At 48.7% G+C, this 57,671-nt stretch carries 50 protein-coding genes, 1 tRNA gene and 1 pseudogene (2 of these 52 cut by a window edge); 28 read left to right on the top strand and 24 right to left on the bottom strand.

The window, feature by feature from the left end:
* From K7X24_RS11730 to modE, 9 genes are all read right to left on the bottom strand, one after another.
* A protein-coding gene (locus K7X24_RS11730; RefSeq protein ID WP_224555067.1) for an efflux RND transporter permease subunit crosses the window boundary here: on the bottom strand, positions 1–1,512 show its beginning. Its footprint begins 1,626 nt before the window's first position; 1,512 of the gene's 3,138 nt are visible here — the first part of the coding sequence; the start codon lies at positions 1,510–1,512; its stop codon lies beyond the left edge, outside the window.
* The gene (locus K7X24_RS11725; RefSeq protein WP_224555065.1) at positions 1,509–3,011 is read right to left on the bottom strand and encodes an efflux RND transporter periplasmic adaptor subunit; all 1,503 of its coding nucleotides are present in this window, start codon (positions 3,009–3,011) and stop codon (positions 1,509–1,511) included. The genes K7X24_RS11730 and K7X24_RS11725 overlap by 4 nt, the downstream gene beginning before the upstream one ends.
* On the bottom strand, positions 3,008–4,267 hold the full coding sequence (locus K7X24_RS11720; RefSeq protein ID WP_130622167.1) for a TolC family protein: 1,260 nt from the start codon (positions 4,265–4,267) through the stop codon (positions 3,008–3,010). The genes K7X24_RS11725 and K7X24_RS11720 overlap by 4 nt, the downstream gene beginning before the upstream one ends.
* A 12-nt stretch (positions 4,268–4,279) precedes the next feature.
* A complete protein-coding gene (locus K7X24_RS11715; protein ID WP_224555063.1) occupies positions 4,280–4,633 on the bottom strand; it encodes a copper-binding protein in 354 nt (117 codons plus the stop codon).
* Between the two features lie 74 nt (positions 4,634–4,707).
* Positions 4,708–5,160, bottom strand: coding sequence for a hypothetical protein (locus tag K7X24_RS11710; protein WP_105879309.1), 453 nt, complete (start codon positions 5,158–5,160; stop codon positions 4,708–4,710).
* 138 nt (positions 5,161–5,298) lie between these two features.
* Positions 5,299–6,345, bottom strand: a complete 1,047-nt coding sequence (galM, locus tag K7X24_RS11705) for a galactose-1-epimerase (RefSeq protein ID WP_224555061.1) — start codon at positions 6,343–6,345, stop codon at positions 5,299–5,301.
* Positions 6,346–6,464: 119 nt separating this feature from the next.
* The gene (galE, locus tag K7X24_RS11700; RefSeq protein WP_211026651.1) at positions 6,465–7,484 is read right to left on the bottom strand and encodes a UDP-glucose 4-epimerase GalE; all 1,020 of its coding nucleotides are present in this window, start codon (positions 7,482–7,484) and stop codon (positions 6,465–6,467) included.
* Positions 7,485–7,682: 198 nt separating this feature from the next.
* The gene (gene modF, locus K7X24_RS11695) at positions 7,683–9,158 is read right to left on the bottom strand and encodes a molybdate ABC transporter ATP-binding protein ModF (protein ID WP_224555059.1); all 1,476 of its coding nucleotides are present in this window, start codon (positions 9,156–9,158) and stop codon (positions 7,683–7,685) included.
* Positions 9,159–9,198: 40 nt separating this feature from the next.
* Positions 9,199–9,990 carry a molybdenum-dependent transcriptional regulator gene (gene modE / locus K7X24_RS11690; protein ID WP_224555057.1) on the bottom strand — a complete coding sequence of 264 codons (792 nt, stop codon included), beginning with the start codon at positions 9,988–9,990 and terminating at the stop codon, positions 9,199–9,201.
* 320 nt (positions 9,991–10,310) lie between these two features.
* Between modE and K7X24_RS11685 the strand changes: the two genes are divergently transcribed.
* From K7X24_RS11685 to K7X24_RS11665, 5 genes are all read left to right on the top strand, one after another.
* Entirely contained in the window at positions 10,311–10,466 is a 156-nt protein-coding gene (locus K7X24_RS11685; RefSeq protein ID WP_010302737.1) for an AcrZ family multidrug efflux pump-associated protein, read from the top strand.
* A gap of 269 nt (positions 10,467–10,735) precedes the next feature.
* The gene (modA, locus tag K7X24_RS11680; RefSeq protein ID WP_224555055.1) at positions 10,736–11,506 is read left to right on the top strand and encodes a molybdate ABC transporter substrate-binding protein; all 771 of its coding nucleotides are present in this window, start codon (positions 10,736–10,738) and stop codon (positions 11,504–11,506) included.
* Positions 11,506–12,195: a molybdate ABC transporter permease subunit gene (gene modB / locus K7X24_RS11675; protein WP_039473842.1), complete on the top strand. Its 690-nt coding sequence runs from the start codon at positions 11,506–11,508 to the stop codon at positions 12,193–12,195. The genes modA and modB overlap by 1 nt, the downstream gene beginning before the upstream one ends.
* A complete protein-coding gene (gene modC, locus K7X24_RS11670) occupies positions 12,195–13,253 on the top strand; it encodes a molybdenum ABC transporter ATP-binding protein ModC (protein WP_103970713.1) in 1,059 nt (352 codons plus the stop codon). Before modB ends, modC begins: the two co-directional genes overlap by 1 nt.
* A gap of 241 nt (positions 13,254–13,494) precedes the next feature.
* Entirely contained in the window at positions 13,495–14,358 is an 864-nt protein-coding gene (locus tag K7X24_RS11665) for a sugar phosphate isomerase/epimerase family protein (RefSeq protein ID WP_224555053.1), read from the top strand.
* A gap of 71 nt (positions 14,359–14,429) precedes the next feature.
* Here K7X24_RS11665 and K7X24_RS11660 read toward each other — a convergent pair whose 3' ends face one another.
* From K7X24_RS11660 to K7X24_RS11645, 4 genes are all read right to left on the bottom strand, one after another.
* Positions 14,430–15,410: a LacI family DNA-binding transcriptional regulator gene (locus tag K7X24_RS11660; RefSeq protein WP_109225956.1), complete on the bottom strand. Its 981-nt coding sequence runs from the start codon at positions 15,408–15,410 to the stop codon at positions 14,430–14,432.
* Positions 15,411–15,535: 125 nt separating this feature from the next.
* Positions 15,536–16,687, bottom strand: a complete 1,152-nt coding sequence (locus K7X24_RS11655) for a Gfo/Idh/MocA family protein (RefSeq protein ID WP_224555051.1) — start codon at positions 16,685–16,687, stop codon at positions 15,536–15,538.
* Complete coding sequence (locus K7X24_RS11650; RefSeq protein WP_103941594.1) at positions 16,684–17,754, bottom strand: sugar phosphate isomerase/epimerase family protein; 1,071 nt, start codon at positions 17,752–17,754, stop codon at positions 16,684–16,686. The genes K7X24_RS11655 and K7X24_RS11650 overlap by 4 nt, the downstream gene beginning before the upstream one ends.
* A gap of 136 nt (positions 17,755–17,890) precedes the next feature.
* Entirely contained in the window at positions 17,891–19,135 is a 1,245-nt protein-coding gene (locus K7X24_RS11645) for an MFS transporter (protein WP_224555049.1), read from the bottom strand.
* A gap of 187 nt (positions 19,136–19,322) precedes the next feature.
* Here K7X24_RS11645 and glk point away from each other — a divergent pair, with 187 nt between their 5' ends.
* Positions 19,323–20,288 (top strand): glucokinase, encoded by a 966-nt coding sequence (gene glk, locus K7X24_RS11640; protein WP_039482671.1) that lies wholly within the window; start codon positions 19,323–19,325, stop codon positions 20,286–20,288.
* A gap of 82 nt (positions 20,289–20,370) precedes the next feature.
* Here the strand turns inward: glk and K7X24_RS11635 are convergent, their stop codons facing one another.
* Positions 20,371–21,192 (bottom strand): pyridoxal phosphatase, encoded by an 822-nt coding sequence (locus K7X24_RS11635; protein ID WP_224555047.1) that lies wholly within the window; start codon positions 21,190–21,192, stop codon positions 20,371–20,373.
* Between the two features lie 273 nt (positions 21,193–21,465).
* Here K7X24_RS11635 and K7X24_RS11630 point away from each other — a divergent pair.
* Both K7X24_RS11630 and pgl read left to right on the top strand, forming a co-directional pair.
* Positions 21,466–21,553 (top strand) — tRNA-Ser (locus K7X24_RS11630).
* A 295-nt stretch (positions 21,554–21,848) separates the two neighbouring features.
* Entirely contained in the window at positions 21,849–22,847 is a 999-nt protein-coding gene (gene pgl, locus K7X24_RS11625; RefSeq protein ID WP_224555045.1) for a 6-phosphogluconolactonase, read from the top strand.
* Between the two features lie 54 nt (positions 22,848–22,901).
* Here the strand turns inward: pgl and K7X24_RS11620 are convergent, their stop codons facing one another.
* The 6 genes from K7X24_RS11620 to metG form a co-directional block, all read right to left on the bottom strand.
* Positions 22,902–24,152 carry an LVIVD repeat-containing protein gene (locus K7X24_RS11620; protein ID WP_224555043.1) on the bottom strand — a complete coding sequence of 417 codons (1,251 nt, stop codon included), beginning with the start codon at positions 24,150–24,152 and terminating at the stop codon, positions 22,902–22,904.
* A gap of 14 nt (positions 24,153–24,166) precedes the next feature.
* Complete coding sequence (locus K7X24_RS11615) at positions 24,167–25,243, bottom strand: sugar ABC transporter substrate-binding protein (RefSeq protein ID WP_039482659.1); 1,077 nt, start codon at positions 25,241–25,243, stop codon at positions 24,167–24,169.
* A gap of 548 nt (positions 25,244–25,791) precedes the next feature.
* Complete coding sequence (fdnI, locus tag K7X24_RS11610) at positions 25,792–26,427, bottom strand: formate dehydrogenase-N subunit gamma (protein ID WP_174866014.1); 636 nt, start codon at positions 26,425–26,427, stop codon at positions 25,792–25,794.
* Positions 26,420–27,328 (bottom strand): formate dehydrogenase subunit beta, encoded by a 909-nt coding sequence (gene fdxH, locus K7X24_RS11605; protein ID WP_103860267.1) that lies wholly within the window; start codon positions 27,326–27,328, stop codon positions 26,420–26,422. Before fdxH ends, fdnI begins: the two co-directional genes overlap by 8 nt.
* A 12-nt stretch (positions 27,329–27,340) precedes the next feature.
* Complete coding sequence (fdnG, locus tag K7X24_RS11600) at positions 27,341–30,388, bottom strand: formate dehydrogenase-N subunit alpha (protein WP_224555041.1); 3,048 nt, start codon at positions 30,386–30,388, stop codon at positions 27,341–27,343.
* 281 nt (positions 30,389–30,669) lie between these two features.
* Positions 30,670–32,700 carry a methionine--tRNA ligase gene (metG, locus tag K7X24_RS11595; protein WP_103861072.1) on the bottom strand — a complete coding sequence of 677 codons (2,031 nt, stop codon included), beginning with the start codon at positions 32,698–32,700 and terminating at the stop codon, positions 30,670–30,672.
* Positions 32,701–32,923: 223 nt separating this feature from the next.
* On the opposite strand from metG, the gene apbC reads away from it, so the two are divergent.
* From apbC to dcuC, 5 genes are all read left to right on the top strand, one after another.
* On the top strand, positions 32,924–34,033 hold the full coding sequence (apbC, locus tag K7X24_RS11590) for an iron-sulfur cluster carrier protein ApbC (protein WP_224555038.1): 1,110 nt from the start codon (positions 32,924–32,926) through the stop codon (positions 34,031–34,033).
* Between the two features lie 197 nt (positions 34,034–34,230).
* Positions 34,231–34,872, top strand: a complete 642-nt coding sequence (gene udk / locus K7X24_RS11585; RefSeq protein WP_224555036.1) for a uridine kinase — start codon at positions 34,231–34,233, stop codon at positions 34,870–34,872.
* Between the two features lie 107 nt (positions 34,873–34,979).
* Positions 34,980–35,561, top strand: a complete 582-nt coding sequence (gene dcd, locus K7X24_RS11580; protein ID WP_224555034.1) for a dCTP deaminase — start codon at positions 34,980–34,982, stop codon at positions 35,559–35,561.
* A 63-nt stretch (positions 35,562–35,624) separates the two neighbouring features.
* Positions 35,625–37,460 carry an outer membrane assembly protein AsmA gene (gene asmA, locus K7X24_RS11575; RefSeq protein ID WP_224555032.1) on the top strand — a complete coding sequence of 612 codons (1,836 nt, stop codon included), beginning with the start codon at positions 35,625–35,627 and terminating at the stop codon, positions 37,458–37,460.
* 264 nt (positions 37,461–37,724) lie between these two features.
* On the top strand, positions 37,725–39,077 hold the full coding sequence (gene dcuC / locus K7X24_RS11570; RefSeq protein WP_224555030.1) for an anaerobic C4-dicarboxylate transporter DcuC: 1,353 nt from the start codon (positions 37,725–37,727) through the stop codon (positions 39,075–39,077).
* A 43-nt stretch (positions 39,078–39,120) separates the two neighbouring features.
* Here the strand turns inward: dcuC and hepT are convergent, their stop codons facing one another.
* From hepT to K7X24_RS11555, 3 genes are all read right to left on the bottom strand, one after another.
* Positions 39,121–39,540: a type VII toxin-antitoxin system HepT family RNase toxin gene (gene hepT, locus K7X24_RS11565; RefSeq protein ID WP_039535340.1), complete on the bottom strand. Its 420-nt coding sequence runs from the start codon at positions 39,538–39,540 to the stop codon at positions 39,121–39,123.
* Positions 39,537–39,920 carry a type VII toxin-antitoxin system MntA family adenylyltransferase antitoxin gene (gene mntA / locus K7X24_RS11560; protein WP_224555028.1) on the bottom strand — a complete coding sequence of 128 codons (384 nt, stop codon included), beginning with the start codon at positions 39,918–39,920 and terminating at the stop codon, positions 39,537–39,539. The genes hepT and mntA overlap by 4 nt, the downstream gene beginning before the upstream one ends.
* Before the next feature lie 112 nt (positions 39,921–40,032).
* Positions 40,033–41,619 (bottom strand): TerC family protein, encoded by a 1,587-nt coding sequence (locus K7X24_RS11555; protein WP_224555026.1) that lies wholly within the window; start codon positions 41,617–41,619, stop codon positions 40,033–40,035.
* A gap of 745 nt (positions 41,620–42,364) precedes the next feature.
* Here K7X24_RS11555 and wecA point away from each other — a divergent pair.
* From wecA to K7X24_RS11485, 14 genes are all read left to right on the top strand, one after another.
* Positions 42,365–43,462 (top strand): UDP-N-acetylglucosamine--undecaprenyl-phosphate N-acetylglucosaminephosphotransferase, encoded by a 1,098-nt coding sequence (gene wecA / locus K7X24_RS11550; RefSeq protein ID WP_224555121.1) that lies wholly within the window; start codon positions 42,365–42,367, stop codon positions 43,460–43,462.
* A 117-nt stretch (positions 43,463–43,579) separates the two neighbouring features.
* Positions 43,580–44,716 carry a polysaccharide export protein gene (locus K7X24_RS11545; RefSeq protein ID WP_224555024.1) on the top strand — a complete coding sequence of 379 codons (1,137 nt, stop codon included), beginning with the start codon at positions 43,580–43,582 and terminating at the stop codon, positions 44,714–44,716.
* A gap of 8 nt (positions 44,717–44,724) precedes the next feature.
* Positions 44,725–45,159: a protein tyrosine phosphatase gene (locus K7X24_RS11540; RefSeq protein WP_116164283.1), complete on the top strand. Its 435-nt coding sequence runs from the start codon at positions 44,725–44,727 to the stop codon at positions 45,157–45,159.
* 15 nt (positions 45,160–45,174) lie between these two features.
* A complete protein-coding gene (wzc, locus tag K7X24_RS11535; protein WP_224555022.1) occupies positions 45,175–47,346 on the top strand; it encodes a tyrosine-protein kinase Wzc in 2,172 nt (723 codons plus the stop codon).
* Between the two features lie 270 nt (positions 47,347–47,616).
* Complete coding sequence (rfbA, locus tag K7X24_RS11530; protein ID WP_039473800.1) at positions 47,617–48,492, top strand: glucose-1-phosphate thymidylyltransferase RfbA; 876 nt, start codon at positions 47,617–47,619, stop codon at positions 48,490–48,492.
* Between the two features lie 8 nt (positions 48,493–48,500).
* Positions 48,501–49,373: a dTDP-4-dehydrorhamnose reductase gene (gene rfbD, locus K7X24_RS11525; RefSeq protein WP_224555020.1), complete on the top strand. Its 873-nt coding sequence runs from the start codon at positions 48,501–48,503 to the stop codon at positions 49,371–49,373.
* Between the two features lie 10 nt (positions 49,374–49,383).
* On the top strand, positions 49,384–49,929 hold the full coding sequence (gene rfbC / locus K7X24_RS11520) for a dTDP-4-dehydrorhamnose 3,5-epimerase (protein WP_165707548.1): 546 nt from the start codon (positions 49,384–49,386) through the stop codon (positions 49,927–49,929).
* A 27-nt stretch (positions 49,930–49,956) separates the two neighbouring features.
* Positions 49,957–50,355: a sugar 3,4-ketoisomerase gene (locus K7X24_RS11515; RefSeq protein ID WP_039492590.1), complete on the top strand. Its 399-nt coding sequence runs from the start codon at positions 49,957–49,959 to the stop codon at positions 50,353–50,355.
* Positions 50,356–50,359: 4 nt separating this feature from the next.
* The gene (locus K7X24_RS11510) at positions 50,360–50,830 is read left to right on the top strand and encodes an acyltransferase (protein ID WP_224555019.1); all 471 of its coding nucleotides are present in this window, start codon (positions 50,360–50,362) and stop codon (positions 50,828–50,830) included.
* A complete protein-coding gene (locus K7X24_RS11505) occupies positions 50,823–51,926 on the top strand; it encodes a DegT/DnrJ/EryC1/StrS family aminotransferase (protein ID WP_165707546.1) in 1,104 nt (367 codons plus the stop codon). Before K7X24_RS11510 ends, K7X24_RS11505 begins: the two co-directional genes overlap by 8 nt.
* Entirely contained in the window at positions 51,923–53,173 is a 1,251-nt protein-coding gene (locus tag K7X24_RS11500) for an O-antigen translocase (RefSeq protein ID WP_224555017.1), read from the top strand. The genes K7X24_RS11505 and K7X24_RS11500 overlap by 4 nt, the downstream gene beginning before the upstream one ends.
* Positions 53,174–53,177: 4 nt before the next feature.
* Positions 53,178–53,924 carry an acyltransferase gene (locus K7X24_RS11495; RefSeq protein ID WP_224555015.1) on the top strand — a complete coding sequence of 249 codons (747 nt, stop codon included), beginning with the start codon at positions 53,178–53,180 and terminating at the stop codon, positions 53,922–53,924.
* 547 nt (positions 53,925–54,471) lie between these two features.
* A complete protein-coding gene (locus K7X24_RS11490) occupies positions 54,472–55,356 on the top strand; it encodes a glycosyltransferase (protein WP_224555013.1) in 885 nt (294 codons plus the stop codon).
* 408 nt (positions 55,357–55,764) lie between these two features.
* Positions 55,765–56,826, top strand: coding sequence for a DUF1972 domain-containing protein (locus tag K7X24_RS11485; protein WP_165707542.1), 1,062 nt, complete (start codon positions 55,765–55,767; stop codon positions 56,824–56,826).
* 51 nt (positions 56,827–56,877) lie between these two features.
* On the opposite strand, the pseudogene K7X24_RS11480 reads toward K7X24_RS11485, so the two are convergent.
* Positions 56,878–57,355, bottom strand: a pseudogene (locus K7X24_RS11480) (IS1 family transposase).
* Between the two features lie 172 nt (positions 57,356–57,527).
* Here K7X24_RS11480 and K7X24_RS11475 point away from each other — a divergent pair.
* On the top strand, positions 57,528–57,671 hold the 5' end (the start) of the coding sequence (locus K7X24_RS11475) for a hypothetical protein (RefSeq protein WP_224555011.1). The gene runs 891 nt beyond the window's last position; only the first 144 of its 1,035 coding nucleotides appear in the window; its start codon is at positions 57,528–57,530; its stop codon lies beyond the right edge, outside the window.

The raw sequence follows: 57,671 nt of genomic DNA, 5'->3' as shown, positions 1-57,671 counted from the left end.
TACGAAATACCCCATTAATACCGGCACCAGCGTAATTCCTAATCCGGCGGCGACGGCCATGGCATAGGTTTTGGTAAAGGCCAGCGGTGAAAACATGCGGCCTTCCTGTGCCTCCAGTGAGAACACCGGGACAAACGACAGCGTAATGATCAGCAGGCTGCAAAACAGCGCGGGACCCACTTCCACCGCAGCTCGTTCTGCCAACTGCCACCACTCGTTATTCTGCGGCTGCTTCCCGGGGTTTTCATGCCGCCACTGTTCAATGACTTTATGCATGTTTTCTATCATCACAATCGCGGCATCCACCATCGCGCCGATGGCTATCGCGATACCGCCCAGCGACATAATATTCGCGTTCACGCCCTGATAGCGCATGATGATAAACGCCCCCAGAATCCCCAACGGCAGGCTGATGATCGCCACCAGCGCCGAGCGGAAGTGAAACAGAAACAGGGCGCAGATGATCGCGACGACAACAAACTCTTCCAGCAGCTTGAAGCTGAGCGTATAGATGGCGTGTTCAATCAGCTGTGAGCGGTCGTAGGTTGGGACGATTTCTACACCCGCTGGCAGGCTTTTTTGTATTTCCTGTAACCGCGCTTTGACGGCATGCAGCGTATTCAGCGCATTCTTGCCATAGCGTAGGACGATGATACCGCCCGCCACTTCGCCTTCGCCATTCAGTTCTGCGATGCCGCGCCGCATCTCCGGCCCTTCTCTGAGCGTCGCCACATCCTGCAACAGCACAGGAATGCCGTTGCGGGTAGTAATTACCACATGGTTGAAATCTTGCGCGGTTTTCAGGTAACCGGTGGTGCGCACCATGTACTCCGCTTCGCCCAACTCCAGCACAGAACCGCCGTTTTCCTGATTGGCTGCTTGAACAGCGCTGACGATCTGCTGGTGGGTGATGCCCTGCGTTCGCATGCGTTCTGGGTCGACGACAATCTGATATTGTTTGACCATACCGCCCACGCTGGCGACTTCTGCTACATCGGGAACGGTTTTCAGCTCATATTTCAGCAGCCAGTCCTGAAAACCGCGCAGATCGGCCAGACTGTATTTTCCGCTGCGATCGACCAGTGCGTATTCGTAGATCCAGCCGACGCCGGTGGCATCTGGGCCGAGCGAGGTTTTCGCATCGGCAGGCAGGCTGGATTGCACCTGACTGAGATATTCAAGCACACGGGAGCGTGCCCAGTAAGGATCAGTTCCATCTTCAAACAGTACATAAACGTAGGCATCGCCGAACATGGAAAAGCCCCGTACCGTTTTGGCACCCGGCACGGAAAGCATGGTGGTCGTCAGCGGGTAGGTCACCTGATTTTCCACCACCTGCGGCGCTTTCCCCGGATAGCTGACGCGAATGATGACTTGCACGTCCGATAAATCGGGCAGGGCATCCAGCGGCGTTTTTTGCAGGGAAAGCAGGCCCCATGCGGCCATGAGCAGCGCGGCCAGTAAAACCAGAAGACGGTTTTTGAGCGACCAGCGAATGATGTAGGCAATCATGGATGACCTCCGTGGCCAGCATGCGGATCGTCAGCGGGTAAAAAATGCAGGACGTGAATCCCACTGTCGTCCATGCTGAACTGGAAACTGACGGTGCTGCCGATCCCCACTCCCTGTGGCAGCCCTGATGATGGCAGCGTGAAGTCCATCGTCATTGGCGACCAGTTGAGTGCCGGAACCGCTTCGTGTTCGATGGTGGCCTGATTGCCGTTTATCGCTCTGATGACTCCCTGAGTGCGATAGCCCGCGGGGGCAGTTGGCGTTGCTGGGTTTGCCGATGTCTCCGCATCAAACTGCGGTAAGGCGCTGCGCAGGCTGGCTTCGGAATCGATCAGGAACTGACCGGAAGTGACCACGTTGTCACCTGCTTTTAGCCCATCGAGGATTTCGACCCAGTCGCCCAGCGACGCGCCCACCGTGACGTTACGCGGGGTAAAATGACCGTTGCCGTCGCTCAGCAAGACCCGGTTTTGGCTACCGCTGACCAATAGCGCCTCCTGCGGGATCGCCAGACGTGGCTGTGCCTGAGCGTGAGAAAGCTGCACGGTCAGGTACATGCCGGGTTTAAGCTGCTGTTGCGGGTTATCCAGCACGACACGGGCTTTTAGCGTGCGTGTGGTGCTATCTAACACAGGCAGCAGTTCGCTGATTTTACCGTGGAAGGTTTTACCCGGCCAGGCACGGCTGGTTGCGCTGATGTCGCTGCCAATCGTTAGCAGCGCCGCCTGCGCTTCGGGATAATCGACATCGACCCAAACCGGGTTCAGACTGGCAAGCTCGAATAACGGCTGAGCAGGGCTCAACTGCATACCTTGCCGCACCTCCAGCTTATTCACGTAGCCGTCTTCTGGTGCGGTAATCGCGATCCTGTCCTGTGGTTTGCCGCTCCGCTCGACCTGCCGAATAATCGCTTCTGGCATAAATAACAGCGCCAGCCGCTGGCGGGCCGATTGGGTGAGTATGTCGTCGCCCAACTGCTGTACCGCCAGATATTCGCGCTGTGCTGCCGCCCAGGTCGGGTTCCATAATGTGGCTAGCGTCTCGCCTTTCTTCACCTGTTGTTGCAGCGCATTGACCGTGAGTTTCTCGACAATGCCGCCGCTAGGCGCGACCAGCGTGTGTAAACCGCGTTCGTTGAGGGCGACGGTGCCATAACCTGTGGTGCGGTCAGTCAGTTCGCGCATTTCCGCGCGGGTGGTGCGAACGCCGAGATTTTGTTGCTGACGAGCGCTGACGATGACACCGCCATCCTCCTGCACGTCATCGGCGTAGCGGGGCACCAGTTCCATATCCATAAAGGGCGATTTCCCCGGTTTGTCGAAACGTTTATCCGGCACCATCGGGTCATACCAATAGAGAACGGCACGTTCTGGCTCTGCGGTAGACGGCGAGTGCGGCGTTTGCTGTTTGCCAACCAGATAGCCCACGCCACCCGCGCTGAGAATAGCCAGTGTCATCAGGCTAAACATCAGTGATTTGTTCGTGACTGTTTTGCTCATCGCGTAGGGCTTCCTTGTGGTGTCAGATAACGGATGGCAGCCCAATATTGCGCCATCTCCCGAGCGGTATCCTGAACGGCAATCCGGCTTTCGAGTAACGCCCGACGGGCATCTAATACGGCGGAAAGATTACTGCTGCCGGATTGATACTGAGCCTGAATCAGTTTGATGCGCTGCTGTTGGAGAGGGAGAACCTCGTTGTTCTGGCGCTGCCAGCGAGACTGTGCGGCTTGATATTGAGCAATCAGCGTATTGAGTTGCGCCTGATGCTCTCGTTCGGTAAGCAACACTCTGTCGCGAGCTTCCATGCTGCGCGAGACGTCTGCGGCATAGTCCTTATCCTGACGTTTGGATGTGAAGAGCGGTAGATCGACTGTCACCATCATGCCCGCCATGTCGTCGTAATCATCTCCACGTTTCGCGTAATAGACTTCAACATCAACATTGGGGATGGCGGCAACGGCTGACTGTGCGGAGCGAGCCTGAGCCAGTTCGGCCTCACGCAGCGCCAGTTGCATTTCTGGATGCTGATGAATGGTGTTGCTCAGCACCTCCCGTGAGGCAGGCAGCCGTTCAAAGCGGGGAAGGCCGCCGTTTACATTGATATCTGCGATGCCGGTAAGCTGCACCAGCCGGGCATGTGCGATGCGCGTGTCCCGTTCTGCATCAGACTGCCTGTCCTGCATGGTTGCCAACGTCAGGCGGGCATCCAGCACACTACTGGCTTCACTACCTGCCGCCACACTCGCTTTTTGCGACGCGATCTGCCGCTGACTTTCTGTGACCAGTGCGGTGACCTCGCCCAACGCTTTTTGTGAGAGCGCCAGATCCAGCCATGCCTGTGCCGTTTCCCGTTGCAGACGAGCACGAATACTTTCGCTATTACTTTGCAGCGCATCGGCTTCTACCCGAATGGCCTGCGCTTTGCTATCACGCTTACTGCTGCTGACGTAGGTCTGCATGATGCCGATACGCTGCATCGTCATACCTTCTCGCGTGAGTCGGCTACCGTTGTTGCCGCCTAATGGCAGATTTTCGACGCCAAATTTCAACTTGGGATCGGGAAGCTGCGTGGCAGAGTCGGCCATGTTCTGGAGCGCGTTAATCTGGTGTTGATTGGCTGACAGGTCGGCGGAGTAACGTTCCGCCGCCTGTAAAGCCTGCTCAAGACTCAGATCTGCCGCAAAGACGGCAGCTGGCAGCCACAGCAACATCGCCAGACACGCGCGCGCGGCGTCGTGTTTGGATAAATTCATGTTGTGCTCCGGTTAAGGCTGCTGTGGCGTAATCGCGGTCAGGATGTAGCCGTTCTCGTTCTGGATAAAGCTGAACGTGACTGGCGTGTTGACAGGCAATGGCGTTATTTCGCTACTGGATGGCGGCATGAAGGCCATCGTCATGGCGGGCCATTTTAGGTCGGCAATCGGCGCGTGGGAGAGCGTGACGCTGTTAGCGTTCCACTGCTTAACAACCCCGGTAGTCTGATAAACGGCTGTCGTGGCCGCAGGGGGAGTGGTCGGCATCATTGCGTGATGCTGGTGGTCGTTGGCCCACACGGGGAAGGTGAAGGAAGAAACAGAAAAAATCAGGCTGCTGATCAGCGCCATATAAGTGATACGCATAAAATAATCCCAATAAAAATAATTGATAAACATAGTGTTGCGCCCGTTGGCGCAGGGGTTATCAATCGCTTGGGTTATTCTCTAAATCGGCAGAAGCGGATCTCAGCCGGAGGGCCGACCGCAGGGGGGGAAAGCCAGACATCAGAGGCTGGGTCAAGGTGGACAGGGTTATCCGCTAAGACCAGCTCACCGCTGACCGGCAGTGCTAATAATGCCAGTGAGCCATTATCCTGCTTCATACTATCCGGCACGCAGTGTTTTTCGCACAGCGGCGTTTGCTGGTCAGCAGCGTAAGACGCTGTAGCCGTATGCTGAGCGTGAGATGATAACGGCTGAACGTCAGCCTGTTGCAGATGTGCCTGATGCTGGATAGCGGGGGAGGTCTGGCTGAGTGTCATATCGCATTGATGACCTGCGATAGCCAGTTGTGCATTCAGGAAAAGCCAGCACAGCGCCAATAGCCATCCCCACCTGCCTTTATGGCGCAGATGATGAATGAATAATGGAGACCGTGATGATGCGGACATGGCGTTTCCTTTTTGGACGTCATGGCAGTGTAAGCGTCTGAGTTGGAACGCGGCAAGCAGGGAATAGCATAGTTTTGTAAATTGGCAGATAGCTATCTGCCAATGTTATCAATGGGTTAATTATCTTTTGCTGTTCAGTTACTGGGTGAGGAACTGGTACGTGGTATCCGAGCGATAGACTTTCCCCGGTTTCAGCCAGCAGTCGGGCTGCGGCCAGTCTGGGTGATTTGGGCTGTCCGGCAGGAATTCGCTTTCCAGTGCGACACCGGCATAGTTTTCATACTGACCGCCGTCACGCGAGGGCGTTCCAGCCAGAAAGTTGCCGCTGTAGAGCTGTAAGGCGGGGGCGCTGGTGAAAACGCTCATCAGCACGCGGCCATCGGATGACCACAAATTGGCAGCAGGACTTTCGCTGGAACCGCAGGTGCGATGCAATAAATAAGCGTGATCGTAGCCGCCGACGGCCATTTGATCGCTGTCGCGCAGGAAATCTTCTTCCAGCGTTTTGGGTTGGCGGAAATCCATTCCGGTAGCGTTTACTGGTGTCAGATCGGCGTTGGGAATGCCCGCGCTATTGACCGGTAAATAATAGTCGGCAAACAGCTGCAATTGGTGCTTACGTACGTCAGTCAAATCGCCATTAAGGTTGAAATACGCGTGGTTGGTTAGACAAACGGGGCAGGCTTTCTCTACGGTCGCCTGATACGAGATTTCCAGCGAGTTATGTTCGGTCAGCGCGTACGTCACCTGTACGTTAAGGTGGCCTGGATATCCTTGGTCGCCATCCGGTGAATGCAATTGGTAAGTCACTTGCGTTGCATCCTGACTGACGATTCGCCAGCGGCGGGCATGAAAGCCTTCTGGGCCACCGTGTAACTGGTGCTCGTTCTGGTTTGGAACCAGATGAAACGTTTCGGTTTCTCGACTGAATGTGGCTTTGGCTATGCGGTTGGCATAGCGGCCAATCGACGCGCCGAGATAAGCGCTTTGTAACGGATACTGCTCGGGTGATGCACAGCCTAGTAGGACTTCTCGCACCTCACCCTCGGGTAGCGGCAACTCACAGGAAAGCCAGGTTGCACCCCAGTCCATCAGGCACACGCGCATACCTGCCTGATTCTGCAAGGTCGTTAACTGAAACGGCTGACCATCTGGTGCCAGCGTGCTAAGACTTTCATTCAACATGACTTGCTCCTGTAGAGGCCCGAGAAGATAGAGAAGGTTGGCCGATGGTTGCAATGTTGGGGGAAGGCCAGCAGATCGGAGCTTCCCCCTAATCCGTCATTCGGCGTGAAAACGCGCCGTCACGCTTCGTCGTACCCATTGGGGTGGTTGGACTGCCAGCGCCAGGTGTCCTGCGCCATTTCTTGCAGTGAGCGTGTGACTCGCCAGTTAAGATCTTTTGCTGCACGTTCGGCATCTGCCCAATAAGCAGGCAGATCGCCCTGACGACGCGGGGCAAAATGGTAAGCCAGCGGTTTACCACAGGCCTGACTAAAAGCCTCGACGACCTGTAATACACTGTAGCCTACGCCTGCGCCCAGGTTGTAAATATGCACGCCAGCACGATTTTGCAGGGTATTCATGGCGGCGATATGACCGTCAGCCAGATCGACGACGTGGATGTAATCTCGCACGCCAGTGCCATCAGCGGTAGGGTAATCATTACCGAAGATCGCCAGTGAGTCGCGACGCCCGACAGCAACCTGAGCGATATAAGGCATCAGGTTATTAGGCACACCTTGCGGATCTTCTCCCATTTCACCCGATGGGTGGGCACCCACTGGGTTGAAATACCGTAACAGCGTAATACTCCATTCCGGTTCAGCATGTTGTAAATCTTGCAGGATTTGTTCGACCATTAGCTTGCTACGGCCATAGGGGCTGGCAGGGTGACCTGTGGGGAAACTTTCCTGATAGGGCGTGTGTGGTTGATCGCCATAGACGGTGGCGGAGGAGCTAAAAATCAGGTTTTTCACGCCGGCTTTCTTCATCGCCTCTACCAGCACGAGCGTACCGTAGACGTTATTGTCATAGTAGCTCAGCGGCTCACGCACTGACTCGCCCACGGCTTTTAAGCCGGCAAAGTGGATGACGGAATCAATGGAATGCGTAGCGAAAATATCGTCCAGCAGCGCGCTGTCGCGGATATCGCCTTGATAAAAAACGGGTGCCTTATCGGTTAAGCGCGTAATGGTTTTAACGACGCTAGCCTTGCTATTGCACAAGTTATCGAGAATAACGGGTGTGTGCCCGGCAGCGAGTAATTGTACGCAAGTATGACTCCCTATGTAACCGCTACCACCTGTAACAAGAACGTTCATAATGACCTCTATTATCGCAATACAGCAAAATAACATGGTTAGGGGCAGAAAAAGGTGATCTACAGCGAGAATCTGCCTCTGTTATCGATGATTTTTTTACGAATAAACTGAGTGAAGCATAGATTACAGTGTAAATGAGCCTGACTTTTTACCCTACATTTTATTTTGTGGTAGCGTTATCATCCCTGTTTTCAGGCGTTATTTACATAACGCGTCAATCTGGTAGCGATAGATGTCGTTGTGCGGGACGAAAGTGAGCCGATGTGTGATGCACTCGGGCGCATCTTCCGCGTGGTGGGAGACAAAGAGTAGCTGCGTTTCGCCCTCGCCAATCAAGATATCCAGCCAGCGGCGCACCAGTTGGCGATTGAGCGGATCAAGCCCCTGTAACGGTTCGTCAAGGATGAGCAGGGCGGGGTGTTTGACTAATGCGCGGGCAATCAGCGTCAGACGTTGCTGGCCCCAGGAGAGCGACTGAAACGGGGTATCGGCGATAGCGCCATTGAGCCCAAGCAGAGTGAGCCACTGTTCTGTCAGGTGGCGCTGACGGTCGGAAACGGCCTGATAAATCCCAATAGAGTCAAAAAAGCCTGACAGGATAACGTTGCGCACGCTGGTGCTGACGCGGTAATCCAGATGGAAGCTGCTACTGACGTAACCGATGTGGCGCTTGATGTCCCAAATGGTTTCACCGCTGCCGCGTTTACGGCCAAACAGCGTGAGATCGTTACTGTAGCCTTGCGGATGATCGCCTGTAATCAGGCTGAGTAGCGTCGATTTGCCCGCGCCATTTGGCCCGATAATCTGCCAATGCTGACTGGGCAACACTTCCCACGTCAGCTCATGCAGAATAGGGCGGTCGTTGTATTGCACCACGCCGTTACGCAGCCGAATGCGCGCCTCGTCAGTGGGGAGCGTCATATATCGCTGCGGATCTTCCGGTTCTGGCAACGAACTCCCCGACAGCTTTTCGCTAAACGCGAGTTGAGCCACCAGCGCTTCAGAGAGGATCGCTTCACGTTCGCCGACGCGGGTCAGCGTACAGTCTGCCAGCACACCGACATGGTTGATAAAATCAGGAATGTCGTCAAAGCGGTTCAGAATAAGCACCAGCGTATAACCAGTGCCTGCCAGTTTCCTCAGCTCATCGGCAAGTTGCTGGCGGGAAGCTACATCCAGTCCATCAAAAGGCTCATCGAGAATCAGCAGGTCAGGCTGGGACATCAGCGCCTGACACAGCATCGCCTTGCGGGTTTCCCCCGTAGAGAGGTACTTGAAGCGCCGCTCCAGCAAATGCGCAATGCCAAACTGGTGTGCCAACTGTTGGCAACGCGCGGGTTCGTTGAGGCTATCCTGAATCACTTCTGCCGTGGTACGGCCAGTATCGTCTTCACCTTCACTGAGCAGATCGGTGTTATTGCGCTGCCACTCGTCGGAAACCAGTTTTTGTAATTGTTCAAATGACAGGCGAACGGGGCGTTGGAATCCTGTGGTTCGCTCACCACTCAATAGCGGCAGTTCGCCGGATAGCGACCGCGCCAGTGCAGATTTACCACTTCCGTTGGCCCCGACAAAGGCCCAGCACTGGTTTTGTTCGAGCGTCAGGTCGTCCAGACGCAGCATGCGGGTGTCGCTGAGACGAAATAACCCCTGAGTGATGTTTAACAATGACATTTTCTATCCTTCGTCAGATGGCGATAGCGCTAAAGCGACATTAACAAAGCGTGGCGATGATAACCCGGTCAGCATTGAAGCAGGCTTTCACATCCGCTCCCTGTTGCAGCTTTTGCTGCTCAAGCAAGGCATTCGGCACCATGGCACACAGGGTTTCTCCCCCAGTCAGCGTAATCAGAATTTCGCTGTTTTCTACGCCGTGCTGAATGGCCTGAATTTGCCCGGGCAAGACGTTATCGACTGCGGGCGCGGTGGACGTGGCAGCGTACACATCGATCCATGGTGCTTTAATCAGCGCCAACACTTCTTTCCCTTTCTGTAATTGCAGGCGCTCGGCGCTTTGTTGCGTAATCAGGGCGCTGATCGTTGTTTTACCATCGGCGAGTAAAATATCCAGATGTTGTTGCACCTGTTCTTCGCCGCGTGCGAGCACGGTTCCAAAAAACTGATTACGGGCGCTAGTTTGCAGCGAGAAACGCGCGATGGCTGCCAGCAGGCTATCCAACGGCAGACCGTCTTCCTGCAAGACATCAAAGGCTTTTTGCTGAATCTGCGCGAGCAAATCGTACAGTTGGAGAAGACGTTCGCCATAGCGGGTGAGCTGAGCACCGCCACCGCCTTTGCCGCCAGTCATGCGCTCGACGATGATCTGTTCGGCTAGCTGGTTCATCTCATTGATGGCATCCCAGGCGCTTTTATAGCTAATCCCGGCCAGTTTGGCCCCCTGACTGATTGAACCGGTATGACGAATTTGCTTGAGCAATTCAATACGCCGCGGGTCGGCGAATAAACGCTGTTGGAGTTTCAGGGTGAGGAGAATTTCAGCCTGCATAGTGAGGGCACCGTCGGTGAGTTTACTTCTCTGTATTGTCGCTATTTTCTTCATCAGGGGCAAATCGCACAAATAGACGCACTAATTTCTATTACTGCGGTAGACTACGTGGCAATTACGACGATCTCGGTTTACAGTGAAATAGCGCAGTGTACCCTAGATAATTCGGGTTGCGTGAAGGCGGCAACCGCGCGAATCCTCAGTCACTTACACAAGTAAGTGACTGGGGTGAGTAAGGGCGCCAACGCACAAGCAGCTTGAAGTATGACGGGTATAGACGGGCTAAAGTAGCGGAAACTGTTGCAATAAGTGAGGTAAGCATGTTGGAGTTATTGAAGAGCCTGCTGTTTGCAGTTGCCATGGTTCCTGTGATGATGGTGATTATCATGGGCTCGATTTATTGCCTGGGCGAAGTGTTTAACGTGTTGTCCCGCATCGGTCATTCCGACGGTCAGCGCGCAAAGAATCAGCACTGATTCACGATCCTTTCCTATTTTGATGTCCGGCTTCTGGCCGGACATTTCTTTTCTACCCCCATATCTACCTAAATAATTCGAGTTTCAGGCAGGCGGCAAGAGAAGGAATCCCGATGAGCTTACTCAGGTAAGTGATTCGGGTGAGTGAACGTAGCCAACGCACATGCAACTTGAAGTATGACGGGTAATATACCCCTTTAAAGCACATGACACTGCTTCATCATTCGTTATATCATTATTTACACAACGATAATTGTCAGGAGACAAGAATGAAGCAGCAATGGTTAAAATGGTTTGCCGCACTAACCCTCAGTGCAGGAATGGCGTTACCCGCTGTAGCAGAAGATAAAGTCACGGTGTTCGCCGCGGCATCACTGACCAACGCGTTGCAGGAAATCGCTACGCAATATCAGAAAGAGAAAAACGTCGCTGTCGTCGCGTCTTATGCCTCATCCTCAACGCTGGCTCGCCAGATTGAACAAGGTGCGCCTGCCGATCTGTTCATCTCTGCTGACCAACAGTGGATGGACTACGCGCAGGATAAAAACCTGATGGATACCGCGACGCGTCACACGCTACTGGGCAATGAGCTGGTGGTGATTGCACCGAAGGCGAGTGCGCAGAAAGACATTAAAATTGACGATAAAACCAACTGGAAAAGCCTGCTGAAAGACGGACGTCTGGCCGTTGGCGACCCAGATCACGTGCCTGCTGGGATCTATGCCAAAGAAGCCTTACAGAATCTGAAAGCCTGGGATGAACTCTCTCCACTGATGGCGCGCGCCAACAACGTACGTGCAGCCATGGCGCTGGTGGAACGTGAAGAAGCCCCGCTGGGCATCGTTTACGGTTCTGATGCGGTTGCCAGCGACAAAGTTAAGGTCATCGGTACATTCCCAGCGACGAGCCACAAGCCTGTCGAATACCCGATGGCGATAGTCAAAGAGCATAAAAACGCGGTGGTTAGCGGTTTTTATGACTACCTGAAAACGCCGGAAGCAGCAGCCGTATTTAAACGTTATGGCTTCGCGCCGCGTTAATGATGCTGAGTGATTACGAATGGCAGGCGGTTGAGCTGAGCCTCAAAGTTTCCGTTGTGGCCGTGGCGTGCAGCTTGCCGTTTGGGATACTGATGGCGTGGATTTTAGTGCGCTGTCGGTTCCCCGGTAAATCACTGCTAGATAGCATTATCCATTTACCACTGGTGTTGCCGCCAGTGGTTATTGGCTATCTGCTGCTGGTGGCGATGGGAAGACGTGGCGTAATCGGTTCCTGGCTCTATGACTGGTTCGGCTTCAGCTTTAGTTTTAGCTGGCGCGGTGCCGCATTAGCGTCGGCGATTGTCGCGTTTCCGCTGATGGTTCGGGCGATCCGTCTTTCGCTTGATGCTGTCGATAAGCATCTGGAACAGGCCGCTCGGACATTGGGTGCCTCGCCGTGGCGCGTGTTTTTCACCATCACATTACCTCTCTCTTTTCCTGGGATTGTTGTTGGAACCGTATTGGCGTTTGCCCGTTCGCTTGGCGAGTTTGGCGCGACCATTACGTTTGTTTCTAACATTCCAGGCGAAACCCGAACCATTCCACTGGCGATGTATACCCTGATTGAAACGCCCGGCGCAGAGGCTGATGCAGCAAGGCTGTGTATCATTGCCATCGTCTTGTCGCTGGCTGCGCTGTTAGCATCGGAATGGCTAACAAACTGGAGCCGCAAGCGGTTGGGGGGATAATGCTGCAACTCGATTTTCATCAACAGCTGGGTAGCCTCGAACTTCGCGTTCAGTCTGAACTGCCTGCGAACGGTATTACCGCTATTTTCGGCGTATCCGGTGCAGGGAAAACCTCGCTGATCAACGCTGTTGTTGGCCTGACCCGGCCAGATGGCGGACGGATTGTGCTCAATAATCATGTGCTGGTGGATACGCAGCAGCGTATTTTTCTTCCGCCGGAAAAGCGGCGAATCGGCTATGTATTTCAGGATGCTCGGCTGTTTCCGCACTATCGCGTGCGCGGTAATCTGCGCTATGGCATGGCGGAGACAATGGAATCGCAGTTCGATGATATTGTCAGTTTACTGGGTATCGAACCGCTGCTAAATCGTTATCCACGGACGCTGTCCGGTGGAGAGAAACAGCGTGTCGCGATTGGTCGGGCCTTGCTGACTGCACCGGAATTGCTGCTCATGGATGAACCGCTAGCGTCGCTGGATTTACCCAGAAAGCGCGAGCTGTTGCCGTATTTGGAACGTCTGGCGAAAGAAGTCAATATTCCGATCCTGTATGTCAGCCACAGTCTGGAAGAGATTGTCCGGTTAGCCGATCATGTTGTGGTGCTCGATAAAGGCAAAGTGAAAGCGCAAGGTCTGCTGGAAGAAGTGTGGGCTAGCAGCGCGCTACGCCCGTGGTTACCGAAAGACGAACAGAGCACTATTCTGAGTACGCGTGTGTTGGCTCAGCATGAGCATTACGCGATGACGGCGCTGGCATTAGGCGACCAGCAGGTGTGGGTTGGAAAAGTCGAACTCCCTCAGGACGCCGCATTGCGCATTCGCGTGAATGCCGCCGATGTTTCTCTGGTGCTACAGCCACCGGAAAAAAGCAGCATCCGTAATGTGCTGTGTGCCAGCGTGGTAGAGTGCATTGATGTCGATGGACAGGTTGAAGTGAAGCTTGCAGTCGGCCAGCAGACGCTGTGGTCCCGTATCACACCATGGGCTCGGGACGATCTCGTGCTTCATCCCGGGCAAACGATCTACGCGCAGATTAAGAGCGTATCGATTACGGCGTAGTAAGCACAGACCGAGTGATAGAACAGTCGTTCACATCGCTCGGTCTATCCCGTGAATCAGTCGATATTCTGTGAGCAAGATAACAAAATGAGTATTGAGAGTGATTTTCAATTCGTTTTTTCTACCGCGTGAACAAGGTAGTCAGATAAATTATCCCCGCGTTATTATTTTTTCATCATAAAAAGTAATCGATTACTTTTTTGTTTTCACCTGTGCAACGGGATAAAAATAGGAGAAGGACATGCCTTGTATGACGTTATTGCGCCGTGCGTTCGCTATACCACTATTGTTGATAGTTTCATCGGGTTTGGCATTTGCCGAACGTCCAGCAGAAAACCAGAAAATAGCCTTGCAGATGTATACGCTGCGCAGCTTGAATACGCTTGATGAGCAATTTTCCATGGCGCGAGACGCTGGATTTAAGGCGGTTGAGCTGGTGGGGACGCATGGCATTAGTGCGTCAGAAATGAAGGGGTTATTAGGAAAGTATCAGTTGAAAGCCATTGCTGCGCATGTCCAGTTTGGCGAACTGAAAAGTAATATGGCTGAGGTCGTGGCCTTTAACAAAGCCATCGGCAACAGCATGATTATCGTGCCGTGGCTCAATGTTGAAGACCGCCCGGATAGCGCAGAGGGCTGGAAGCGCTTTGGTTTGGAAATGAACGACCTTGGCCGTGAATTGAATAAGCAGGGCATGAAGCTGGCTTATCACAACCATAATTTCGAGATGAAGAAGTATCGCGGTAAAACGGCGCTGGAAATCATGATGGATGCTGCAGAGCCAGAGAACCTGATGCTGGAAATGGATGTTGCCTGGGTATCTCGCGGAGGACAGGATCCTGTGCGTCTCCTGCGCCAGTACAAAGGGCGTATTTATTCAATTCATGCGAAAGACAATACGTCCATCGGCATCCGCGATGATGAAATGAACTTTGCCCCACCGGGTGAGGGGATTTTGGCGTGGGAAGAGATTCTCCTTGCGGCGTCCAAAGCGGGTGCCCAGTGGTTTGTTGCTGAACATGACTTGCCGAAAGATCCACAGGCCATTGTTTCTGCGGCTTACCAATCGCTGTATGAAAAACTAAGTAAGATAAAAAGTAAGTAATAACTATCAACCTGCGGTCAGCGGACCGCAGGTTATCAGACATGAAAAAGGATCGGTTTATTCTGCTTGGGTTAGCTGGATGCCCGTTCGACAAACGTCCATTCCAGTAAGCGCTTTTCTGTTTCACTGTCCGGCTGGTCTATTTGTTGTAATAACAGCTTCACGGCCTCTCTGCCGATATGTGCGGATGGCTGCTGAATAGTGCTGAGCTGGGGCGAGGTGATGTAACCCAGCTCCGAGCCATCGAAACCGATCACCGCAATATCCTGCGGCGCACTTAGCCCCGCCTCACAGATTGCAGACAGCGCGCCTGCTGCCAGCGTATCGGAGACCACAAAGACGGCATCTGGCCGCTCTGGATCGTTAAGCAGCGCGGTCATTGCGGCTTTTCCGCCTGCATAACTCAGCGTGCTGGCGTATTCGACTTTGCCGTAATCAAACGCATTTTCTGCGATAACATCGCGATAGCCTTTCTCTCGCTGCTGGGCATAGAGATAATTCATATCGTGGTTAATCATGGCGATACGGCGGCGACCTTTGCCAATAAAGTGATTAATCACAAAGCGGGATGCCTCTGCGTTATCAATTCCAACGGATGAAATGGCAGATGTATCGTCATGCTCGGCGCACTGTACCCAAGGTGCCGCACCAATCATGTCTTGAAGCGCAGAAAGCGTTGAAATGGCATCCATGGTGATCACGCCATCGACCATTTTACCGGACAGCAGTTGCAGGCTGGAGTGGGCGCGAACAATATCGGCGCCTGAATTGCATAGCAGAATACGGTAGCCGTTTTCTTCCGCTTCTGCCTCAATGCCTTTTACTACATCGGCACAGAAGGGGTTGGCGATGTTGGAAACCATGACTAATAACATCTGGCTGCGTGCAGTACGTAGCTGTCGTGCCAACAAATTTGGCTGATAATTACTGCTTTTTATCGCATTGAGAACTCGTTCCCGGTTTTGCGGCTTCACGGTATCAATGTTGTTCAACACTCGTGAAACGGTGGCGACCGAGACTCCAGCTATCCGTGCTATTTTTTGAATCGACATAATTCAGAAGGCACTCACGCTACTTATTGCTTGGCTGAGCAGATTACCATAAATATCTCTGGCTGCATCCCGCAGACGTCGCACCTGCGGGATGAATACCGTGAGAGAATGAACGGTTTGATGCCTTAATTGGCGACCTTCACCCACGTTTGCTGCTGATGGCTTTGCAAGATGGCGTCAATAATGAACATGATGTTCGCACCGTCGTAGAAGGTGGCGAAGGTGAACGGATCGACGCCCGGCTGTTTGCCGTCACGCAGATAGGTATAAAAGTTCGCCATCATGTTCTTGAACGCATCTGGCCAGCCTTCGATATGCCCACCGGGGAAGTGGACCGCGGCGGCAGCTTCTGGGTTCAGCAGTCCAGGATCGTCCGACAACACCTGATTCGGTTTATCGCGATGGCCGATCCACAGCTGCTGCGGGGTTTCCTGATCCCACGCCAGCGACTGTTCACTGCCATTCACTTCAAACGTCAGGCGATTTTTCCGGCCGGCGCTGACCTGAGAAACGGTAAAGGATCCGCGGCTGCCATCCTCAAAGCGCAGTAAAACGGTCGCGTAGTCTTCGGTTTTGACCGATTTGTCGTCGTACTCTGGCGGCGCGTCGGATGATGAGAATGTGGCCGTACTGTTCCGATTGGATTTTCGGATCGGGTGGACGATGGCTAAATCGGCGAAAACTTCGACAATTTTCCGACCGGAAATAAACTGCACCGTGTCGCACCAGTGCGAACCGATGTCGGCCACCGCGCGGGAAACGCCACCGTACTCCGGTTCAACACGCCAGTTATAGTCGGTGTCGCGCAGCATCCAGTCTTGCAGATAGCCACCGTGTACGGCAAAGACGCGGCCGATCTCCTGACGCTTAATCATGCTGGCAGCCTGCTGCACCATGCCAAATTGGCGATAGACAAAGCTGACCCCGTGGACAACGCCTTTTTCTTCCGCCAGCGCCACCAGTTCACGCGCTTCTTCGCTGGTCATACACAGCGGCTTTTCTGAAAAGACGTGCTTGCCTGCCTGAATAATCTGCTTATTGATCGCCGCATGGAGATGGTTCGGCGTGCAGTTATGGATCGCATCAATACCGGGATGAGCCAATAAATCAGCGACGCTGCCGTAGGCATGGGGAATGTTGAGCTGACGTGCTTTTTGCTGCGCCAGATCGAGCGAATTTTCCGCCAGCGCCACCACCTCGACGAAACCAAGGCGACGAATCGCTTCAATATGTGCTGGGCCAATAAAACCGGAACCAATAATGCCAACGCGAATCATTCTGCGCTCTCCTCTTTTAATCCCAACATTTTTCTTACTAACGGACGATCGTCGCTGGTCGCGGCGAAATCGTCAAAAGCGCGTCCTGCGACAGGAATAATATGACGGTTGATGAACGCCGCCCCTTCTTTCGCACCGCAGTTGCTGTCTTTCAGGCAGCATTCCCATTCCAGCACTGCCCAGCCGTCGTAATCGTATTGGGCAAGTTTGCTGAAGATGCCGCCAAAATCGATCTGGCCATCTCCCGGTGAGCGGAAGCGTCCGGCGCGTTCAGCCCATGACTGATAGCCGCCGTAGACGCCGCTTTTGCTCGACGTGTTAAATTCTGCATCTTTCACATGGAACGCTTTGATTCGTGCATGGTAGCGATCGATAAAGCCGAGGTAGTCCATCTGCTGCAAATGCATATGGCTAGGATCGTAAAGAATATTGGCGCGCGGGTGATGATTGACGACATCAAGGAAGCGTTCAAAGGTCACGCCGTCATGTAAATCTTCTCCGGGATGCAGCTCGTAGCACACATCCACACCGTGCTCGTCAAAACAGTCGAGGATCGGCGTCCACAGGCGACCAAGCTCTTTAAAGGCTTCCTGAATCAGGACTTCTTTACGCGGTGGCCAGGGGTAAAAATAGGGCCAGGCCAGCGCACCGGAAAACGTAGCGTGGGCGTTTAGTCCTAAGCGTGAAGAGGCTTTTGCTGCCTGCTTGATTGCCGCGATAGCCCACGCTTGGCGAGCCTGCGGATTGCGGCGGTAAGCCGGTGGTGCGAAATCGTCAAAAGCATCGTCATACGCAGGGTGGACGGCAACAAGCTGGCCTTCCAGATGGGTTGATAGTTCGCTGATGGTCAGCCCATGCTGTGCCAGTAGGCCTTTCACATCATCACAGTAAGTTTGGCTGTCGGCGGCCGTAGCCAGATCGAAAATGTGCGGGTGATTGCAGGGGATTTGTAGCGCTTTAAAGCCTAATCCAGCTGCCCATTGCGCCAGATTTTCCAGCGTGTTAAAGGGAGCCTGATCGCCAATATACTGGGCGAGAAAAATACCCGGTCCTTTTAACGTTTTCATTATTACCTCCTTTGGCAACAGGTGTGGTTATGAATACCGTTGCACGATTGTGATAGCCGTAGCGGAGAATGCACTGGGATGAGGTGCCATAGGCGACCTCATCCCGTTTTCTCCTTAAATAATCCGTCTCAAATGATTAAGCCTGCTCTTCTTTATATTTGAAGGAGAAGAGGAAAATGACGGCGATGATGGCGGCAGCAACCGCAGGGATCCACCAGAAGGTCGCCCAGATTTCAGGCGCGTTTAACGTGCCGTTGTTGAAGAGACGGTTATAGAGTGCACCGGAAACCTGCGAGCCCAGCAGCATACCGATACCGTAGGTGAACAGGACCACCATACTTTGTGCCTGACCTTTGATTTTCTCTCCCGCGATGCGGTCGGTATAGATGAAGCCAATGACGAAGAAGAAGTCATAGCAGATGCCGTGCAGCAGGATACCGATGTAGAGCAACCAGCGCGTTTCTTCATTCACGCCCATCGCGAAGAGGGCATAGCGTACGAACCACGCCAGCATGCCGATGAACAGCATGTATTTCACACCCAGCTTTCTAAACAGCAGCGGGATGATCAGCATGAAGACGATTTCGGACATCTGACCAAACGACATGGCGGTGCTGACGTCGCTGATACCTGCGTTGCTCAGGAAGGATGCGGTGTAAGCGTAGTAGGTGCCCAGTGGAATAGAGATCAGCATGGCGCAGATGGCAAAGACCAGAAAGTGGCCTTTCTTCAGCAGCGCAAACGCATCAGCACAGAACAGATCGCGCACTGCCAGCGGCAAGCCTTTTGCCGGCGCTGGGGTATGCGGCAGCGTCAGGCTGTAAGCAGCCAGAATGGCAGAGCAAGCGGCCGCGACGTAGAAGATATTGACGCTTGCGGAGATGCCCGCCGTCCCGATGCAGACACCGGCGACGATCCAACCGATGGTGCCGAAGACGCGCACAACTGGGAAGCTCTTCTCGCTATTGCTCAGGTTATGGAACGCGATGTTGTTGGTTAACGCCAGCGTTGGCATAAAGCACAGCGTGTAGGCGAACAGCAGGATCAGCAGCTGTGAGCCGTCTTCGCTGATTAACGCGGCAGGCACAAACCACAGGATGACCGCGCCGATCAGGTGCAGCAGCGCCATGACTTTTTGTGATGGGAAGAAGCGGTCAACCACCATGCCCAGTACAAACGGCGACAGGATTGAGGCGATTGGCCCAGCAGAGAAGGCGTCGCCAATCATGGCGGCCAAGTTGTGCTGTGTCATAACCAGGCCCAGAGTGACAGACCATGAACCCCAGATGAAGAACTCTAAAAACATCATGAGTGACAGTCTGGGAACCACGAAGGCCGGCTGTAACGATTTTGTAGCTGTGTTTTCAGATGAAGAAACCATGTGGTATCCCTCTTAAAAGTAATCGATTACAATTTGTGTTTTCTAAATGTAATCGATTACTTTTAACTTAACCGCAGCTTTTAGCCATAAATGAGATCCTTATCACTAGAAAGTTATATAGCCATAGCGTAGCTGGCTGTTTTCGCGCAATGATCGGGTATCTGCTTTGCTTGAGGGGAAAAGAAGAATGACGCACTTTGTTTTAGTGGGCGATGTCGGTGGCACCAATACGCGTTTGGCGCTATGTGATGCTACAACGGGCGAATTGTCGCAAATCGAAACCTATTCCGGGCTGGATTTCCCTTCTCTGGAAGCGGCCATTCGTGATTATCTCGATTCGCGACAGGTCACAGTGCAGGATGCTTGTATCGCGATTGCCTGCCCGATTACCGGTGACTGGGTGGCAATGACGAACCATACCTGGGCGTTTTCCATCGCAGAAATGAAAACGAGTCTGGGTCTACGCCATTTTGAGGTCATCAACGATTTTACCGCCGTTTCCATGGCTGTGCCGGTGATGGCTCACACGGATTTACTCCAATTTGGCGGCGGGGAGCCTGTGCCAGATAAACCGATAGCGGTGTATGGTGCAGGCACGGGGTTAGGTGTCGCTCATCTGGTGCATGTTGCCAATCAATGGATTAGCCTGCCGGGTGAGGGCGGTCATGTTGATTTCGCGCCGAATAGCGATGAAGAAGACAAAATTCTCTCTGTTTTGCGCCAGTCGCTCGGGCATGTTTCCGCTGAACGCATACTCTCTGGGCAGGGGCTGGTAAATATCTACCGTGCCGTAGTGCTGTCTGATGACCGCACGCCGGAGGCGCTGGAGCCGAAAGATATTACCGAACGTGCTGTCAACAATACGGATGTGGACTGTCGTCGCGCGCTGTCACTCTTCTGCGTCATCATGGGACGCTTCGGCGGCAATCTGGCGTTAAATTTAGGTACATTTGGTGGCGTGTATATTGCTGGCGGTATCGTTCCGCGCTTTCTTGAGTTCTTTAAAGCTTCCGGTTTTCGGGCGGCTTTTGAAGACAAAGGGCGGTTCAAAGGCTATATGCAGGATATCCCCGTGTACCTGATTACCCATGAGCAGCCCGGATTAATGGGGGCGGGGGCGTACCTGCGGCAGGTACTGGGTAGCGCGCTGTAAGTCTGTTTGCTCGTCAAACGCAATCAGGAAAAGCGAGGCCATTGCTGAATATGGTTCGCTTACCTGATTGCGTGATGATTGGTTATGCCAGAATGCGGGTGCGGATGACATCGGCGATGCTAGGTTCTTCATTGCTGCCAATCACCAGATCGGCTCTCGCCTTGATCTCATCGGCGCTGTTGCCCATCGCGACGCCTAAGCCTACGCCTTCCAGCATGCTGATATCATTAAAGTTATCGCCGAATGCCACGACGTCCTTCATGCTGATGCCCTGTTCGCCAAGCCATTGCTGGAGCAGCTTGCCTTTGCTGTTGCCGGTTTGGGCGATATCAACCTGATCCTGCCATGACCACTCGCAGGCCAGTCCGAGCTGCTTTGCCACTTCTGCGGCGAAATGGTTCAGCGTGGGAACATCGGCGTGTGTGGTCGCGAATTTCCAGATAGCGTGGGACGCTTCGGTCTGACGCACCAGATTTTCCACCTGAGCGAAACGAGGACGCTGCTGTTCCGGCAGGTTAGCCGCCCATGCCAGCGTGCGGACTACGTGCCCGGTAGGATACTGGTAATACATGTCGTCATCGGCATACATCAGCCCATGAATATCAAATTCCTCTAGCAGCGTGATGACATTTTTTGCTTGTTCGACAGAGAGCGGATTGGTGTGGGACGCTTGGCCCTGCTGGTAATCATAGACGTAGGTGCCGTTACAGCAGATGGCGGGCGTATCCAACTGCAAACCCTGATAGAAAGGATGAATTGCCGAGTGGTGGCGTCCGGTGACGATCATCACTTTTATGCCTTGCTGACGGGCCAGCGCAAGTGCAGTAAGTGATTCGGGCAGGATTTTTTTCTGTTGATTCAGTAGTGTACCATCAAGATCAAGTGCAATTACTCGGTAGGTCATCGTTATCTCGCAAATAAAAATGTGGGTATCAAATGAGTCTTACGATAAAGGACGCGGCGAAAAATAGACAGACAACAGCGAGATAAAATTGTCTGAGGTCCATTTGATGACGAAGGATTCAGCGCGGCGGTGGGAAATAAGGCTAAACGGACGATTTTACAGCGCCATTGTTGATTTTCTATGCTTTCAACGGCTTATCATCTATTTTTTAAGCAGTTGATCACAACGCTGCTTTACAATGTGCGGTGTACTGTTTATAGTGCGCGTCATTGCGGAGGAGTGGCCGAGTGGTTGAAGGCACCGGTCTTGAAAACCGGCGACGCGAAAGTGTTCTAGAGTTCGAATCTCTACTCCTCCGCCACAAAATTCAACGGGTTAGCTTAGGCTAGCCCGTTTTCGTTTTTACTCTCTTATCTTCCCCTGATGCTCTGAACTCTCACTTTTCATTACCTATTCGTTATTGCCCACATCCGCACCGTTAGCTAAATCAATCATTACTTAAATCAATAGTAGCCTTGCGATGTCTCTGTAGAATAGAGTAATTGGTCATTTATGGTATGCCGTGCGTCAGGTTGAGCAAGTTCGTTATCCTTCTGATGAACCTCTTTTGAGCCTTCCTGTGCCGCCACATTCGCGTGAAAAATAAGGAGAATACGATGCAGCAAGTGGTTTATGTCGCCAGCCCGGAAAGCCAGCAGATTCATGTTTGGCAACTCGGTGCTCAGGGAAATCTGACATTATTGCAAACCGTTGACGTTCCAGGGCAGGTTCAGCCGATGGTGATCGCACCGAACAAGCGTCACCTGTATGTTGGCGTTCGTCCTGATTTCAGGGTTCTAAGCTATCGTATTGATGAACAGGGTAAATTGACGCAAGCGGGTGTCGCATCATTACCGGGCAGCCCGACGCATCTGTCCACCGATAACGAAGGGCGTTTCCTGTTCAGCGCGTCTTACAGCGGTGCCTGCGTTAGCGTTAGCCCGATTGGTGCTGACGGCATCGTCGGCGAGCCGATCCAGCAACTGGACGGACTGGAAGGGTGCCACTCTACCAATATTGATCCAACTAATTCTGTTGTATGGGCACCGTGCCTGAAAGAAGACCGCATCCGTCTGTACGATCTGGGTGCGACGGGCGAATTGAGCGTACACCGTCAGTCTGAAATGACGACGGTAGCGGGTGCCGGCCCACGCCATATGGCCTTCCACCCGAATCAACGCTTTGCCTATTGTGTGAATGAACTGGACAGCTCGGTGGATGTGTATCAGTTGGATGCAGCCAGCGGCGAATTGCAGAAAGTGCAAACTCTGGATGCTATGCCAGCTGACTTTAGCGACACGTGCTGGGCGGCAGATATTCACATTACGCCGAATGGTCGCTTCCTGTACATCAGCGATCGTACTGCCAGCCTGCTGAGTGTTTTCCAGGTGTCTGAAGACGGCAGCACGTTAACGCTGACCGGACATCAGCCGACCGAAACGCAGCCGCGCGGTTTCAATATCGACAACACCAGTGAGTTCCTGATTTCAGCAGGGCAGAAATCGCAGCACATTGAGGTGTATCACATCGACCAGAACACGGGCGATCTGCAACCGCTGGCGCGTTACGCCGTCGGTCAGGGGCCAATGTGGGTGTCGGTGCTGGCGCTGGACTAAGTAAACCAAGCACAACAGTAAGCCCTGCATTGATCCGCAGGGCTTTTTTTTCGATTAACCGCGGTATTCGATAATCGATAAACCCGCGTTGTAGTCCGTGCTGTAGATGATTCCGTTGGCATCAACAAACACATCGCAAGACTGAATAATTTGCGGTCTGCCGGGGCGCTTGTCGACCATTCTGTCTGGCGCAGCAGGCACCAGTGCACCTGTTTCCTTCGGCTGATACGGGTTACTGATGTCGTAAGCCCGTACCCCTGCGTTTTGGTACGTGGCGAAAATCAGCGACGAACTGATGAAGCTGCCGGGCCGATTTTCATGCAGGTTATGTGGGCCAAAGTGTGCGCCTTTCTTCACATAGTCCGCCTCTTTCGGCTGCGGAAAGGTGGCTATGCTCACCGGATGACTCGGTTCACGAATATCGAACACCCAAATCAACTTCTCGCCATCTTCTTGATTATCTAATACCGCTTCATCCAGCACGATTAGCAGATCGCGATCCGGCAGCGGTAGCGCTGTGTGTGTGCCACCGCCAAACGGTGGGCTCCAGTTACGGTGGCTGATGAGCTGCGGGTTGGTACGATCGCTCACGTCCAGCAGCGTCAATCCACCATCGCGCCAGCTTCCATAGGCGGTGTCGCCGCTGATGATGGCGTGATGCAGGGCGTAACGCTTGCCTTCCGGCCAGCTTGCGGTTTCTCCGCCAGCGGTATGCATGCCGGGTAGCCAATAGCGACCAGCAACCTCTGGGCGCTGCGGGTCGGCCAAATCGATAGTTAGAAAGATGTAGTCGCTGTAGCCATCGAGCAGAGCGGAGACATAGGCCCAGCGTCCACCTACGTACCAGATGCGGTGAATGCCGATACCGTCCAATGGCAGGAAGCTGATTTCGCGGGGTTTATCTGGCGTCGAGATATCGAAAATCCGTAATCCAGCGCTCCAGCTTTTGTCCTGCTGTTTGGTACTGACCGTGTCGGCGACGGAGCGGGTGTAATAGACCTTTTCCTCGGCGAAGCTGGCGTCGGCAAACAAATCGCGCGCGTTGACGACAAGCAGCAGGTCATCGTGCGTTTGCAGATGGATATTCCAGGTGCCAGGCGGGGCTGCAATAAACCCCGCCGGCTTGGGATTCTTGGCATCGCGCACATCCACAATCGACACACCTTGTGAAACCATATGCCCGATGTAAGCGTAGCCGCGATGAACCATCACCTGCACGCCATCGGGTCTGCCGCCCTGATCGCAGTGTCCAATCAGCCGCATGTTGCGGCTGTAATCGGGAGTGGGCAGAGGAGTCGATGCCATGAGTTATCTCCGTGTTATTTCGCCTGTTTGGCTTCCAGTGTAGCAAACCACGGTGCGATAAAATCATCCGTGTGGCCCCAGCCTGGGATGATTTTCGCCAATCCGGCGACGTTGACTGCACCCGGCTGGCTGGCTAACAGTGCCTGTGGAATCGCCGCAGCACGGAACTCGTAGGTCGCAGGTGTCGCTTCACCGGCAATCTTGTTGGCAACCAGACGCAGGTTAACTTTACCGATCAGTTTAGGATCGACAGCCACGCTGACTTTCCACGGGCTGCTCGCTTCGCGCATCAGTTGTAAATCCTGATTGGAAATGTCGATGCTGTACAGTTTGATTTCGGTCCGGCCGTTTTCTTTCAACGCCTTATAAGCGCCCTGACTGAAGGCATCCCACGATCCCCAGATGGCATCGATTTTGCCTTTCGGGTATTTCGCCAGCACAGCGCCGACTTTGTTAGCGGTATCGCCCTGAACGTCAGAGGACACGGCACCAATCGATTCGAGTTCCTTGATGCCGGGGTTGGCTTTCAGGATCTGTTGATAAGCGAGCTGGCGGCGTTCCATCGGCGGGAAGCCAGCAACCCACAGTTTGATGATATTGGCTTTACCGTTGAAATCCTTCACCAGTTGGCCGAGTGATTCGTTAGTCAGCGAGGCGTCATCCTGCTGGGTGACGGTCACGCCCGGAATTTCGCCGTTCACGGCGGTGTCAAACACGGAAACGGCAATGCCGCTGTCGACAATGCGTTTAATTAAATCGGTCGAGTAGGGATCGCGGCCCTGCGACAGGATGATGCCATCATATTTCTGGCTAATCGCCTGATTCACAAAGTCCTGAAAACGGGCATCATCGCCGTTGCTCAGAAAGGTGCTGACCTTAAAGCCCAGCTTTTTACCTTCTTCAAGCACGCCGGAAACAAACTGCGTGGTGTTGTCATCCGAACCCAAGTTGCGGATAACCGCGATGCGAACCGGACCGTCATGGTTGGCGATAGCGGCCGGAACGGGAGCAATGGTGGCATTCTGATTAGCCAGTGCCGATAATGCAGTCAGTAAGCTCAGTGCAAGCAGGGCGGGCGTAAATTTCTTCATTATCAGCTCCATGGCGTTTTATAAAGGGATCTTGTGTTGATGAAAGTGTGTCGTATCGATGGCAGTATTGTTATGTTTTCTGCGTCACTACTTTATAGCTGTCTTTATGTCTGGATGTCTATTTAAAAATGATATTGCATCATAGCCGTTGAGTGATAGACGAGGAAGAGGGGAACATTATGACTTTTGGGTTTAAGTTATAACGATTCGTGCTGACTGCGGATAAAAAGAAATGCCCGCGAGGCGGGCATTCGAGGTTGCTGACAAAGTCCGTATGGCGGTAGTAACGGATAGATCGTAAAGACGCTGTAAATACATCCCTGTACGCTCGGATTGCGCAGATATGAATCTCATCCCTGAGATTCACCCTTTCAGGGCCGTCGCAAGCGACGTTCAAAAACGTTCCTGACGTTTTTGTCCCTGGCGCAAACGCTTTACTCTTCTATTCCGTTACTCCCGTTCTCGTTCGATAAATAGGTTTGTCAACAGCCTGAAATGCCCGCGAGGAGCGGCATTTCAGGTGAGTGGCAGGATGAAGAAAGAGTGAGTTATTTCTTCGTTTCTTTCTCTTCCATTTCACGCGCCCAGCGTGGGTGGTGTTTACGCGCCCAGCGCTTGGAGACTTTGCCTTCAATCATGCCCTTGATCGAGCCTTTAACCCAGAACGCCATGTACATATGGATCAGAATGGCATGGATGAGGACGATAGCCGCAACGGCATGAATCAGAATGGCGTAGCGCACGACATCAATCGGGAACAGGTGGGCAAAATAAGGACGCCACATGATTACCCCAGTGATCAGCAGCACCAGCGTCAGCCCCATGATGCTCCAGAACATCATCTTCTGGCCTGGGTTGTATTTACCCACTTCAGCGACTTCATGCTCATTGCCTTTCAACACTTCAATAATGTTGAGGAACCACGGCAGATCGCGCTTCTTCGGGATGTTATGACTAACGAACCGGAAGAACATCGGAATCAGACAAATGACGATCAGTACGCCAAAAAATGGGTGCAGAATACGCCCCATTTGCGGCGTACCAAATGTCTGCGTCAGCCATTGTAAGGTCGGGAAAAACAGGGCAATACCTGAGAGCGCGACCAGGAAAAAGCTAATCACCACAATCCAGTGACAGATGCGATCGATAAACTTGGTGCGCAAAATCATTTTTGGTTTACTCATGTTTGTCTCCCCCTTCTTTGTCTTCTCCCTCGTGTTCATGCTCCGTTTCTTCTGTGTTCGGACCCACACCGATGTAGTGGAACATTAACCCGGCGAACGTGGCGACAAATCCTAACGCAGATAGCGGCTTCAGAATGCCTTTCCACAAGTTGACCGGCGTGGAAATCTGCGGGTCATCCGGCAGATTGTTATAGAGCGATGGTCTGTCTGCGTGGTGCAGAACATACATCACGTGTGTGCCGCCCACGCCCTGCGGGTCATAGAGGCCTGCGTTCTCATAACCACGGCTTTTCAGATCGGCGATGCGTTCTTCTGCCAGATGCTTCATCTCTTCTTTCGTACCGAAACGAATGGCACCTGTCGGACAGGTTTTCACGCAGGCAGGTTCTTGCCCAACGCTGACTCTGTCGACGCACAGCGTACATTTATAGACGCGGTTATCTTCTTTATTCAGTCGTGGAATATTGAACGGGCAGCCAGCGATGCAATAGCCGCAGCCGATACAATGTTCAGACTGAAAATCGACGATACCGTTGGCATACTGAATAACCGCACCAGCGGAAGGACAGGCTTTCAGACAGCCCGGATCGCTACAGTGCATGCAGCCATCTTTACGGATCAGCCATTCCAGACGATCGTTCTCTTCCACTTCAGAAAAGCGCATCAGCGTCCAGGATTTGGCGCTCAGATCCGCTGGGTTATCATAAACCCCCAGGTTATGGCCGACTTCGTCACGAATGTCGTTCCACTCTGAACAAGCCACCTGACAGCCTTTACAGCCGATACAGGTGGTGACATCGATCAGTTTTGCCACTTCGCTTTTGTCATTACGCACATGCGGAGGCGGTGTAAAGCCGTTGGTGGCCGAACGTTTAATAATATCTTGTGATTGCATTGACATAGTTGGCTACCCTTACACCTTCTCTACATTAACCAAAAACGCTTTATACTCAGGCGTTTGTGAATTAGCGTCGCCGACGCTCGGGGTGAGTGTATTAGCCAGGAACCCTTTACGAGTTGTTCCCTCAAAGCCCCAGTGGCAGGGGATACCAATGGTTTCCACGCTGCGTCCGGCAATTTCCAGCGTTTTGATACGCTTGGTGACCACCGCTTTGGCTTTGATGTAGCCACGCTGGCAGGAGACTTTGACTTCATCGCCCGCCTTAATGCCTTTGCTCTTCGCCAGATTTTCACCGATCTCAACAAACTGTTCTGGTTGCACAATCGCGTTCAGACGCGCGTGTTTTGTCCAGTGACGGAACAATTCGGTAATCGAGTATGTCGTTGCCACGTAAGGGAAATCTTTCGCGGTACCCATGGTTTTCGCATCACGTGCAAACAAACGCACGACCGGACTGGAAATCACCGACGGGTGCAGTGGGTTAGTGCCGATAGGCGATTCGATCGGTTCGTAGTGTTCAGGGAACGGCCCGTCTACCAGTTTGTCTACGGAGAACAGACGTGCCAGACCTTCCGGCAGCATGATGAACGGCCCGGTGTCTTTGCCCGGTGGTACGGTTGCAGCGAAGTCTGGCACATCAATGCCTTGCCACTTCTGGCCGGTCCATTCCAGCAATTTACGCTTGCTGTCCCACGGCTTCCCTTGCAGGTCGGCGGAGGCGCGGTTGTAGAGAATGCGGCGGTTTTGCGGCCAGCACCATGACCAGTTCGGCGTACAGCCCAGACCAGCATCGGCGTTGTCGCGTTTATCCATCTGGTTACCGGCTTCTGTCCAGCTCCCAGCGTAAATCCAGCAGAAACTGGACGTGGTACCGTCATCACGCAGCTGTGAGAAATCGGCGAGCTGCTGGCCTTTCTTCAGAATCAGTTTGCCGCTGTCATCGTAGATATCAGCTAGCGCCATACCGTTGGCTTCGCGCGCGATCTCTTCCGGCGTCGGATCTTCCGGGTCTTTATAGTTCCAGTTGATATTCATCACTGGATCAGGATAAGTACCACCTTCTTCGTTATACAGCTCACGCAAACGCATCAGCAGCTTACCGAGAATTTTACCGTCGTGACGGGCTTCTCCTGGTGGCTCAGCCGCCGCCCAGTGCCATTGCAACCAACGACCAGAGTTGGCGATAGAACCATTTTCCTCGGCAAAACAGGAAGAAGGCAGACGGAAGACTTCAGTCTGAATAGACTTCGTATCCACGTCATTGAATTCGCCATAGTTCTGCCAGAACGTGGAGGTTTCTGTTACCAGCGGATCGATGATGACCATGTACTTGAGTTTGGAGAGCGCTTCGGTCGCTTTATTCTTGTTGGAGAATGCCGCAACGGGGTTAAAGCCCTGAACGATGTAGCCGTTCATTTTGCCTTCCACCATCAGCTCGGTTTGCACCATAACGTCGTAGCTACGATCCCACTTCGGCAACCAGTCATAACCCCAGTTATTCGCGGCCTGTGCGTGATCGCCGTAGAAGCTCTTCATCATGCTGATAAAGAATTTTGGCGTATTTTTCCAATAGTTAACTTGATCGGGCAATACGGCGGTTGGCGTAATTTGGCCCAGATAGGTTTTCAGATCCGGCTGCTTTTCTGACGGCAGTGGCATATAGCCCGGCAGATTTAACGACAGCAGACCCAGATCGGTATACCCCTGAATGTTGGAGTGACCGCGCAGGGCGTTGATGCCGCCGCCTGCCATACCGATATTTCCCAGCAGAAGCTGGATCATGCCAGCGGAGCGGATGATCTGTGCGCCGTTGGTGTGGTGTGTCCAACCCAGTGCATACATGAAGGTTGCGGTTTTATTCGGTACGCAAGTTTCAGCCAGCGTACGGCAAATCTCTTCATAATCTTTGGCTGAGGTACCGCACAGGGATGTCACCATGTCCAACGTATAGCGGGAGACGTGTTCTTTCAGCAGGTTCCAGACGCAGCGCGGATGGGACAGCGTGTTGTCGCGTTTGGCGAAACCGGCTTCATCCAGCTCATACTGCCAGCTGGATTTGTCATATTGACGTTTTTGTTCGTCGTAGCCGCTGAACAAGCCTTCGTCAAAGCTGAAATCATCACGCACGATCAGGCTGGCGTTGGTGTAAGACACCACGTATTCGCGATGAATTTTATCGTTCGTAATAAGATAGTTAACGATACCTAACAGGAAAGCGGCATCTGAACCCGCGCGAATTGGCGCGTAGAGATCGGCAACAGCAGCGGAGCGGTTAAAGCGTGGGTCGACAACAATCAGTTTCGCATTGTTGTGCGTTTTCGCTTCAACGGCCCATTTGAAACCGACCGGGTGCGCTTCTGCCGGGTTTCCGCCCATCACGATGATGACGTTGGCGTTTTTGATATCAACCCAGTTGTTGGTCATCGCGCCACGGCCGAATGTCGGTGCCAGTGCGGCAACGGTAGGTCCGTGGCACAAACGCGCCTGACAGTCGATGGCAACCATGCCGAGTGCGCGGGCAAATTTCTGGTCGAGAATACCGGTTTCGTTGCTGGCGGCAGAAGAGCACAGCATACCAGTAGTCAGCCAGCGGTTGACGGTTTCGCCTTTGGCGTTGGTGCGTTCGAAGTTGGCATCACGGTCAGCTTTCATCAGGCGCGCAATGCGTTCAATCGCGTCGTCCCAGCTGATTCGTTGCCATTTGTCTGAACCCGGTGCGCGGTATTCAGGGTAGAGCAGGCGGTTTTCGCTGTGAATGTAGTCAACCAGGCCCGCACCTTTCGGGCAAAGGGAGCCGCGGCTGACTGGGTGATCCGCATCACCTTCGATATGAAAAACAGAAGGCTTCGCATTTTTGGCGCCATCGCCCAGGCTATACATGAGCACACCACAACCAACTGAACAGTAGGTGCAGTTGTTACGCGTCTCTTTTGCCCGTAACAGCTTATATTGACGTACTGATGCCATTGCTTCCGTGGGTGTAAAGCCTAATACCGCGAGAGTGGTTCCAGCCATCCCCCCCGCGCAAACTTTAAAGAAACCTCTTCTATTCAGTTGCATTAGTTTCCCTGTGTAATTATGTGTCATTTTTGTTGCGAGCAATTTAACAACACACAAACTGTGGGCTTTGCGCAAAATCAAAATTTAAGTATTTAAACCCCCATAACACCTATAAAGAGGTATGTTTTTTATTCGCTGTATATTGTAATGCATAACGAATTTGTTATTTCATGGTTACAAATAATGTGGCGTGACGAGCCAGTCGAAGAGGAATACGCGGGGTTTTATGAGGGAATTGTTGCAAAAAAAAAGCCGGATAAGAATCCGGCTTCATGTGATGGTTATTTGACCTGCATACCCGGCTGAGCGCCGCTGTCTGGGCTCAGCAGGAAGATATCTTTCCCGCCGGGGCCGGCTGCCATCACCATACCTTCTGATATGCCGAAGCGCATTTTACGCGGTGCCAGATTGGCGACCATCACGGTTAAACGGCCTTCCAGCTTAGCCGGATCGGGATAAGCTTCACGAATGCCGGAGAAGACCTGACGGGTTTCACCGCCCAGATCCAACGTCAGACGTAAGAGTTTGTCAGAACCGTCAACCAACTCAGCCTGCTTAATCAGTGCGATACGCATATCGACTTTGGCAAAATCGTCAAAGTTAATCGTGTCCTGCACTGGGTTGTCTGCCAGCGGGCCGGAGACGACTTTTTGCGCGGCGACCATATCTTCTTTAGACGCGTCAACCATCGCATTAACTTTATCCAGATCGATGCGGTTGAACAGCGCTTTGAATGGACTAACCTGATGGCTCAGCAGCGGTGTAGCGATAGCATCCCAGCTGAGTTCTGTGTTCAAAAATGCTTCTGTCCGCTGGGACAGCGAAGGCAGAACCGGCTTCAGGTAGGTCATCAGTACGCGGAACAGGTTGATGCCCATTGAGCAAATAGCTTGCAGGTCGTCATCCCGACCTTCTGCTTTCGCCACAACCCACGGCGCTTGTTCGTCAACATAGCGGTTGGCGAGATCCGCCAGCGCCATGATCTCACGAATGGCTCGCCCGGATTCACGGCTGCTATAGGCTTCGGCAATGCTGGTAGCGGCATCGGTGAAGGTTTTGTACAGCTCGGCATCGGCCAGCTTGTCCGCCAGTTTGCCGTCAAAGCGCTTGGTGATGAAACCGGCATTACGTGATGCCAGATTCACGACTTTGTTAACGATGTCAGCATTCACGCGCTGAACGAAATCTTCCAGATTGAGGTCGATGTCATCAATGCGAGAAGACAGTTTTGCCGCGTAGTAATAACGCAGGCAATCGGCATCCAGATGTTGCAGGTACGTGCCCGCTTTAATGAAGGTGCCGCGTGATTTAGACATCTTGGCGCCGTTGACCGTGACGTAGCCGTGCACAAACAGGTTCGTCGGTTTACGGAAACCGCTGCCTTCCAACATAGCTGGCCAGAATAGGCTGTGGAAATAAACGATGTCTTTACCGATGAAATGGTACAAATCCGCGTCGGAGTCTTTCTTCCAGAAATCATCAAAATTCAGATCGCCACGCTTGTCGCACAGATTCTTAAACGAACCCATGTAGCCGATTGGCGCATCCAGCCAGACGTAAAAATATTTGCCCGGTGCATCGGGGATTTCAAAACCGAAATACGGTGCGTCGCGGGTAATGTCCCACTGTTGCAGACCAGAATCGAACCACTCCTGCATCTTGTTAGCGACTTGCTCCTGCAATGCGCCGGAGCGCGTCCAGGCTTGCAGCATCTCGCTGAATGCGGGCAGATCGAAGAAAAAGTGTTCTGTTTCACGCATCTCTGGCGTAGCACCAGACACCACTGATTTTGGTTCGATCAGCTCCGTAGGGCTGTAGGTCGCGCCACAGACTTCGCAGTTATCGCCGTATTGGTCGGCAGCCTTACATTTCGGGCAGGTGCCTTTGACAAAACGATCCGGCAGAAACATGCCTTTCTCTGGGTCGTACAGCTGCGAAATAGTGCGATTTTTAATAAAACCGTTCTCTTTCAGACGACCATAAATCAGGCCTGACAGCTCACGGTTCTCTTCGCTATGCGTGGAGTGGTAGTTGTCATAGCTGATATTGAAACCGGCAAAGTCCTGCTGATGTTCCTGACTCATTGCCGCAATCATCTGTTCTGGCGCAATCCCCATCTGCTGTGCTTTCAGCATGATTGGCGTGCCGTGGGCGTCGTCCGCACAGATGAAGTGAACCTGGTTGCCGCGCATTCGCTGGTAACGAACCCAAATATCGGCCTGAACGTGTTCAAGCATATGACCGAGGTGGATCGAACCATTAGCGTAAGGCAGCGCGCACGTTACCAGGATTTTCTTTGCGACTTGAGTCATGAGGAACTTGCTTTCTTTTGTGAATAGAGGGAAATCGATGTTAACCGATAGCGCCTTGCTGCGTAAACCGCTGGCGTGAGTAAAAACGGCAGGAAACCACATGGCAGATTTTAATTTGCGTGGCGTTTCCACGTTTTTGACGCCGAAGAGCGTCAGACGGTTATGGCTCTGGTATGCTGTACACGGTCTCAACGGTCAAATATGAGAATTTCAAGGAGCCGGAATGAACGCGACAGTCCCCGAACAGCGTCCTGAAGCACTGCGTGCGATGGTCACCGGGGTTTTATCTACTTTTCAGCACCCGACACTGAAAAATAACCTGACGACATTGAATGCGCTGCGCCATTGTGCGCTGCTGGATAACGTATTGCACATCGACCTGACGATGCCGTTTGTCTGGCTGAGCGGGTTGGCCGTATTAAAAGAAACGGTTAGCGATGAGCTATTACGCTTATCAGGCGCAAAGGCGGTCGAGTGGCGCTTAACGCACGATATCGCTACGCTGCGCCGGGTTAACGATCAGGCCGGTGTGAAGGGCGTGAAAAACATCATTGCCGTCAGTTCCGGGAAAGGCGGCGTCGGCAAATCCAGTACGGCGGTCAACATGGCGCTGGCATTGGCGGCTGAAGGTGCCAATGTGGGCATTCTGGATGCCGATATCTACGGTCCTTCCATTCCGACCATGCTGGGCTCGGCCAGTGAGCGCCCAACCTCGCCGGACGGCCAACATATGGCACCGATTATCGCGCACGGCCTGGCAACCAACTCGATTGGTTATCTGGTGACGGACGATAACGCTATGGTGTGGCGCGGGCCGATGGCCAGCAAGGCATTATTGCAGCTGTTGCAGGATACCCTCTGGCCGGATTTGGACTATCTGGTATTAGATATGCCGCCGGGTACGGGTGATATCCAACTGACGCTGGCGCAGAGTATTCCTGTCACTGGCGCGGTTATCGTGACGACGCCACAGGATATCGCGCTGATGGATGCCATGAAGGGTATCGCGATGTTTGAAAAAGTCAGCGTGCCCGTGCTGGGTATTGTTGAGAACATGAGCGTACATATTTGTAGCAATTGTGGTCATTTGGAGCCGATCTTCGGCACGGGCGGTGCTCAGAAGCTGGCGGAAAAATATCACTGTTCCCTGTTAGGTCAGCTTCCGCTACATATCTCCCTGCGTGAAGATCTTGATCGTGGCGAGCCAACGGTGGTCAGCCAGCCGGACAGTGAGTTCACTTCCCTGTACCGTGAACTGGCTGGGCAGGTTGCCGCTCAGGCCTACTGGCAGGGCAGCGTTATCCCCAGTGAAATATCTTTCCGAGCGCTGTAACGCTCCTATGAGCGCTGTAACGCTCCTATGAATGCCGGGCATGGTCCCGGCTTGTTGAATGTGTCAGCGCCTTATTTCCCCTGATGCAATACGCGGAAAGTGTGGCGTGAAAGGGGCTAACTCCCTATAATTGCCGCGTCAAAGCGCCTGTTGGCGCATCCCCTCTCCTTTTTTATATTAATCAGGTCGTTAATACCATGACTGATCAGTCTCACCAGTGCGTCATCATCGGGATCTCGGGAGCGTCCGCTTCGGGTAAAAGTCTTATTTCCAGCACCTTGTATCGTGAATTGCGCGATCAGGTTGGTGATCAGCATATCGGGGTGATATCTGAGGACAGTTATTACAAAGATCAAAGCCACCTGACCATGGAAGAGCGGGTAAAAACCAACTATGACCATCCAAGCTCGATGGATCACAGTCTGCTAATCAAGCATTTGCAGATGCTGAAAGCGGGTCAGGCGATCGAAGTTCCACAGTACAGCTATGTTGAGCACACCCGTAAACAGGAAACCGTGCATATTGAACTGAAAAAGGTCATTATCCTGGAAGGTATCCTGTTGCTGACGGATGTACGCCTGCGTAATGAGATGAATTTCTCTATCTTTGTCGATACGCCACTGGATATTTGCCTGCTGCGCCGTATGCGTCGTGATGTTAATGAGCGCGGTCGTTCAATGGATTCTGTGATGGAACAGTATCAAAAGACCGTGCGCCCGATGTTCCTGCAATTTATTGAACCCTCTAAGCAGTATGCCGACATTATTGTGCCGCGCGGTGGGAAAAACCGTATTGCGATTGATATTTTGAAAGCCAAGATAAGCCAGTTTTTTGAGTAGTCGATACCCTAGATAATCCGTGTTGCATCACTAACGTGGAGGCAACGTGAAGCATGACGGGTAGATGAGGTTTATCTGATAGATACCGGCGTCGAATGGAGAATAAGATGAGACTGTGTGACCGTGACATTGAAGCCTGGCTGGATGATGGCCGACTGGTGATTACACCCCGTCCGCCTACTGAGAGGATCAGTGGCGCGACCGTTGATGTTCGTCTGGGAAATCAGTTTCGCGTCTTCCGCGGACATACTGCGGCCTTCATTGACTTAAGTGGCCCGAAAGATGAAGTCAGCGCATCGCTGGATCGCGTCATGAGTGATGAAATCAATTTGCCTGAAGGTGAGGCGTTTTTCCTGCACCCGGGAGAATTAGCGCTGGCCGTGACGTTTGAATCCGTTACGCTGCCGGATAACTTGGTTGGCTGGTTGGATGGTCGCTCTTCGCTAGCCCGTCTGGGATTGATGGTTCACGTCACCGCACACCGTATTGATCCAGGCTGGCAAGGAAGAATTGTGCTGGAGTTCTATAATTCAGGTAAGTTGCCGTTGGCGCTACGCCCCGGCATGATGATTGGCGCTCTGAGTTTTGAACCGCTTTCCGGACCGGCTGCTCGTCCTTACAACCGCCGTCAGGATGCCAAATATAAAGATCAACAGGGTGCGGTAGCGAGCCGGATCGATAAAGACTAAGTGTCTGGCGACAGGCCTGTAAAGTAAAACGCAGGTGGCCGTGCGTTTCGCAATGAGGATGGCATGAGAAGATTTCTGACGACGCTGGCAATTCTGCTTGTGGTGTTGGTGGCAGGAATGACGGCCTTGGTCGTACTAGTTAATCCCAATGACTTCCGCGCTTACATGGTGAAGCAGGTTGAGGAACGTAGCGGCTATCGTCTTCATATGGATGGCGATCTGCGCTGGCACGTGTGGCCGCAGCTGAGTATTTTATCTGGTGGTATGTCATTAAGTGCACCGGGCTCTAGTGAGCCAATTATTAGCGCTGAGAATATGCGCCTTGATGTGCAACTGTGGCCGCTACTGTCACACAAGCTGGCCGTAAAACAGGTGATGCTTAAAGGGGCCATTATTCGCCTGACGCCGGAAAGTGAAGCCAAGCAGGCCAACAATGCGCCCATTGCCCCGGCGGGATCGCAGACGCCATCCGAAGAACGGCGCTGGCGACTGGATATCGATAAGATAAAAGTTGCTGATAGCCTGTTGATTCTGCAACGTAGCAAGAATGAACAGATTAATGTTCGTGATATTAATCTTGCTATGGAGCAGAACCGCGACCGCCAGGTCAACATTGAATTATCAAGCCGCATCAATCGCGATCAGCGCGACATTGCCTTCTCACTTACCGCCGATGTCGATTTGCTGCATTTCCCTCAGCAGGTTAATGCCAATATTACCAAACTGGATTACCAACTTCAGGGGGCAGGAATACCGGCAAACGGTATCAGTGGAACGGGGAGTGTTCAGGCAAGTTATCAACAGCAGCCTGAAAAAATCACGTTTAGCCAGCTTTCACTCAATACCAATAATAGCCAACTGTCAGGAGCCGGTAGCGTGACGCTGGGGGATATCCCACACTATGAATTGGATCTGTTGTCTGAGAAGCTGGATTTGGATTCCCTGCTAGGGATCGCGTCGGTGAAAGAGAACAATGCCGCTGTCGTATCAGCTAAATCATCAGCTCCTGTCATTTCAAATGAAAGTGGGTTAACCAAGCCAGAAGACGGCTTAAAGACGTTCACAGCGAGTCTGTCGCTACAGGTCGCGACGCTGGTCTATCGTGGGCTCGATGTCCGCCAATTTACGCTACGGGCAGACAATCAGTTGGGGCTGCTGGATGTTACTGCCTTGAGCGGTGAACTGGGCGGTGGATATTTCTCATTGCTCGGTAAAGTTGTGACGAATTCATCAACCAACATCATGCTACGGCCGGAGCTCAAGGATGTTGAACTGTCTCAACTGATGACTGTGTTTACGCTGCCCGCCGAGACGGTCAGTGGGAAATTGTCGATGGCAGGGCAGTTCAGCGGCAATAGCTTTGCGCTACCTGCGTTGCTCCAGCAGTGGCAGGGGACGGCGACGCTGCAAGGCAATAACGTTCGTCTACAGGGTTTGAATATCCAGCAAATGGTGCAGATGGCTGTCGCGCGTAGCAATGGGAATGTCCGAGGACAAGAGCGCTACGAGCGCTATACCGAACTGCAACAGCTGACTGGGAAAGTACAACTGAATGCGGGTAAGTTACGTCTTACCGATCTCACTGGCAGCTCAGAGCTGCTGTCGCTAAGCGGTGTTGGACAATTCGATTTGCCAGCCCAGACGTGTGATGTCAATTTGAATGTCTCTATCACGCAAGGGTGGCAGGGAGATGAGCAACTGGTCAGCGTGTTGAAAAACACGGCAATCCCGTTACGCGTCTATGGCGAGTGGGATAAATTGAATTACCAATTGCAGGTGGATCAACTGCTGCGTAAACGCCTGCAGGACGAGCTGAAGAAACGCCTGAATGATTGGGCCAGCCAAAATCAGCAAAGCCAGAAGGGCAAAGATCTGAAGCAACTCCTCGATCGTCTTTAATTGTCTGACATGCTGCGCTTTTAGCCGGTTTGCTGATTCCTGTCAGCAAACCGGCAGCTTCTCCCTCATGCTTTCCCTTAATCTGTCATCCTTCCCCAGCTTGGCTTTGTGCTCGGTGTCTCTTTTTTAACGCCGAATGTTAATATTTTTCTCTTTTTTTATTTTCTAAAGCAGTAAACTTCGCTCCCTATTTTCGGTGCGGTGCTATTCCGCTGCCGAGGAATGTCTGTCAGATAATTTATTACTCAGGTATCGAAACCCACTATGCTCGAACTTTTGATTGGTGTTGCTGTAACGATTCTGGTTGGTCGTTACATTATAAAAGGGTACTCCGCGACTGGCGTGTTGCTGGTAGGTGGCCTCTTACTTTTGGCAATCAGTGCCATGCTGGGGAAAAACGTATTGCCAGCCAGTGCGAAGGCGACAGGCTGGAGCGCAACAGATATTGTTGAATACGTAAAAATTTTGCTGATGAGCCGCGGTGGCGATCTCGGCATGATGATTATGGTGCTGTGTGGATTTGCGGCTTATATGACGCACATTGGTGCCAATGATGTTGTCGTGAAGCTGGTTTCCCGTCCGCTGAAAATGATTAACTCACCTTACTTACTGATGATCGCGGCCTATTTTGTCGCCTGTTTGATGTCGTTGGCGGTGTCATCGGCCACGGGACTCGGTGTACTGTTGATGGCAACCCTGTTCCCCGTCATGGTGAACGTCGGTATTAGCCGCGGTGCCGCTGCCGCAATCTGTGCTTCCCCTGTGGCGTTGATCCTGTCACCGACGTCGGGCGACGTGGTACTTGCTGCACAGGCATCACAGATGAAATTAGTGGATTTTGCCTTTAAGGCCACGCTGCCTATTTCCATCATGGCGATCGTGTGTATGGCCGTCGCGCATTTCTTCTGGCAGCGCTATCTGGATAACAAAGCGAATGTTAGCCATGAGATTCTGGATGTCAGCGAGATCAAGACGGATGCCCCGCGTTTTTACGCCATTCTGCCGTTTACGCCGATCATGGGGGTGCTGGTGTTTGATGGCAAATGGGGGCCGGAACTGCATATCATCACCGTACTGGTTATCTGTATGGTGCTGGCCGCGGCGCTGGAATTTGTCCGTTCGTTCAGTGCGCAAAAAGTGTTTGATGGGCTGGATATGGCTTACCGTGGGATGGCCGATGCCTTCTCTAGCGTCGTCATCCTGTTGGTTGCAGCGGGTGTCTTTGCCCAGGGGCTTGGCACTATTGGCTTTATCAGCGGTCTGATTGGCCTTGCGCAGTCATTCGGTAGCGGCGGGCTGGTGATTATGTTGGTGCTGGTTGCGATCACGATGTTGGCTGCGATGACTACGGGCTCGGGTAATGCGCCGTTCTATGCGTTTGTTGAGCTGATTCCAAAGCTGGCGTCACAAATGGGTATCAACCCTGCTTATCTGGCGATTCCGATGCTTCAGGCTTCCAACTTGGGCCGTACCATTTCTCCGGTATCCGGCGTAGTCGTTGCCGTTGCTGGGATGGCGAAAATATCGCCGTTCGAGGTAGTGAAGCGCACATCAGTTCCCGTTCTGGTTGGGCTGATTGTGGTGGTGGTGGCCACCGAAATTATGGTGCCTGCCTGATAGCAGAAATTAGGTAAACAGCAGCACCTTTAAGCTATGTGCTCTAAAGGTGCTGGCTGTCGCTGTACCGGGCTATTTGTTTGATAAAATGTTCAAAGTCGCTTAAACGATGAGAAATGACGTGGATGACAATATCCAGATTGAGCGCCTGATAGTCATGCACGGCAATATTTCTTAATCCCACCATTTTTTGCAAATTATCAGACAGATCAACCGTAATAATTTGGTTTGCAGCAAGAAGCGCGAAGCTATCGCGGCTACTTTGTGGTATGCCTAGCTGCTTGATACGGATAAGATAATTAGCGATATCAATAGCGGCTTCGCAGGCACGCTGTATGTTAAGTATGACGGAATCTTGCTTGGTGAAGTTTTGACGAAACCCTTCCTCAGTATCGAATTCCTCACGAATACGACGTAGGCATCTTTGTATGGTGCTGCTTTTGTTAAGCAAGATATCTGTCATGCTTTTAGATCCTGATTAAAGCTACGAATGATATCCGCTCGCTCTTTTTGCAGATGCTGGTACATCGAAAGTGTTGTCATTTCAAATTCCCCCGCTGCTGTTTCCGCATCATAAAGCAGCTTGCCGTTACGAACGATCTCCATTTTTAATACCGTTGAAGCCTGCAATAAATCGATCAGATCGACGTCATGACCTACTTCCTTTGCTAATTGATTAGATAGCTCCCAGCGTTCAACGGGATCCAGTGCTCTTGTAGCCATGATGGCGATATCAATGTCGCTGTCCGCTCTGGCATTGCCTGTAGCCTGAGAACCAAAGAGATAAATAATTTTGATGTCGGACATCTGTTTTTTCAGTGTCAAAACGATCTTATCGAACATGTCATAGCCCCCGTTCCTACGATTCTCTTATTGTCTGATAGGATTGCTCGAACATCAATGCATTGCCCGTCAGGGGAGGGAACAGATAAGTCATCCCCCAGCTCCTATTTCATCACACTTCAAAATCAGTCTGTGGCTCGTCGTTCGGTGTGATACGGACCTCCACGATACGATGACTTTCCACTGCCAGAATAGTGAACTGATAACTATCAATTGACAGTGTATCGCCCACCTGTGGAACCCGCTGCGAGTGCTCCATCAATAGCCCTGCCAATGTGTAGTATTCGCGCTTTTCATCCAGCGTCAGCGGAACATACATCGTTAAGTCTTCCAGTGGAATATAGCCATTTACGATCCAACTGCCGTCGTCATTTTGCTGAATGCTGTGGCGCGCATCGCGATCTTCTCCTTCGCGCGGCAGATTGCCAGCAATGGTTTCCATCACGTCGCTTAATGTCACTATGCCTTCCATCGAACCGAATTCATCAACGACAAACGCAAAGTGCGTTCGCGCTTCTCTAAACTGTTCCAAAGCCTGTAAAAGTGAAAGCTGTTCAGGAAAGACCAGCGGCTGACGAATCAGAATACGTGGGTTAAACGGCTCGCGGTTTAGCTGCTGTTGTAGTAATTCGGCAACATTTATGATGCCTAGCGGCTCGTCGGAGGTGTGGCTGTCAGTGACCACGAGTCGGGAATGCTGGTTGGTCGTTAACAGTTTGGCGAGTGCATCCTGCGTAATATCCAGCTCAACCGAGTCGATATCATGCCGCGACGTCATAATGCTGCTGATGGTTCGCTGCGCCAGCCCTAATACCCGCTTTATCATCCGGCGTTCCTGAATATTGAAGACTTCCTGACCTGCCCGGGTGTTATCTGCAATCATCGACGAGGTTTGATTGTCCAGTTCAGCCTCTTCATGGTTACCGCGCAAAATACGCAAAACCACTTCCGCGGTGCGCTGGCGCAGTGGGACCGAGGAAGAAAGAAAGCGCCGGCGGTTGAACATAGAAACCTGATTCAACATCTCAATCATCACCGAGAAACCTATCGCGGCGTAGAGATAGCCTTTGGGAATGTGATAACCAAAGGCATCCGCTACCAGACTGAAGCCAATCATCAACAGGAAGCTGAGACACAGAATAACGATGGTCGGGTGTTCAGCGACAAAGCGGGTCAGCGGCTTGCTAGCCAGCAGCATCAGGAAAATAGCGATGGTCACGGCGGACATCATGACCAGCAGGTGGTCAGTCATGCCGACGGCAGTAATCACGGAATCCAGTGAGAATATGGCATCCAGTACTACAATCTGTGCGACTACCGGCCAGAAACGAGCGCCTTTACGTTGAGCTTGCTGCCCCTCATCTTTTCCTTCGAGACGTTCGTTGAGTTCCATGGTGGCTTTAAAGAGTAGAAACAGCCCTCCAACCAGCATGATGACATCGCGAGCGCTGAATGTGTGCCCAAGGAACGTGAAGAAGGGGGTAGTCAACGACACTAGCCACGAAATGGATGCCAGTAGGCCCAGTCGCATAATCAAGGCAAGTAACAGACCGACGACTCTGGCTTTATCGCGTTGTTCTTTTGGTAGTTTCTCAGCCAAAATGGCAATGAAGATAAGATTATCAATGCCCAGAACCAGTTCCAGGACAACCAGCGTGGTCAACCCGGCCCATATCGTTGGATCAGCGATCCACTCCATATCTCTTTTTTCACCTTTAAATGAACCTAACCTCGATAGCGTATCAGGGCATGCGCAGATGAACCAGAATTTGCAGGGATATTCTTTACCATGGGATAGCGTTAGCAGACGTTAGGTTATGTTTTTGTCTTTTTTATGCCCAACATATTGGGGGCGTTACTGACATTACAAAATAATGTAATAGATCTTAAGCAAAATTTTATGCGGCATAGCAGAGATACAGGTCGTAACATTTGATTACGCTATGTATCCGAGCATAGAATGGCGCCCAGTTGCGAATAGCCACACAATTCTGTGGTTTTACATTCCATACCGCTGCTTTTATGACTGAAATAGACTGGTCTTGTTCTTTTAGTTGATTTTTTATACTTATGGAGTTTTTTACACAATGGATACCCGTAGTCTTATTCCGAAAAAACCTCTCCCTAAACATCTTATCCTTGTGCTCCCGCTTGAGTGGTTAATACTATGTTAGTTGTTTAGGCTGGGTTTAGTATTGCCTTTCACATTGAGGATATGGAATGGCAGGTCTGTCAACTGCCGTATGCTTGCTGCTCGAGAGGGGGCACGTCGATGGTTTACTCTCTCTCTCTAAAATAAAAACCATAATAAATCTGTAGCTTAACGCTTTAAAAATGTAAACCACAGGACTGGGGCCGTATTTTGATAGTGCATTGGTAGCTACAAGCCAAGGGCGGTAGCGTGCCTGGTGCAGAAACATACAACGGTTGATGATGGTGTAAAAATGCAAGAATTTATAGTGATATTTCTAAGCGCTTTTGCCGCACTGTTCTTAGCTAGAAAAGTGGCAATCAAAGTGGGTTTAGTTGATAAACCTAACATCCGTAAGAAACACAAAGGCCATATTCCCCTTGTTGGAGGGGTATCGATCTATCTTGCCCTATGGGTTTTATACGTCTTGCAACCAAATTGGTTACCCGATTTTTCTCTCTATATGGTTTGTGCCACCGCACTTTTGGCTGTTGGGGTGCTGGATGACCGTTTTGATCTCCCCGTGTTACCCCGAGTAGGGCTGCAAGCTGGCGTCGCTGGATTAATGATGTATGCAGGGTTGTATTTAGAGACATTAGGGCACGTTCTCTTCGGATATGAGCTTTTCCTCGGCATCTTTGGCTACACGGTGACATTATTTGCCGTATGGGGAGCCATCAATGCCTTCAATATGGTTGACGGCATTGATGGCTTACTGGGAGCGCTTTCCTGCGTAACATTTGGAGCGCTCGCTATTGTGTTCTACCTTGGTGGCCATAATGAATTAGCGCTCTGGAGCGCGTGCCTGCTCGCGGCAACGTTGCCTTATATTTTCCTTAATTTAGGCATAGTGTGGGGGAGTAAATTCAAGGTATTCATGGGCGACGCGGGCAGTACGCTGATCGGCTTTACGGTGATATGGCTACTGATGTTGGCGACACAGGGTGAAAATGCAGTTATTCGTCCGGTGACTGCGCTCTGGCTTATCGCTATCCCACTCATGGATATGGTGACAATTATGGTTCGCCGTGTTCGACGTGGCGATAGCCCGTTTAAACCTGACCGTGAGCATTTGCACCATATCTTAATGCGCGCAGGCCTTACTCCGCATCAGGCGCTGGTCGCTATTCTTCTTGTAGCGATGCTATTTTCAGCGATAGGAATTCTTAGCGAGCGTATTGGCATCGCTGAGTCTATTATGCTTAGTGTATTCCTCATGGTTTTTTGCGGTTACTTCTGGATGATTAGTCGGATATGGCGTGTGTTGACATGGTTTCGGAAAACCACTCGCGATCCGCATTCTGCTGTAACGATCGTGGAAAAAAATGGTACAACACCGTTAAAACGGTGAATTGTCAGCATTTAACACCGTAGACCATGGGTTAATCTAATAACTTATTCTCTATAATAATGAGCTATTTTGTAGGGATTTGCGCAATATTCAATCAAGAGCGATGGCATAGACAGGATGATGAAGCACAAACGAAAATTGATGCCCTTGATGGTGTCGGTAGCGCTATTGAGCGGTTGTACCCTAGTTCCTGGTTCCCACCTTTCTACTAGCGGTAAAAACGTAGTTGAACAGCAAGATGCGGATTTCAATATCGATAAACTGGTCAATGTTTACCCACTAACCCCTTATTTAGTGGAGAAGATGCGACCTAAACCACTAATAGCGCAGACTAATCCTGCCTTGGAGAAAGAATTACAGGGTTATGAATACCGCATCGGTATTGGTGATGTCATCATGGTGACGGTGTGGGATCACCCTGAATTGACAACACCAGCAGGGACCTACCGTACCGCAGCTGATACCGGTAACTGGGTACATTCCGATGGTACAATTTTTTATCCATACATTGGAAAAGTCAGCGTTGCTGGCAAAACAGTCACTGAAGTGCGCGATCAAATTATGGGACGCTTAGCGCAATATATAGAGTCGCCACAAGTTGATGTCAGCATTGCTGCCTTTCGCTCACAGAAAGCTTACGTGACAGGTGAAGTAGCGACGTCTGGGCAACAACCAATCACCAACGTACCCCTGACGGTGTTGGATGCCATCAACAAAGCAGGTGGGCTGACAGAAAATGCCGACTGGCGTAATATTGTGTTGACCCACAATGGCAAAGAACAACGACTTTCTCTTCAGGCGCTGATGCAAAATGGCGACCTTTCACAAAACCATCTGCTTTACCCTGGTGATATCCTCTACATTCCCCGTAATGACGATCTGAAAGTCTTTGTAATGGGGGAAGTCAAAAAACAAAGCACCCTCAAAATGGATCGCAGCGGCATGACGCTGACGGAAGCACTGGGTAATGCTGAAGGGATGGATCAAACCTTTTCTGATGCCACGGGCATTTTTGTTATCCGCTCGTTACGCGGCATGCAAGGTCCAAAACTGGCAGACATCTACCAACTTAATGCCAAAGATGCCACGGCAATGGTGATGGGGACCGAGTTCCAGCTACAGCCGTATGACATTGTCTACGTGACTACTGCACCGATCGTCCGCTGGAACCGTGTTATCGGCCAATTGGTCCCGACCATTTCTGGCTTTAACGAGTTAACCGAAGGGACGTTGCGTGTTCGTAACTGGCCGTAGAGATAACTATGTTTGATTCAATTTTGGTGGTGTGTGTGGGCAATATCTGCCGTTCCCCTACAGGGGAACGGTTGTTGAAACAGGCTTTGCCGACGAAAAAAATTGCGTCTGCTGGGTTAGGCGCACTGGTAGGGAAGCCCGCCGATGCGATGGCAACCGAGGTGGCAAGTCATCATGATCTTTCTCTTGAAGGGCACGAAGCGCAGCAATTAACCTCTGCGCTATGCCGTCAGTACGATCTGATTCTGGTGATGGAGAAAGGTCACATCGATGGCGTAAGCCGCATTGCGCCAGAAGTGCGGGGCAAAACCATGCTATTCGGGCACTGGTCAAACCAGCAGGAAATAGCCGATCCGTATCGTAAAAGCCGCGAAGCATTTGAATTCGTTTACTCACAACTTGAGCGGTCTGCGCAAAAATGGGTGCAGGCGTTAAATCGTTAATCGTCAGAGAATCCGATGACAGAGAAAACTTCAGTAAAAGTATCTGAAACTAATTCAGATGAGATCGATTTAGGGCGTTTATTAGGGACATTGCTGGATAACCGCTGGTTGATTATTGGTGTAACTGCGGTGTTTACCGTACTCGGCATTATGTATGCCATGTTAGCCACACCGGTTTATAAAGCCGATGCATTGATTCAGGTGGAACAAAGCTCGGGTAATTCGTTATTAAATGACATTTCCAGCATGTTGCCAGATGCCAAACCCCAGTCTGCTGCTGAAGTAGAACTGATTAGATCCCGCATGGTGATTGGCAAAACGGTGAACGATCTGGCGCTGGATATTGATGTTGAGCAAAAATATTTCCCGTTAGTGGGTAAAGGTATTGCACGGTTATCGGGCAATGAACCAGGAAAAATAGCCGTGTCTCGTCTTGATGTACCGGCATCCTGGCAGGATGAAACGCTGTCATTAGAAGTGTTAGCTAATCAGCAATATGCCGTGGAAGCGGGCGATACCGTGAAATTCACTGGCAGCGTCGGTCAGTTAGAAAATCACAGTGGTATTACCTTATTAGTCAGTGGTATTGAAGCTGAACTGGGTACCATTTTTCGCATTCAAAAACTGAATCAGTTAACTGCCATTAATGACCTGCTGGATAATTTTAGCGTAGCAGATAAAGGCAAAGACACAGGGGTATTAGCGCTTAGCTTGGAAGGCGAAGATCCGGTGCTTACTGCTAAGATATTAAGCAGTATTAGCCAAAATTATCTACAACAGAACGTAGAGCGTAAATCCGAAGAAGCCGGTAAAAGTCTTGAGTTCCTTAAAGAACAGCTTCCCAATGTGCGTAGCTCACTGAATGACGCGGAAAACAAGCTTAACCAATTCCGCCAGCAGAATGAATCGGTCGATCTTTCTTTGGAAGCTAAGGCGGTGCTGGATACGACCGTTGCGGTTGAAGCGCAGTTAAATGAACTGACGTTTAAAGAAGCAGAAATTTCAAAGCTGTATACCCGCGAACACCCCGCTTATCGAGCCCTGATGGAAAAACGTAAAACGTTAGAACAAGAGCGGGATAAGCTGAATAAACGTGTAGGGGCAATGCCGAAAACCCAGCAGGAGATCTTGCGCTTAACGCGGGATGTACAGGCAGGGCAAGAAGTGTATATGCAACTGTTGAACAAACAGCAGGAGCTGAGCATTAACAAGGCCAGTACTGTCGGTAATGTACGCATCGTGGATAACGCCGTAATACAGCCTAAGCCGGTGAAACCGAAAAAGGCACTGATTGTTTTGCTGGCAATGATTCTGGGCGGCATGGCATCAACAGCTTTCGTCATACTGAAAACGCTGTTGCATAAAGGCATCGAAAGCCCAGAACAGCTGGAAGAATTAGGTATCAACGTCTACGCTAGCGTGCCACTTTCTGAATGGCAACAGAAAAAAGACCGAGCCTTACTAGGTAAGAAGAGTAAGAAAGGCAACACGCGAGCGACGGATTTATTGGCATTAGGCAATCCAGCCGATCTGGCGATTGAAGCTATTCGCAGCCTGCGTACTAGCCTGCACTTCGCCATGATGGAAGCGAAAAACAATGTACTGATGATTTCCGGCGCTAGCCCAGCAATCGGTAAAACCTTTGTCAGTGCCAACCTAGGGGCTGTTATTGCCCAATCAGGACAGCGCGTACTGATCGTTGACTGCGATATGCGTAAAGGTTATGCCCATGAGTTGATGGGGACCGATGGAGCCAATGGCCTGTCAGACATTTTATCTGGCCAGTGCGATGTGACAAAAAGTGTGCGCAAAACCGCTGTGGACAACATGGAATTTATTCCACGTGGGCAGGTGCCGCCGAACCCTTCAGAGCTATTAATGCATAGCCGCTTTGCGGAGTTCATTAAATGGGCAGGTGAGCATTATGATTTGGTGTTGTTGGATACGCCTCCAATCTTGGCTGTGACAGATGCAGCGATCATAAGCCGTCACTCGGGAACGTCTCTGCTGGTTGCTCGTTTCGAAGTTAACACGCTAAAAGAAATTGAGGTCAGTATCCGTCGCTTTGAACAGAATGGTGCCGAAATCAAAGGTGTAATTCTCAACGCTATAGTTAAGCGAGCAGCAAGTTATTATGGTTACGGTAACTATAATTACTATGCTTATGAATATAAGTCGGAAAAGTAATGCAGTTACATAGCGCCTGCTAAGATTTTTAGCAGGCGCTATAGAAATAATTTTATTTTTAATCACTATGTTTACCCTCCATCTCTCTCCTGTTATACATATATCCGGAATTTTATTAAGCGTTGAGCTTTTTAATATTAATGATTTTTATTAGGAAGGTAGACTTTATATTTTTGATAGTGATTAATTTTTTCATAGAATAATAAAATATGGCAGTAAGAGCGTTGAATAATTCAGCTCTCGTAGATGCTTATATTCAGGAGATAACTAGTGAAAGGTATTATTTTAGCCGGTGGTTCAGGTACGCGTCTTTACCCTATTACTCTTGGTGTTTCAAAACAGCTTTTACCTGTTTATGACAAACCAATGATTTATTACCCGCTGTCGACACTAATGCTTGCTAACATCCGTGATGTATTAATTATTACAACGCCAGAAGATAGCAGTTCTTTTATTCGTCTGTTAGGTGATGGTTCAAAATACGGTATCAATATTGAATATGCAGTTCAACCGAGTCCAGATGGATTAGCACAGGCTTTCATTATTGGCGAATCTTTTATCGGTAATGACACATGTTGTTTAGTCCTTGGCGATAATATTTTCTATGGGCAGTCATTTTCTCGCACCCTTGCTCAGGCTGCTAGTCATGGTAGTGGCGCTACTGTGTTTGGTTATCGTGTGAAAGATCCAGAACGTTTCGGTGTTGTAGAATTTGATAGTAGCAATAAAGTGATTTCTATCGAAGAAAAGCCCAAAAATCCAAAATCAGATTGGGCAGTTACTGGGCTTTATTTCTACGATAATCGCGTAATTGATTTTGCAAAAGCGGTTAAACCATCTAGCCGTGGTGAGCTTGAAATTACTGCTGTGAATCAAATGTATCTGGATGATGGCAGCCTTAATGTAGAATTATTAGGGCGCGGTTTTGCGTGGCTTGATTCTGGTACGCATGAAAGCCTACATGAGGCATCTTCCTTTGTTGAAACGATCGAACATGTCCAGGGACTCAAAATTGCTTGTCTGGAAGAGATTGCCTGGAGAAAAGGATGGTTAAGTGCTGAAGAACTGGTCAAACGTGCTGAACCTATGCTCAAAAATGATTACGGAAATTATCTGATATCTTTGCTTAAACCTATTATTTCTTGAGAGCCAAAATGAAAATATTAATTACAGGTGCACACGGGCAAGTGGGGACCCGCTTGGTCGAGCGCTTAACTGGCAATACTGACATTTTGGCTATTGATCGCGATGTATTAGATATAACAAATCGAGACGCAGTTTTTAAAACCGTTACAGAGTTTAAGCCTGATGTGATCATTAATGCTGCAGCGCATACTGCCGTAGATAGAGCAGAACAGGAAGTTGAACTGTCGTACAAGATTAATCGTGATGGTCCATTATATTTGGCTGAAGCTGCACACAGTATTGATTCTACGATACTACACATTTCTACTGATTATGTATTTAATGGCGAAAGCGATGTTCCTTATGTTGAGTCAGATTCTGTTGACCCTAAAAGTGTATACGGAAAAAGTAAACTCGAAGGTGAGTTATCTGTTGCTGCCGCATGTCAGCGCCATATTATATTAAGAACTGCTTGGGTATTTGGTGAGGATGGAAATAATTTTGTCAAAACCATGCTAAGGCTTGGAAAAGAGCGTGAGTCATTAGGTATTGTTGCTGATCAGTTTGGCGGACCGACCTATGCGGGCGATATCGCTGACGCATTAATCCTTATAGCTGAAAAAACACAGTCTCCTGATTTTAATGCCTGGGGTACTTTTCATTTTAGTGGAATGCCTTATATCAGCTGGTTTGGATTCGCAGATAAAATTTTTGACTTAGCAATTGAAAAGAAAATTTTAAATAATAAGCCTGTATTATCTCAATTGACTACACAAGATTATCCTACCCCAGCACAGCGACCTAGTTATTCCAAACTTAGTTGTGAAAAAATAAACCAAGTCTTTGGCATTAAACCAAGTGATTGGATTAATGCTCTGGGAAATGTCCATTTATATAATTAAGTGATGAGTCATGAAAATCATTGATACAAAAATTACCGATCTAAAAATTATTGAACCAGCAGTTTTTGGTGACGAACGCGGCTTTTTTTTTGAAAGCTTTAATAAGAATAAATTTGAAGAAGCAATAGGCTATTCAGTTGATTTTGTACAAGATAACCACTCTAAATCATCCCAAGGTGTTTTAAGAGGTTTGCATTATCAATTAGCACCACATGCACAAGGCAAGTTAGTCAGATGTATTGAGGGTGAAGTTTTCGATGTGGCTGTAGATATTCGTCAATCATCGTCAACCTTTGGTCAATGGGTTGGTGTCCATTTATCTGCAGAAAATAAGCGTCAATTTTGGATTCCTGAAGGATTTGCTCATGGTTTTGTTACACTGAGTAATTCGGCAGAGTTTCTTTATAAAGCTACGGATTATTATGCCCCTCAAAGTGAAAGAAGTATCAGGTGGGATGATCAAGAATTAAATATAATTTGGCCTTTAAGCATAGTTCAATTATCTGAAAAAGATAAAAATGCACCCTTCGCAAAAAACGCGGACTGCTTTAAATAGTGTTTAGTCTAAGGAAGTAACCCTTCTATGCAAATTAAATTAATTCAACTTCAGACTCATGGTGATGATAGAGGTTCTTTGATCGCTCTAGAACAGGATCACAATATTCCTTTTGAAATTAAACGTGTTTATTATTTATTTAGCACAAAAAAAAATGTTAGCCGAGGTTTTCATGCACATAAAGAACTTAAACAGGTAGCAATAGCTGTACGCGGTTCGTGTCGGTTCTTACTTGATGATGGTAATGAAAAGATAGAGTTACTATTAGACAATCCTGCTCAAGGGTTGCTAATTGAATCTTTTGTGTGGAGAGAAATGTATGATTTCTCAGAAGATTGTGTGCTAATGGTATTAGCTGACAGATTCTATGATGAATCAGATTATATAAGAAAGTATGATGAATTCATCGATCTAGTTAAGGTGTAGCAGAATGTTTATTCATCCCCTCAGCGATGTTAGTTCGAGTAATATCGGCGAAAAAACAAATGTTTGGCAATTTTCTGTTATATTAAAGAATGCTGTGATTGGAGCGAATTGTAATATTTGCGCCCATACTTTTATCGAGAATGATGTAATTGTTGGTGATAATGTCACTATAAAGTGTGGGGTACATCTTTGGGATGGAATGCGTATAGAAGACAATGTCTTTGTTGGGCCTAATGTGACATTTACTAATGATAAAAAACCTCGTTCAAAAAAATTCCCTAAAAATTTTTTGGATACAATAATAAAAAAAGGTGCATCAATTGGGGCTAACGCAACGATTTTGCCTGGCTTGATTTTAGGTGAGAATTGTATTGTGGGCGCAGGTTCTGTGGTCACTAGGGACGTCATTCCAAACAGTGTTGTTATTGGTAACCCTGCTCGAGTGATTAAAATGGTGGATGATATAAATGATTAGTTTTTTAGATTTGAAAAGCATTAATGAACAATATAAAAATGAATTAAAAGAGGCATGTTCAAGGGTAATTGATTCTGGTTGGTACATTAATGGCTCAGAGCTAAGTGATTTTGAAGAGTCGTTTGCCAAATATTGTGGTACAAAACATGTGATTGGTGTAGCGAATGGATTAGATGCGCTAATTCTTGTATTCCGAGCCTGGAAAGAGCTTGGCAAACTTACCGATGGTGATGAGGTTATTGTTCCCGCTAACACGTATATAGCATCAATTTTAGCAATTACTGAAAATAACTTAACTCCAATATTGGTTGAGCCTAACCCAGATACCTATAATCTGTGCCCATATAATGTCCGCATGGCTATTACAGATAAAACGAAAGCCATCTTACCTGTACATCTATATGGCCAATTATCTCCTATGCTAGAACTAATGAGTATAGCTAGAGAATATAATCTATTGGTACTAGAAGATAGTGCTCAGGCTCATGGTGCTCATATTAATGGAAAAAAATCTGGTAACTGGGGAGATGCGTCCGGTTTTAGTTTTTACCCAGGAAAAAATTTGGGTGCTTTAGGTGATGCAGGCGCTATTACGACTAATGATGATGAATTGATGAGCACGATAAAAGCATTGCGTAATTATGGATCCCACCAGAAATATGAAAACCTTTACTGTGGTGTAAATAGTCGTTTAGATGAAATACAAGCTGCTATGCTATCTGTGAAGTTGCCTTATTTAGATAAAGAAACACATCGGAAACAAGAGATTGCTAACCGATATTTGCATGAAATTAGTAATCCTTTTATAACTTTACCGCTTTTAACGTATCAGACTGCCCATGTGTGGCATTTATTTGTGGTGAGATGTAAGCAACGTACTGAATTACAAAAATATTTATATGAAAATAAAATTCAAACGTTGATTCATTATCCTATTCCTCCACATAAACAACAGGCTTATCCTAAATTTCATGATCTCTCACTTCCAATCACAGAACAGATTCATAAGGAAGTTATATCATTACCTATCGATTCTACTATGAGCGATGAAGCAGTTAGCCTAGTAATAAAAGTCGTTAATGGTTTTTCTATATGAAAAAACTGCTTAAAGTTACGGCAATGACTGCCATGTTGACTTTGTTTAGGATGGCTATGGGATTTGTTATCGCTAAAGTTGTTGCTGTTTATACTGGTCCGTCGGGTATGGCAATGCTAGGACAAGTTCAAAGCATGGTTATATCTCTCAATGGCATTGTTAATTCACCAGCGGGTAGTGGTATTGTTCGTTACACTGCGGAGCATAAAAATGAAGGATATGAAGCATGTGCACCATGGTGGAATGCATGTTTACGCTGGATAATTATTATATTATCTATAATTATTCCTTTAGGTTTATTATTCAGCGAATATCTTTCTCAGTGGCTTTTTTTTAGCAGTGACTATGCTTGGCTTATCACCGTTACTATTTGTGTACTCCCTTTTACGGCAATGGGAACGCTCATCAATTCTGTAATTAACGGACAGCAACAATATCGTCGTTATATTTTATTAGGGACTGTTTCAGTATTTGTTTCCGGTTCTGTCATGATTGGTTTGATTATTCAGCATAATCTAACAGGTGCATTGTTAGCTGCATCGCTTCAAGCTGGAATTATAGGTCTTGTTATGACTATTTCCTCTTTGAATCAGCCCTGGTTTAAATTACGTTATTGGTGGGGTAAAAGTAATAGAAAAGAGCGTAAAGATATCGGTGCTTATATTCTAATGGCTATTACTTCGGCTTTAACTGTTCCAATATCTTTAGTACTGATCCGCAATATTTTAGTTGCTGAGGTGGGTTGGGAACAAGCTGGCCAATGGCAGGCTGTGTGGAAAATTTCTGAAGTATATCTTGGTGTAATTACGATGGCTTTGGGAACATATTACTTACCTAAATTATCTTCTCTAAAGGGATCTTTAGCAATAAATAATGAGATAAATCAAACGGTTAAAATTATTTTGCCGATAGTCATTTCTTTAGCTCTTTCTATTTATTTTTTACGAGATTTAGTAATTACATTATTATTTACTGAGGCGTTTAGATCTGCTCGTGATCTCTTTGCTATTCAATTAATTGGTGATGTGGTGAAAATTATTAGTTGGTTATACGCATATCCACTGCTATCGCGAGGGATAACTAAATTTTTTATTTTGACAGAAGTTGTTTTTTCTATACTTTTTGTTTTTTTATCATATATTTTTATTTCAATATATGGTGTTATTGGCGCTAATGTTGCTTATTTGGTTAACTATATTATATGTACAATTTATATCATTTTTATCATAAAACCATCGCAGCGGTAAAATAATGAAAAGATATTTTGTTAAAATTAAAGAATTAATAAAAAAAAATAAGGAAAATCATTTTTTCCTTTATTTGCTTATTTTGAAGGTAAAAGAACGCCCATTTAGGGGATGGGGGGATTTTATATGTATGTATACATATTCTTGGTACTTAAGTATGCGTATTTTTGGATTTAGTTTTTTCCCTAAAGTGTGTTTTACAAAAAATATTTTTAAAGTGATAGTAAAGAAAAACAGTAAGGCAATTATAATTTCGAATGTAAAAATTGCTATATTATTTGAGGGTTTTTTTTATGGTAATGGAAGTTCCACACTATCTTTTGGCGATGGCTCACAGGTGGTAATTGATAATACTTTTTTAATTGGGGATGGTGTAAAAATAATTGTAGAGGAAGAGGCTAAATTGTATATTGGTGGCAAGGATAAAAATGATTTATCCGGCATTACTTGCAATACGATAATTATATGTTCAAAAGAAATATCTATTGGAAAGGGAACCATCATTTCTTGGGGGTGCTACATCACTGATTCATCTAACCATAAAATAAATGGATGTGTAAAGAAATTACCGGTTACTATTGAAGAACACGTGTGGATTAGTGAAGGAGTAACTATATCAGCAGGTAGCAGAATTGGTAGTGGCTCTGTAATTGGTTCAAAATCATATCTTAATAGTATATATCCTCAAAAATCTCTTATTGTTGGTTGCCCCGCTCAAGTTAAGAAAAGGTATATAACGTGGAATCGATAATGAGCGATGAATATATTTTACATGTATTCGTCATCATTGGATGATGTTTGATTTTATGTGGCAAGGAGGTTATGCTAAAGGAAGAATACGAAAAATGTATTCTTATGCTAAGAAGCCAGTTTGGCTAGTTTATCTGTGGGAAAATTCGCATCTGCCATATAATTTCACCGGTCTATAGATAACAAGTTGGAGTGGAGTTTGGACGCAGTAGTTGAGGAAGGAGTTTGTCGAATCAGAAGAAGGAGACGGCTGCATTATTTTCAGGAATAAGACATGTCGCGGTAAATATATTGTCAGTAAACAAAAAATCCAAAGCGGCTCTGTGCATAAATATGCGCGGATCGGTGATGAGAGGGAAGCGTTTTACGTCAACCTGCGGGGTTTCGTAATCTTCGCTTGGAGGTAGGGAACTCAGCTTGTACCACTCGTGGAGTAGCAACGGTAGCTCCAGCGTTAGCATAGGCCTCCGTGCACTGTGATATGAGATGACAGCGGAAGCAATACCGACCTCTATTCGATTTATTAAGGTGGTTTCAGAATTTACTCTATGAACAAGCAAAAAATTTCAATAATAACATTAACATATAATAATTGGTGTGAATTATTACCTGCGATTGAGTCTGTATCGCAACAAAAAATTTCCGATAATATAGAGGTCGAGTACTTAATTGTTGATGATGGAACCAAAGATTTTGACTATCAATATATTTATTCTCTTCTTGAGGAAAAATGCCCATTTCCTTTTAAAATATTGCAGAATAAAATTAATATCGGTACAGTTTGCTCTTTTAATAATGCAATAAAAAATAGTAACGGAGATATTATTATCCCTCTCTCAGCAGATGATCGATTTTTTGATGACAATGTGGTGAATATGATTGTTGATAAATTTCAGGATTCCAGTGTGTCTTTGTGTACAACGAGGCGTCTTCCTGTTGCGGATGGTAAGGAATATTCGAGTTTGCCGAGAGAAAATGAAATAAAGTTATTTGATAATCAAGATCTACTTCTTGATTATATTTTAAAATATGGTAATTTTATTTCTGGTTCTTGTACCTATTATCGTAAATCTTTATTGGAAGAATTAAGTTATTTTGATGAGAGCTATCGATTATTAGAAGATTATCCCTTCTATGTGAAGGTTTTGCTACACGATATTACTATTGATTTCCTTGATATAATATCCATCAAGTATAGTTTGAAGGGCGTATCTGCTCTTGGCAAAAGAAATCTATTACTTACACAAGATTTGAGGAAATTATATTTGTATATAATTTCTCTTGGCCATCTTGGTTTTTTCTGGAAAAGAAAAATTTACTTCACGAAGGTTCTTTCTTTTCACGAAAAAATGTCTTTAAAAAATATAATTAATTACCCTGATCAATTTTTTTTATTATCATTTTTATATTTTTTAAAAATCTTCAAAAAATAAATCAGTGCTATAGTTATTTTAATGAAAAATATATTCGTCATACTCCACGTGACACGTGCGCTGGTTTAATCTGATCACCTAAATAACTTACTCGAGTAAGCTTACTGAGATCCTCCCACTTGCCGGGTTACGAGGAAAATAAATACGCCTCGCCCTAAAGACACAACACTTTTTTCTGTTCAACATGATAATGTTTATCCTGAAACTTGAATTATTTAGGGTCTATACCTATAAAAAATCGATCTCATCCAAATGAAAATAATTTTTTCCGGAACAATAGGTCGTTATAAAAATAATTTTTTGAATTTCGTGATATTGATATTGATATTGATATTGATATTGATATTGATATTGTGAAAAATACATAATTGTTAAAACGCCAGATAAGAAAAATATTGGAGTTAAGTAGTGAAGAAAATTGCGGTGGTTGGAACTGTTGGTATTCCTGCTTGTTATGGCGGATTTGAATCTCTTGTAGAAAATTTGACATTGTATAAAAATGGAAAATATAGGTACTATGTTTTTTGTTCTAAAAAAAATTATAAATACAAAATGTCATCGCATAATGGCGCTAAGTTAATTTATTTACCTCTGAATGCTAATGGAGTGCAGAGCATTTTTTATGATATATTATCTCTTATCAAATGTCTTTTTTTTAAGCCTGATGTCGTTTTAATTTTAGGTATATCTGGAGGGATTTTCCTTCCTTTTTTCAGATTTTTATCAAGATCAAAAATAATCACTAATATCGATGGGCTAGAATGGAAACGGGATAAATGGAATTATTGGGGGAAAAAATTTCTGAAATTATCAGAGTATTTTTCTGTTAAATATTCTCACGTAATTGTGACAGATAACCAGGCTATTGGTGACTATGTAAAGGAAGAGTATGGTACTTCATCTGTTACTATTGCATACGGTGGAGATCATGCCTTTCGTAATGTAGATTCTTTGCCTTTTTGTCAAGCGGCTGAAAACTATGCTTTAGGTATTTGTCGCATTGAACCTGAAAACAATGTGGGTATGATATTAGAATCATTTTGTCGAATAAGTCATAAGATCAAATTTATCGGTAACTGGATGTCTAGTACATATGGCCGTGAACTCAAAGAGAAATACAGTAAATATATTAATATAGAGCTAATTGACCCAATTTACGATCTCGATGAACTTCATAAACTGCGTAGTGGATGTGATATATATATACATGGACATTCAGCTGGGGGAACAAATCCTTCTTTGGTCGAAGTGATGCATTTTTCTGTACCTGTATTCGCCTATGATTGTGTTTTTAATCGATATAGCACTGAGGATAAAGCACATTATTTTAAAAATTCTTCACAGCTTATTGAGTTAATTAGAAATACACATCAAAGAGATTTGAAAAAAAATGCTGCTAATATGCAAATTATTGCGCTAGAGCGATACACTTGGAAAGTGATTTCTTCATCATATGAACGTTTATATTAATTTTCTAGGGAATACTAAATAGCTTTTAAATAAGAGAAATAATTCTAATTATTAGAACATGTGCTTTTCCATCACGGTGCTGATGATTTTTTCATGGTATTCAACTGTGTGCGAAAAACAGAGATTTTTACATGCCACAGTCGCTTGATACGAATCCTCAGCATCAGGTTGTTACGTTCATACGCTGAGTAAATATCTTCCCAGTCAAATGCTTCTCCTTCGATATTTCTCTGGCATAGCTGTCCCAGTTATTGCCATACCGATATTAAAAAAGGCTGCAGCGTCAACAGGTTACGACAGGTTTCACTCGTTCGTAGGTCAAAGGTATAGACCAATACGCCAGCATTTTTCGTGTTGTACTCACACAAGAACCAGCGTTGCCGAATTTTCACGCTTTATAATGATAGGTGAGCTGAAATACACGATGGCAATAGTGATCGCGAAATTTGGAGTGTCCTTTAGGACTTTGACTATGGTGATAAACCAGAGTAGACCGACAGGGGGACCTATAAACATTAACGAATGTAATAGAGAATCTCAAAAACGAGCATTATACGTTGAATTTAACCAATATGAGGCATTACCGAAATAATATGCTATTTTGGTAAGGTAATGTTATAAACTAAAAATATTAAGCTATCATTATGCACAGTTCATTTTTTCAATTGCAGTTATCTTATGTGTTAAAATGTAGATCTTATATGAAATATAATATTAAGAGATTAGTATATTCTTTGTTTTTTTCATATAAATTAAACATTTCTGAAATGGATAAGACCGATTTCATAATTTTTAACACTACCTTTTTGAAAGGAAGAAAAGATTATGAGGATTATATGTATGAT

The sequence above is a fragment of the Pectobacterium versatile genome (assembly GCF_020166435.1).
GTDB lineage: Bacteria > Pseudomonadota > Gammaproteobacteria > Enterobacterales > Enterobacteriaceae > Pectobacterium > Pectobacterium versatile.
Note: the sequence above shows the minus strand (reverse complement) of the source record. Positions and strands in the feature narration are given on the sequence as shown.

Coding starts and splice junctions, on each gene's coding strand:
- K7X24_RS11650 (WP_103941594.1), bottom strand. CDS start 17,754: ATGAAAACGTTAAAAGGACCGGGTATTTTTCTCGCCCAGTATATTGGC.
- glk (WP_039482671.1), top strand. CDS start 19,323: ATGACGCACTTTGTTTTAGTGGGCGATGTCGGTGGCACCAATACGCGT.
- K7X24_RS11540 (WP_116164283.1), top strand. CDS start 44,725: ATGTTTGATTCAATTTTGGTGGTGTGTGTGGGCAATATCTGCCGTTCC.
- modE (WP_224555057.1), bottom strand. CDS start 9,990: ATGCAGGCTGAAATTCTCCTCACCCTGAAACTCCAACAGCGTTTATTC.
- K7X24_RS11495 (WP_224555015.1), top strand. CDS start 53,178: ATGAAAAGATATTTTGTTAAAATTAAAGAATTAATAAAAAAAAATAAG.
- K7X24_RS11660 (WP_109225956.1), bottom strand. CDS start 15,410: ATGTCGATTCAAAAAATAGCACGGATAGCTGGAGTCTCGGTCGCCACC.
- K7X24_RS11685 (WP_010302737.1), top strand. CDS start 10,311: ATGTTGGAGTTATTGAAGAGCCTGCTGTTTGCAGTTGCCATGGTTCCT.
- mntA (WP_224555028.1), bottom strand. CDS start 39,920: ATGTTCGATAAGATCGTTTTGACACTGAAAAAACAGATGTCCGACATC.
- K7X24_RS11710 (WP_105879309.1), bottom strand. CDS start 5,160: ATGTCCGCATCATCACGGTCTCCATTATTCATTCATCATCTGCGCCAT.
- udk (WP_224555036.1), top strand. CDS start 34,231: ATGACTGATCAGTCTCACCAGTGCGTCATCATCGGGATCTCGGGAGCG.
- galM (WP_224555061.1), bottom strand. CDS start 6,345: ATGTTGAATGAAAGTCTTAGCACGCTGGCACCAGATGGTCAGCCGTTT.
- K7X24_RS11720 (WP_130622167.1), bottom strand. CDS start 4,267: ATGAATTTATCCAAACACGACGCCGCGCGCGCGTGTCTGGCGATGTTG.
- K7X24_RS11655 (WP_224555051.1), bottom strand. CDS start 16,687: ATGATTCGCGTTGGCATTATTGGTTCCGGTTTTATTGGCCCAGCACAT.
- metG (WP_103861072.1), bottom strand. CDS start 32,700: ATGACTCAAGTCGCAAAGAAAATCCTGGTAACGTGCGCGCTGCCTTAC.
- K7X24_RS11615 (WP_039482659.1), bottom strand. CDS start 25,243: ATGAAGAAATTTACGCCCGCCCTGCTTGCACTGAGCTTACTGACTGCA.
- fdxH (WP_103860267.1), bottom strand. CDS start 27,328: ATGTCAATGCAATCACAAGATATTATTAAACGTTCGGCCACCAACGGC.
- pgl (WP_224555045.1), top strand. CDS start 21,849: ATGCAGCAAGTGGTTTATGTCGCCAGCCCGGAAAGCCAGCAGATTCAT.
- K7X24_RS11515 (WP_039492590.1), top strand. CDS start 49,957: ATGCAAATTAAATTAATTCAACTTCAGACTCATGGTGATGATAGAGGT.
- K7X24_RS11510 (WP_224555019.1), top strand. CDS start 50,360: ATGTTTATTCATCCCCTCAGCGATGTTAGTTCGAGTAATATCGGCGAA.
- K7X24_RS11715 (WP_224555063.1), bottom strand. CDS start 4,633: ATGCGTATCACTTATATGGCGCTGATCAGCAGCCTGATTTTTTCTGTT.
- modB (WP_039473842.1), top strand. CDS start 11,506: ATGATGCTGAGTGATTACGAATGGCAGGCGGTTGAGCTGAGCCTCAAA.
- K7X24_RS11505 (WP_165707546.1), top strand. CDS start 50,823: ATGATTAGTTTTTTAGATTTGAAAAGCATTAATGAACAATATAAAAAT.
- fdnG (WP_224555041.1), bottom strand. CDS start 30,388: ATGCAACTGAATAGAAGAGGTTTCTTTAAAGTTTGCGCGGGGGGGATG.
- K7X24_RS11635 (WP_224555047.1), bottom strand. CDS start 21,192: ATGACCTACCGAGTAATTGCACTTGATCTTGATGGTACACTACTGAAT.
- rfbD (WP_224555020.1), top strand. CDS start 48,501: ATGAAAATATTAATTACAGGTGCACACGGGCAAGTGGGGACCCGCTTG.
- dcuC (WP_224555030.1), top strand. CDS start 37,725: ATGCTCGAACTTTTGATTGGTGTTGCTGTAACGATTCTGGTTGGTCGT.
- modF (WP_224555059.1), bottom strand. CDS start 9,158: ATGTCATTGTTAAACATCACTCAGGGGTTATTTCGTCTCAGCGACACC.
- hepT (WP_039535340.1), bottom strand. CDS start 39,540: ATGACAGATATCTTGCTTAACAAAAGCAGCACCATACAAAGATGCCTA.
- K7X24_RS11555 (WP_224555026.1), bottom strand. CDS start 41,619: ATGGAGTGGATCGCTGATCCAACGATATGGGCCGGGTTGACCACGCTG.
- K7X24_RS11545 (WP_224555024.1), top strand. CDS start 43,580: ATGATGAAGCACAAACGAAAATTGATGCCCTTGATGGTGTCGGTAGCG.
- fdnI (WP_174866014.1), bottom strand. CDS start 26,427: ATGAGTAAACCAAAAATGATTTTGCGCACCAAGTTTATCGATCGCATC.
- galE (WP_211026651.1), bottom strand. CDS start 7,484: ATGAACGTTCTTGTTACAGGTGGTAGCGGTTACATAGGGAGTCATACT.
- K7X24_RS11725 (WP_224555065.1), bottom strand. CDS start 3,011: ATGAGCAAAACAGTCACGAACAAATCACTGATGTTTAGCCTGATGACA.
- modA (WP_224555055.1), top strand. CDS start 10,736: ATGAAGCAGCAATGGTTAAAATGGTTTGCCGCACTAACCCTCAGTGCA.
- apbC (WP_224555038.1), top strand. CDS start 32,924: ATGAACGCGACAGTCCCCGAACAGCGTCCTGAAGCACTGCGTGCGATG.
- K7X24_RS11645 (WP_224555049.1), bottom strand. CDS start 19,135: ATGGTTTCTTCATCTGAAAACACAGCTACAAAATCGTTACAGCCGGCC.
- wzc (WP_224555022.1), top strand. CDS start 45,175: ATGACAGAGAAAACTTCAGTAAAAGTATCTGAAACTAATTCAGATGAG.
- rfbC (WP_165707548.1), top strand. CDS start 49,384: ATGAAAATCATTGATACAAAAATTACCGATCTAAAAATTATTGAACCA.
- K7X24_RS11490 (WP_224555013.1), top strand. CDS start 54,472: ATGAACAAGCAAAAAATTTCAATAATAACATTAACATATAATAATTGG.
- K7X24_RS11665 (WP_224555053.1), top strand. CDS start 13,495: ATGCCTTGTATGACGTTATTGCGCCGTGCGTTCGCTATACCACTATTG.
- dcd (WP_224555034.1), top strand. CDS start 34,980: ATGAGACTGTGTGACCGTGACATTGAAGCCTGGCTGGATGATGGCCGA.
- K7X24_RS11500 (WP_224555017.1), top strand. CDS start 51,923: ATGAAAAAACTGCTTAAAGTTACGGCAATGACTGCCATGTTGACTTTG.
- modC (WP_103970713.1), top strand. CDS start 12,195: ATGCTGCAACTCGATTTTCATCAACAGCTGGGTAGCCTCGAACTTCGC.
- wecA (WP_224555121.1), top strand. CDS start 42,365: ATGCAAGAATTTATAGTGATATTTCTAAGCGCTTTTGCCGCACTGTTC.
- asmA (WP_224555032.1), top strand. CDS start 35,625: ATGAGAAGATTTCTGACGACGCTGGCAATTCTGCTTGTGGTGTTGGTG.
- K7X24_RS11620 (WP_224555043.1), bottom strand. CDS start 24,152: ATGGCATCGACTCCTCTGCCCACTCCCGATTACAGCCGCAACATGCGG.